Origin of the sequence: Dysgonomonas sp. 521 (assembly GCF_010501055.1) — a bacterium.
In the GTDB taxonomy this organism is placed as follows: Bacteria; Bacteroidota; Bacteroidia; order Bacteroidales; family Dysgonomonadaceae; genus Dysgonomonas.
The window spans coordinates 1-56,884 of sequence record NZ_QVMO01000017.1 but is presented as its reverse complement, the minus strand read 5'-3'; the positions used below and the strand labels follow the sequence as shown (position 1 = coordinate 56,884).

Annotated in this window: 46 protein-coding genes; 21 read left to right on the top strand and 25 right to left on the bottom strand. The window is 42.2% G+C overall.

What is annotated here, in order from left to right:
- Positions 1-263 (bottom strand): hypothetical protein (locus tag D0T84_RS22535; protein ID WP_370525460.1); only part of this gene is annotated, 263 nt, incomplete at its 3' end.
- Positions 264-454: 191 nt separating this feature from the next.
- Here D0T84_RS22535 and obgE point away from each other — a divergent pair.
- A complete protein-coding gene (gene obgE / locus D0T84_RS07350) occupies positions 455-1,627 on the top strand; it encodes a GTPase ObgE (RefSeq protein ID WP_163307236.1) in 1,173 nt (390 codons plus the stop codon).
- 39 nt (positions 1,628-1,666) lie between these two features.
- Here the strand turns inward: obgE and D0T84_RS07345 are convergent, their stop codons facing one another.
- The 8 genes from D0T84_RS07345 to D0T84_RS07310 form a co-directional block, all read right to left on the bottom strand.
- Positions 1,667-3,091 (bottom strand): hypothetical protein, encoded by a 1,425-nt coding sequence (locus D0T84_RS07345; protein ID WP_163307235.1) that lies wholly within the window; start codon positions 3,089-3,091, stop codon positions 1,667-1,669.
- A gap of 5 nt (positions 3,092-3,096) precedes the next feature.
- The gene (locus D0T84_RS07340; RefSeq protein WP_163307234.1) at positions 3,097-3,963 is read right to left on the bottom strand and encodes a hypothetical protein; all 867 of its coding nucleotides are present in this window, start codon (positions 3,961-3,963) and stop codon (positions 3,097-3,099) included.
- A 6-nt stretch (positions 3,964-3,969) separates the two neighbouring features.
- Positions 3,970-4,818 carry a hypothetical protein gene (locus D0T84_RS07335; protein WP_163307233.1) on the bottom strand — a complete coding sequence of 283 codons (849 nt, stop codon included), beginning with the start codon at positions 4,816-4,818 and terminating at the stop codon, positions 3,970-3,972.
- A gap of 330 nt (positions 4,819-5,148) precedes the next feature.
- Positions 5,149-10,722, bottom strand: a complete 5,574-nt coding sequence (locus tag D0T84_RS07330) for an alpha-2-macroglobulin (RefSeq protein WP_163307232.1) — start codon at positions 10,720-10,722, stop codon at positions 5,149-5,151.
- A gap of 607 nt (positions 10,723-11,329) precedes the next feature.
- The gene (zupT, locus tag D0T84_RS07325; RefSeq protein ID WP_163307231.1) at positions 11,330-12,127 is read right to left on the bottom strand and encodes a zinc transporter ZupT; all 798 of its coding nucleotides are present in this window, start codon (positions 12,125-12,127) and stop codon (positions 11,330-11,332) included.
- A gap of 516 nt (positions 12,128-12,643) precedes the next feature.
- On the bottom strand, positions 12,644-13,819 hold the full coding sequence (locus D0T84_RS07320; protein WP_163307230.1) for an ABC transporter permease: 1,176 nt from the start codon (positions 13,817-13,819) through the stop codon (positions 12,644-12,646).
- On the bottom strand, positions 13,816-14,460 hold the full coding sequence (locus D0T84_RS07315; RefSeq protein ID WP_163307229.1) for an ATP-binding cassette domain-containing protein: 645 nt from the start codon (positions 14,458-14,460) through the stop codon (positions 13,816-13,818). Before D0T84_RS07315 ends, D0T84_RS07320 begins: the two co-directional genes overlap by 4 nt.
- Before the next feature lie 17 nt (positions 14,461-14,477).
- Positions 14,478-16,145 (bottom strand): DUF4836 family protein, encoded by a 1,668-nt coding sequence (locus D0T84_RS07310; RefSeq protein ID WP_163307228.1) that lies wholly within the window; start codon positions 16,143-16,145, stop codon positions 14,478-14,480.
- Between the two features lie 813 nt (positions 16,146-16,958).
- Between D0T84_RS07310 and D0T84_RS07305 the strand changes: the two genes are divergently transcribed.
- The 3 genes from D0T84_RS07305 to D0T84_RS07295 all read left to right on the top strand — a co-directional run bounded on the left by D0T84_RS07305 (position 16,959) and on the right by D0T84_RS07295 (position 18,549).
- A complete protein-coding gene (locus D0T84_RS07305) occupies positions 16,959-17,417 on the top strand; it encodes a hypothetical protein (protein WP_163307227.1) in 459 nt (152 codons plus the stop codon).
- Positions 17,418-17,587: 170 nt separating this feature from the next.
- The gene (locus tag D0T84_RS07300) at positions 17,588-17,887 is read left to right on the top strand and encodes a Dabb family protein (RefSeq protein WP_163307226.1); all 300 of its coding nucleotides are present in this window, start codon (positions 17,588-17,590) and stop codon (positions 17,885-17,887) included.
- A complete protein-coding gene (locus D0T84_RS07295; protein WP_163307225.1) occupies positions 17,887-18,549 on the top strand; it encodes a DNA alkylation repair protein in 663 nt (220 codons plus the stop codon). The genes D0T84_RS07300 and D0T84_RS07295 overlap by 1 nt, the downstream gene beginning before the upstream one ends.
- 101 nt (positions 18,550-18,650) lie before the next feature.
- Here D0T84_RS07295 and D0T84_RS07290 read toward each other — a convergent pair whose 3' ends face one another.
- The 6 genes from D0T84_RS07290 to D0T84_RS07270 form a co-directional block, all read right to left on the bottom strand.
- Positions 18,651-20,861, bottom strand: coding sequence for a TonB-dependent receptor (locus D0T84_RS07290; protein ID WP_163307224.1), 2,211 nt, complete (start codon positions 20,859-20,861; stop codon positions 18,651-18,653).
- Between the two features lie 84 nt (positions 20,862-20,945).
- Positions 20,946-21,407 (bottom strand): hypothetical protein, encoded by a 462-nt coding sequence (locus D0T84_RS07285; RefSeq protein ID WP_163307223.1) that lies wholly within the window; start codon positions 21,405-21,407, stop codon positions 20,946-20,948.
- Positions 21,408-21,472: 65 nt separating this feature from the next.
- Positions 21,473-21,640, bottom strand: coding sequence for a hypothetical protein (locus D0T84_RS22430; protein ID WP_185155709.1), 168 nt, complete (start codon positions 21,638-21,640; stop codon positions 21,473-21,475).
- 795 nt (positions 21,641-22,435) lie between these two features.
- A complete protein-coding gene (locus D0T84_RS07280) occupies positions 22,436-23,380 on the bottom strand; it encodes a HEAT repeat domain-containing protein (RefSeq protein ID WP_163307222.1) in 945 nt (314 codons plus the stop codon).
- A 6-nt stretch (positions 23,381-23,386) separates the two neighbouring features.
- The gene (locus D0T84_RS07275) at positions 23,387-24,367 is read right to left on the bottom strand and encodes a hypothetical protein (protein ID WP_163307221.1); all 981 of its coding nucleotides are present in this window, start codon (positions 24,365-24,367) and stop codon (positions 23,387-23,389) included.
- A 35-nt stretch (positions 24,368-24,402) separates the two neighbouring features.
- Positions 24,403-27,228 (bottom strand): FAD-binding and (Fe-S)-binding domain-containing protein, encoded by a 2,826-nt coding sequence (locus D0T84_RS07270; RefSeq protein WP_163307220.1) that lies wholly within the window; start codon positions 27,226-27,228, stop codon positions 24,403-24,405.
- A 567-nt stretch (positions 27,229-27,795) separates the two neighbouring features.
- Here D0T84_RS07270 and rlmD point away from each other — a divergent pair.
- Complete coding sequence (gene rlmD / locus D0T84_RS07265) at positions 27,796-29,211, top strand: 23S rRNA (uracil(1939)-C(5))-methyltransferase RlmD (protein WP_163307219.1); 1,416 nt, start codon at positions 27,796-27,798, stop codon at positions 29,209-29,211.
- A 63-nt stretch (positions 29,212-29,274) separates the two neighbouring features.
- Here rlmD and D0T84_RS07260 read toward each other — a convergent pair whose 3' ends face one another.
- The 4 genes from D0T84_RS07260 to D0T84_RS07245 form a co-directional block, all read right to left on the bottom strand.
- On the bottom strand, positions 29,275-29,520 hold the full coding sequence (locus tag D0T84_RS07260) for a GlsB/YeaQ/YmgE family stress response membrane protein (RefSeq protein WP_163307218.1): 246 nt from the start codon (positions 29,518-29,520) through the stop codon (positions 29,275-29,277).
- Positions 29,521-29,602: 82 nt separating this feature from the next.
- Positions 29,603-29,887 carry a transcriptional regulator gene (locus tag D0T84_RS07255; RefSeq protein ID WP_163307217.1) on the bottom strand — a complete coding sequence of 95 codons (285 nt, stop codon included), beginning with the start codon at positions 29,885-29,887 and terminating at the stop codon, positions 29,603-29,605.
- Positions 29,880-30,500 (bottom strand): hypothetical protein, encoded by a 621-nt coding sequence (locus tag D0T84_RS07250; RefSeq protein WP_163307216.1) that lies wholly within the window; start codon positions 30,498-30,500, stop codon positions 29,880-29,882. Before D0T84_RS07250 ends, D0T84_RS07255 begins: the two co-directional genes overlap by 8 nt.
- Before the next feature lie 78 nt (positions 30,501-30,578).
- Complete coding sequence (locus tag D0T84_RS07245; RefSeq protein WP_163307215.1) at positions 30,579-31,013, bottom strand: DUF2141 domain-containing protein; 435 nt, start codon at positions 31,011-31,013, stop codon at positions 30,579-30,581.
- A gap of 168 nt (positions 31,014-31,181) precedes the next feature.
- Between D0T84_RS07245 and D0T84_RS07240 the strand changes: the two genes are divergently transcribed.
- Positions 31,182-31,421, top strand: coding sequence for a putative signal transducing protein (locus D0T84_RS07240; RefSeq protein WP_163307214.1), 240 nt, complete (start codon positions 31,182-31,184; stop codon positions 31,419-31,421).
- A 31-nt stretch (positions 31,422-31,452) separates the two neighbouring features.
- Here D0T84_RS07240 and D0T84_RS07235 read toward each other — a convergent pair whose 3' ends face one another.
- From D0T84_RS07235 to rpsA, 5 genes are all read right to left on the bottom strand, one after another.
- On the bottom strand, positions 31,453-32,655 hold the full coding sequence (locus D0T84_RS07235) for an ABC transporter permease (RefSeq protein WP_163307213.1): 1,203 nt from the start codon (positions 32,653-32,655) through the stop codon (positions 31,453-31,455).
- Positions 32,656-32,743: 88 nt separating this feature from the next.
- Positions 32,744-33,895, bottom strand: coding sequence for an ABC transporter permease (locus D0T84_RS07230; RefSeq protein WP_163307212.1), 1,152 nt, complete (start codon positions 33,893-33,895; stop codon positions 32,744-32,746).
- 83 nt (positions 33,896-33,978) lie between these two features.
- A complete protein-coding gene (locus D0T84_RS07225) occupies positions 33,979-34,971 on the bottom strand; it encodes an HlyD family secretion protein (RefSeq protein WP_163307211.1) in 993 nt (330 codons plus the stop codon).
- 105 nt (positions 34,972-35,076) lie between these two features.
- Positions 35,077-36,471: a TolC family protein gene (locus D0T84_RS07220; protein WP_163307210.1), complete on the bottom strand. Its 1,395-nt coding sequence runs from the start codon at positions 36,469-36,471 to the stop codon at positions 35,077-35,079.
- Positions 36,472-36,640: 169 nt separating this feature from the next.
- Positions 36,641-38,437 (bottom strand): 30S ribosomal protein S1, encoded by a 1,797-nt coding sequence (rpsA, locus tag D0T84_RS07215; protein ID WP_163307238.1) that lies wholly within the window; start codon positions 38,435-38,437, stop codon positions 36,641-36,643.
- A 489-nt stretch (positions 38,438-38,926) separates the two neighbouring features.
- Here rpsA and clpB point away from each other — a divergent pair, with 489 nt between their 5' ends.
- The 14 genes from clpB to pepE all read left to right on the top strand — a co-directional run bounded on the left by clpB (position 38,927) and on the right by pepE (position 55,299).
- Positions 38,927-41,518 carry an ATP-dependent chaperone ClpB gene (clpB, locus tag D0T84_RS07210; RefSeq protein ID WP_163307209.1) on the top strand — a complete coding sequence of 864 codons (2,592 nt, stop codon included), beginning with the start codon at positions 38,927-38,929 and terminating at the stop codon, positions 41,516-41,518.
- A gap of 74 nt (positions 41,519-41,592) precedes the next feature.
- On the top strand, positions 41,593-42,402 hold the full coding sequence (gene pgeF / locus D0T84_RS07205) for a peptidoglycan editing factor PgeF (protein WP_163307208.1): 810 nt from the start codon (positions 41,593-41,595) through the stop codon (positions 42,400-42,402).
- A gap of 44 nt (positions 42,403-42,446) precedes the next feature.
- Positions 42,447-43,484: an agmatine deiminase family protein gene (locus tag D0T84_RS07200; protein ID WP_370525463.1), complete on the top strand. Its 1,038-nt coding sequence runs from the start codon at positions 42,447-42,449 to the stop codon at positions 43,482-43,484.
- Between the two features lie 7 nt (positions 43,485-43,491).
- Positions 43,492-43,716: a hypothetical protein gene (locus D0T84_RS07195; protein WP_163307206.1), complete on the top strand. Its 225-nt coding sequence runs from the start codon at positions 43,492-43,494 to the stop codon at positions 43,714-43,716.
- Between the two features lie 70 nt (positions 43,717-43,786).
- A complete protein-coding gene (locus tag D0T84_RS07190) occupies positions 43,787-44,662 on the top strand; it encodes a carbon-nitrogen hydrolase (RefSeq protein WP_163307205.1) in 876 nt (291 codons plus the stop codon).
- 284 nt (positions 44,663-44,946) lie between these two features.
- Complete coding sequence (locus D0T84_RS07185) at positions 44,947-45,534, top strand: YcxB family protein (RefSeq protein ID WP_255495249.1); 588 nt, start codon at positions 44,947-44,949, stop codon at positions 45,532-45,534.
- 147 nt (positions 45,535-45,681) lie between these two features.
- Positions 45,682-46,689: a phosphate acetyltransferase gene (gene pta, locus D0T84_RS07180; protein WP_163307204.1), complete on the top strand. Its 1,008-nt coding sequence runs from the start codon at positions 45,682-45,684 to the stop codon at positions 46,687-46,689.
- 94 nt (positions 46,690-46,783) lie between these two features.
- Positions 46,784-47,749, top strand: coding sequence for a 3-hydroxyacyl-CoA dehydrogenase family protein (locus tag D0T84_RS07175; RefSeq protein ID WP_163307203.1), 966 nt, complete (start codon positions 46,784-46,786; stop codon positions 47,747-47,749).
- Between the two features lie 4 nt (positions 47,750-47,753).
- Complete coding sequence (locus tag D0T84_RS07170) at positions 47,754-48,953, top strand: acetate/propionate family kinase (protein WP_163307202.1); 1,200 nt, start codon at positions 47,754-47,756, stop codon at positions 48,951-48,953.
- Positions 48,954-49,362: 409 nt separating this feature from the next.
- Complete coding sequence (locus D0T84_RS07165) at positions 49,363-50,016, top strand: hypothetical protein (RefSeq protein WP_163307201.1); 654 nt, start codon at positions 49,363-49,365, stop codon at positions 50,014-50,016.
- Positions 50,017-50,118: 102 nt separating this feature from the next.
- On the top strand, positions 50,119-51,099 hold the full coding sequence (locus tag D0T84_RS07160) for a GSCFA domain-containing protein (RefSeq protein ID WP_163307200.1): 981 nt from the start codon (positions 50,119-50,121) through the stop codon (positions 51,097-51,099).
- A 110-nt stretch (positions 51,100-51,209) separates the two neighbouring features.
- Complete coding sequence (locus D0T84_RS07155; protein ID WP_163307199.1) at positions 51,210-53,681, top strand: bifunctional UDP-N-acetylmuramoyl-tripeptide:D-alanyl-D-alanine ligase/alanine racemase; 2,472 nt, start codon at positions 51,210-51,212, stop codon at positions 53,679-53,681.
- Between the two features lie 364 nt (positions 53,682-54,045).
- Positions 54,046-54,363: a DUF493 domain-containing protein gene (locus D0T84_RS07150; protein ID WP_163307198.1), complete on the top strand. Its 318-nt coding sequence runs from the start codon at positions 54,046-54,048 to the stop codon at positions 54,361-54,363.
- 225 nt (positions 54,364-54,588) lie between these two features.
- Positions 54,589-55,299, top strand: a complete 711-nt coding sequence (gene pepE / locus D0T84_RS07145; protein ID WP_163307197.1) for a dipeptidase PepE — start codon at positions 54,589-54,591, stop codon at positions 55,297-55,299.
- Here pepE and D0T84_RS07140 read toward each other — a convergent pair.
- A complete protein-coding gene (locus D0T84_RS07140; protein ID WP_163307196.1) occupies positions 55,285-56,130 on the bottom strand; it encodes a patatin family protein in 846 nt (281 codons plus the stop codon). The two genes, pepE and D0T84_RS07140, sit on opposite strands and share 15 nt — an antisense overlap.
- A 491-nt stretch (positions 56,131-56,621) precedes the next feature.
- On the opposite strand from D0T84_RS07140, the gene D0T84_RS22530 reads away from it, so the two are divergent.
- On the top strand, positions 56,622-56,884 hold a 263-nt coding region (locus D0T84_RS22530; protein ID WP_370525460.1), incomplete at its 3' end, for a hypothetical protein.

Genomic DNA, 56,884 nt, shown 5'->3' with positions numbered 1-56,884 from the left:
TCTTTTATCTTCTGCATGGAAATAAGCGTAAAATTAAAATCCTGAAAATTGAATATATTCTCGAAATTTATTCTAAAATATTGTTCACAGTACCGAGAAAAACGAGCAAGTTGCAAGAAATTTATTTTACCTTTAATGCCTAAATAAAACATTAGCAGGTGGAATATAAAATTTTTTCTTGTCTGCTTGATATTTGAAAAAATATCTGAACTTAAAGTATTAAGTATAAATGCATTAGCATTTGGATATTCGTTGGTTGTCATTACTTTATAGATTTTGGTCAATCTACTAAGATATTGATAATCAGCGAACTATCCAAGTTATTTAATGCTTATTTTGTTGAAAATCAATCAATTATATCTATTTATAACGAACTATTGTAAAGAATAATTGATAATGGACAATGAATAATGAATTGTGAAGACCTATCAATTATTAACTTATAATTTAAAATATGGCAGATTCGAATTTTATAGATTACGTCAAAATATATTGCCGCTCGGGTAAAGGTGGTAGAGGTTCTACCCATTTCCGCAGGGAAAAATATATCCCTAAGGGTGGCCCGGATGGGGGGGACGGTGGAAATGGAGGAGACATAATCCTCCGTGGTAACCGCAACATGTGGACACTGTTACACCTAAAATATCAGCGCCATATACTTGCCGGACATGGCGAAAGCGGATCGGGTCGCCTGAGTACAGGAAAAAGCGGGGATTCGAAGATCATAGATGTACCTTGTGGTACAGTAGCTTATGATGCCGAAACCGGAGAATATCTTTGCGATGTGACCGAGGACGGACAGGAGGTAGTCCTACTCAAAGGAGGAAAGGGCGGACGAGGAAATAATCACTTCAAAACGTCTACCAATCAGGCTCCGCGTTATGCTCAGCCCGGAGAACCGTATCAGGAACGGAGGATAATACTGGAACTGAAAGTATTGGCAGATGTGGGATTAGTTGGGTTTCCGAATGCAGGGAAATCAACACTGCTTTCGGTTGTAAGCGCGGCAAAACCTAAGATTGCAAACTACCCGTTCACTACCCTCGAGCCGAAAATCGGTATCGTAAGTTACCGTGACTATAAGTCATTTGTAATGGCGGATATTCCCGGTATTATCGAAGGCGCGAGTGAAGGGAAAGGGCTGGGGTTACGCTTTTTGCGCCATATCGAACGCAATTCGCTTCTGTTGTTTATGGTTCCTGCCGATGCGGATGATATACATCAGGAGTATCGGGTTTTGTTGAACGAATTAGCACAATACAATCCTGAATTGCTGGATAAGCGAAGGATATTGGCTATTTCCAAATCGGATATGCTGGATGATGAATTGATGGAGGCCTTAGCCGCCGATCTGCCTGAAATCCCGCATATTTTTATCTCGTCTGTTACAGGATATAATATTACTCAGTTGAAAGACCTGTTGTGGCGCGAACTGAATGCAGACGGCGAGTACCGTAAATCGTTCGAAAATATAACGCATCGCAATCTGGATATAAAGACTGTAGAGTTTGAGGAAGATGAAGAACCTCTGCCGGAAGATGATTATGACGACGAAGACTGGGACGACGAAGACGAGGACTTCGACCCTGATTTTTATTATGGAGAAGATATCGAGGATGAAAAATAGAAGGAAGCCCTTAATTGTTAGCAATTAAGGGCTTCTTTATTAATGACTTTGCTGTTTGTTTTTCAATAATCCCGTCTTTGATACGAGTAATAATATACCTACCCCGATAACGGCGAACCCAAGCAAAAGGAATGGCATATACCAGATAATAAAATCAATCTGCGGATGCCAGAAAGAATGCTCTTTGAATATCACATACCATGACAGTGGGCATACTGCAGACACAAACGTTGCAATGACCAAAGCATTATATTTCCTGTCTTTCAACTTCAGGTTGAGTAAATAAATCACTGTTCCGAAAAACAGGATAATCCCTATCAGTACAGCAAACCAGAATTCAAATCCGGGATGAAAAAATCCCCATTCGAAAGCATTGCCTCTCAGATAATCTTTAATAATATTATTCCAGAGGAAGGATAAAGAGTCTGAATCGGCAAACCGTTCACTATCCAGGTCTGCTCCTGATAATCCGCTTTTAAAAGACGATCTTCTTAAGAAAGCATTTGCCAGATATTGAACCGCCGAATCATAGTTGCCAAGCAAATATCTGAGTTGTACGATAAGGGCACAGAACTGTAAAACAACAGCTCCTCCTGCTACCAATCCCGCTTTAAACGACAACTTTATAAAGCCGAAGATCTTCCACTTCTCCAAGATGGCATAATAAAGGATTGGAACAAATATAGTCAGCATGGCTGTAGATATAAATTCCAGCCCTGAGAAGAATAATTTAATTAACACTGCGACAAACAACCATATCAGGATTTTTTTCACTGATACGCTATCCGGAGAGTTATGCCGTCTCTCTAATAGCAATAGCATAACCAAAAACGGCGCATAAAAATTCCACAGAGCCCACCATAACCCATTTCCTCCGAAGAGGACAAGCCAGGAAGAAAAGAAGGTGAAAAGAAACGTTACAAGAGCAGCGATGAAACCGAAATTCCTGTATATCCATCCGATAATCAGCATCAGAGATAAAGAAAGCAGGATACAGTTTATCAGCCTTAATATCTGGTAATTGGTGCTGTTGTCGAATGGCAGTATCTTTTGTATGCCATACCAAAACAGGGCGTTACCTCCCGAATGACTTACATATACGCAATAGTCGTCAGGTGTTTTTTCTTCCTGCAGGTAGTATTTTATCTGTTCAAATTTGAATTGAGTGATAATACTGTCACGGATAAGTAAGTCATTTATCTGGTCGCCAGCTAATATACTGCTTTTAACCAGATCTTTATCATAGTTTACACCTGTAAATCCGGATGCTGCAAAGATTCCGTCTTTCTCAGCCTTAGCCATTTTGCCTACAACCAGAGCTTCTACAAATGTTTCGTATTCCTGATAGCGGTTTTCAGGGATTATTTTAAACACATTCGTGTAAAAACTGAGGAATAACAAAATAAAGCACGCTATATAGAATATAGATTGCTTTCGTTTTAGCCAGTTAAGAATAGTATTCATAATGGTCATATTCTGAATAAGTCCTTAAAGAAATATTTAAATTTCCACCAAGCGCCATAAAGCTTACGCAGCTGAAAGCGACGGTTATAATGTCTCATACTCTTATAATAAACATCCCGTCTAGCTTGTATCGGGTATTTATCTATAATTGACCAGTCAACTATACCTCCCAAGGGGATAAGTTCATTTGTGGAAACTGCCTCTATCTTATATTTTTTAGCCAGCATGGAGTAGATACTCTGGTCGTGACGGTTTTCCTGAAAACCTGGTAAGTTAGGGCTTCTGGAGGGTTCATCTGTTATCAGACTGAAATCATCGTCAATCACCTTTACCCATTCATTTACAAAAGCAGTAGATACAGGGCCTTTCTTAATAAAGATAATCCCCGCTTCATATTGGGTTGTCTGTGTAACTTCTTTGTCGTTTCTTACTCCAAAGTAATCGAATACATCGCCCTTTGTCCATTCGTATTCGAAACGCAGGCCTTCGGGCATTCCGTTATAGTTCTCCTCAAAGCTTCTGAAACCTAGCATTCCTGACGGGCTTTTCTCCACAATATCGTAATATTCAGCTAAACGCTCTTTTCCATTTGGATTCAGATAACAACCCACATCTGTGTATAACAGTATATCGCCATCTTCCATCGTGTCGAGGGTCTTCTTTATCAAAGGTGGTTTCCAGCACCAAAAGCCGTATCCTTTTGAGTAAGGATACATATATCTTCCCCATTTTTTTCGGAATTCCTTACTTAGGTCATATTCTGTGTATGTGTATATTTTATCAAATACATTCATCGCTTCCGCATTCCTCACATATTGGGGAAATCCCGGAGCAAGTAATGTATTACCAAAGGTGCATAATATTTTCTTCATGTATAGTTAAAATCTGTCTTTGAACCAATATTTAAAATTCCACCATCTACGGTATAGCTTTCTCAACCGGAAACGGTGCTTGTAATGATATTTACTTGTGTAATATTTATCCCTGCGTGCTTGTATCGGATAATTTTCAAGCAGAGTCCAATCCCGTTGGAATATTTCGTTAGTGGAAATCTCGGCTATCCCGTATTTTTTTCCTAATATGGAGTAAATGCTTTGGTCGTGCCTGTTTTCTTTAAATCCTGGCAGATTAGGTATGCGTGATGGAGAATCGGTTGCCAGGCTGTAGTCATCGAGATATGCCTGATACCAGTCTTTTACAAACTGCATAACCAACGGGCTTTTCTTAAAGAAGATAATGGTCGATTCGAACTGGGGCGTGTGTGTATACGATTTATCGTCATACACTCCATAGTAAGCAAAAACATCGCCTTTTGTCCACTCATATTCATAATAGAGCGTTTCGGGCATACTGTTATAACTTACTTCCTGACTCTTTACTCCAAGTATACCTGTAGGAGTCTTCTCCACCATATCATAATATTCCATAAGGCGCTCTTTACCTTTCGGATTGAAATAGCACCCTATATCTGAGTAGAGAAGTACATCGCCGTCTTCCATTTTCTCAAGTATACGGAGTATAAAGTAAGGCTTCCAGCACCAATATCCAAATCCTCTGGAATAAGGTATAAGATACCTCCCCCACCTTTTATAAAAATCTGTATCCAAATCTTTTTCGCAGACTGTATGTATTTCATCAAAAACACCCATACTTTCAGTCATTTTCCTGAAACGGGGGAAACCTTCTGTTAAGTAATAGCTACCAAAAGTACAGACTGCTCTTTTCATTTAATCTCATTTAATTTATCTGTTACAAAAATAGGGTATTTATTTGAAAAATACCCTATTCTTTATTTTGTTATTATTTATTACGGGCAGGTAAACCCTACCCGTACATTAGTTTATATTCAATAAAAGTGTAAAGTACTTATTTAAAACTGTTTTAGTTGCCACGGCTTTTAAGTCGTGGATAATAATGTTGACAGAAAGCGACTTTAGTCAAAATGTTTTGGATTAAACCCTTTAGCTACGATTATTTACCTCCTCCACTTGAAAGTGGAGGCAACTAAAAAACAGAAAACTAAACCTATACAATCTTATTGAATATAAATTCTATTATTATTGCTTCACTTCTACCCACTGCCCGGTAGTGCGTCCGTTGATATCAGGGCTATACATGGCTTCACCTGCTACAGCCGGAAGATAGAACCTTCCGCAATAAGCAGCCTGCAACCTCACTTTGAACGACATAGAATATCCGGTGCCCAAGTTAAAGAAAGTATATACCCTGTCGTCGCGTATATCCTGATAGTTGTAAGAGCCAGCCGTTCTGGTGTCTGCTTCGTTAAACAGGCGGTTGTTGAATATTTCCCATCCCGAAGCAAATATCTGATTGAGTGCCATATCGGTGAGATATTGCCCGGAGATATTCTGTACAATCACACTGGCATAGAATTCCGTACCCTGACGAAGCGAAGTCACGTCAATATCCTTGCCGTTTTCGTCCACATATTTCACATACAGTTTCACGCCATTGGTTTCGGCAGGGGAATTGTCGGTTAACGGCTGTGTACGTCCCAACAGGCGGACAAATATATCGCCCTGTCCTTTGTTCTTAATGGTTACATGTACCTTATCTTGTGGTTTCAGGGTTACTTCCTGGAAGACATCGCCGGAGTTACTTACTTTCTGCGGTACTCCGTTGAGAGACCATTCGTAAGAGATAACACCTTTACCCATTTTTTCTGCCAACCGTGACATCGCAATCAGTCCGTAAGCGGCTGTTTGGGTTGTAATGTAACTGCTGCTCAGATATTCCGACACCTTAAATGACAGGTTGAGCGCTTTCTCTGTTTTACCCAACAGCAGGTATGTTTCCATAATCATGGCCATATCGCGTTGCGAACTTCCGAAAGTATTGTTACTGAACGAATAGCGTTCTACCTGGTCACTTGCATTATTGGTCAGTTGTATTGCTGCATCCTTTTTCCCGGCAAGGGCATATGCCGCAGCCAGACGCCAGCGTGCCTGTACCGAAAGGTCTTTCATCTCTTTCAGCCTGTTCATTGCTCCCAGTTCAGGTTCTCCCGCAAGTGCAAGTGTATAGAGGCGGTATGCCTGTTGCAGGTCGGTCATGGAGTAACTATAGTATGAACTGTACAGGTTGCCCCTGTTCCATGTCTGTGCCGATTTCTTCTGGAACTGCTTCCATTTGCTGATAACGGAAGTCGGCACATCCCATCCCGCCTTTTGTGCTTCCAGCAGGAAGTGTCCGGCGTAGCTTGTTACCCATTCATCCGGATAACGATTGCCCGGCCAGTAAATAATACCGCCATCGCCAAGCTGGCGTGAGGCAATAGTCTGTATGGCTCCCTTTACATTTTCGGTCACAATCACTTCTTTTTCCTTTTCTGTCAGAGGCCTGAACTTCTCTAAGAACAGGAGAGGGAATCCTTTCGATGTCACCTGTTCGGTGCATCCGTAAGGGTAGTAACGCAGATATGTCAGAGTATTATTCAGGTTGACGCCCGGCATACGCGATACCTCCAGTTTAGCCCAGTCATCCGCTTTAGGGTCTTCGAATGATATATTTAATTGTGTTGTATCATTCGGAGAGACAAGCGCCTGCGAACTTAACAGCACATGCGGGTTAGGGTTGCGGATTTCAATATCAATGGTTTCGGTAGCCGATTCCCCACCTCCGGTTGCTTTTATAATTACCTTCTCGTAACCTGTTTTCTTGCCTACTTTCACTTTGAAGTAAACCATCTTATCACCTACATCTGTAAATGATACGGATTTAGTCGTACCATCCGTAAACTGGAACAGCCCGTTCGACTGCACAGTCAGGTTCACTGTTTTCACCTTCTTATCCATTGCGAATACATTCACCGGAAGCAGGATTTCTTCGTCAGGCCCTGCTACACGCGGCAGTGTAGAAAGTATCATTAATGGATTCCGTACCGGAACGGCCTTTTCGGCATTGCCATAAGCGCCGTTCTTATTTCCGGCTACTACCATAACACGCACCGAGCCGAAATAAGACGGCAACGTAATTTTATGTGTATCGGTTTTACCTTTGTTCAGCGTGAATGGCCCCAGATATTTTACCACAGGTTTGAACCTGCTCATGGCATTATTGGCTGGTTTCAGGGTTTCGTCACCTCCGATACTCAGTAGTGGCCCAAGTTTGCCGGTTTGCGCTCCCACTACCATATCGAACATATCCCATGTGCGTACACCCAGCGCCTGACGGGCATAGAAGTCTGCCCATGCGTTAGGGGTTTTGAATGAGGTGAGGTCAAGCAATCCTTCGTCCACAATGGCGAGGGTATATGTCATTTCTTTCTTATTCTTTTCAGAAATGGAAACGGTAAATTCTTTCTCCGGACGAAGTTCATCAGGCATACCAATAACAGGGGTCAGTACTGTTTCGTCATTTTCCACACTGATGTTCCGTACACCGTACATGCGGATAGGCAGGTCGTTGTCGGTCTGCGCATGTGGTTGCAACTGGCTGGCAAAGATGTAGAAGTTAGGAGTCATTTCCTCCGTTACCTTAAATGTATATTTAGTATCCTCATCAGCACTTGTTTTTACCCACTGGCGCGAAAGAATACGCGAGCCGTCTTCGATGGTAAGCAATGTCCGTCCTTTCGAACTCTTCGGTAGGATAACGGTAACCGTCTCCCCTACTTTGTATGACTGCTTGTCTGTAGAGAACGAAAGCATGGTCAGCCCGCTTGGGTCGTCTTTTTCGGAACGTCCTCTCCACGACGGCCAGTCTACATAGAATATACGGCCTGTGATATGTCCGCCCTGCGCATCTTTTACCATAATCAGGTAACGCCCCCATTCGGGATAATCGATACGGAATTTTACCGCGCCTTTTCCTCCCGATGTCGATATATTTTCATTCAGCAATACCTGAGTAGATGTATTATTGACATAGGAAGCGAGGTTATCATTTGAATTCCACCACCACGACCATTTCAGCTTATAGATTTTCACATTTATATTTGAGCGGTTGATTGGTTTCCCGTCAGGGCTGAGCGTAACGATATCGAATACGTTATCCTTATCGGTTTCCAGCCAGCCATAATCGCTATCAGCAGGAGTTTTGACTCCTACATAAGCCGAGTATGGAGAATAAGCAGCTGTCTGCGAGAAGATACTGGCATCGCCACCCGATTCGAATACACGCGAAACGATATTGGCACGCAACATGCCCGGCGCGCTCGCAGCCTGTGGCAGGCTTGCCTTTACTGTCGCGTTTCCTTCGGCATCCAGCCTTCCGTCGAATACGGTATAGGTATCGGATGCAAAACTGGAAGCAGGATTGTTGAACGTGTATTTTTCATATCCTTTGAATGGCGTACCTGCTTTGCTTAGTGTCATTTCCACTTTTGCAGCCAGATTAGCAGCCGGAGCACCGTGTAGCCATTGCGAAGAAAGAGGAGCCGAGAATGTACCGCTGCCTGCATTGATTATTTCACCTGCATCCAGGCGTACTTTCAGACGGTTAGGCTTCACTGTCTCTATTTTCAGTGTTTTAGAGAATGTCACACCACCCACTTTTACCCTTGCCTGCCAGTTGCCTGTAATAGCGCTAGGGTCGGTCGCCATACGGAACGCATAGAATCCGTCTTTGCCCGTTGTAGAAACATAGCGCTGCGCCATCTGTCCGCGAGGGGTATATAATTCGAGGGAAACAGGATGGTCTTTCGGTAATGTCTGTTTTTTATCCTCAAGGATAAAGGTGACAAAGATGGAATCGCCCGGACGCCAGACGCCACGTTCGCCGTAAATGTAGCCTTTCAGCCCTTTTTGTATTTCCTGTCCGCTCACATCGAAGTTGCTGAGCGACAGAGACAGGTTTGACGTTACTTTCAGGTAGCCTTTTTCCTTGCCGTGCGAAGCAATCACGACAAACGGTACTCCGCCTTTATATTCAGACTCTATAAATCCTTCACTGTCTGTCTTTCCACCACCTATACGCTGCATCTGGTAGTTGTATATATCTACAGTGGCACCCGAAATAGGGCTTGTGGTAAGTATATCGGTCAGGGCGACAGTTATTTTCTTTTCAGAACCCATTTTGGCTGTCATCCCGATGTTTGACGCCAGAACAACAGCATCGGAAGTCTTATTCATATAATAAGTGGCATCGCAAGGGTTATCCCGTTGCTGCCAGTCGTATTCGTCCCAGTTCCATTCATCAGAATAATAGTATTGTTCCGGATGGTCCCAGTTCGCTTCATCGTCCTCATCCATCTGGTTGTCGAAACGTTCCAGTGAGGCATCCTTCGGTATTTGGGGAACCATACTATCACAAGGATAAAGCGAGTATTCTTTTTTCATCGTAAATTCAACCCTGTATACTGCTCCGGGGTCTTGTTTCATCAGTGTAGCCATATCCAGCGAGAAGGTATTCCATTCATCCAGCTTCAGGGTGGGGTCTTCATCGAGACGGATACGTTTTTTATGCACCAAACGCCCAAACCGTTTGAGTTCGTTGCTGCCGCCAAAGTCGTTTGATTGCAGGTATCCCAGAATGTTGTTTTCATATATCTTGATTACCTTCACATCTACAGCCCACAGGTTAACGGCCTGAAACGGGATAATCAGGTTGCCGGAGTTAGGCAGTATGTTACCCGAATTAGGCACCTGTATTTCCGGTTTGTTTTTTTCAAAATTCACGCTGAAAGAGTAATCCTTGTCCAAGGATTTATTCTGAGAGTTTTTCAGTTCCTTGAATATTTTCAGTTCGGTGCTGGTACCTCTGGTTGTTTTGTCCAGATACAGTTTCAGTATATTCTTCCGGGTATCGAACGAGAAAGTTTCGATAATGCCCGGTTTAACCAATCCCTGTATATTCTGGTTCAGCGACAAAGGGTCGCTGAACGTTACACGTACACATTCCTGCGGTGCATATTCCATAGAAACATCCAGTACCTTGAAATCGGAAATGGAAGGCATCACGATTATCTGTTCTTTGTCTTCTTTTGCATTTATGGCGCTGCCTTTGATGTTCAGGGTATACTCTATATCCTGCGCCCCCCTGTACAGGCTGTCTATTATCAGGTTATATTTTCCACTCGTTTCGCTTTGGGTCACTTTTATTTTTGCATCTTTAGCCTTGTCGCCGCCTGATAACGAAAACATGCTCTTTATATCTTCGGGGCTTGCCTCATCAGCAAGCAGTATTTCGCCCTGTACGGTATTCCATGCAAGGTCGTTATCCTTCATCTGAGTATAAGGAGTAAGGGCGACATTGTAATTCTGCTCCGGTACACGGAAGAAGAAGTAAAACTCTTTGAAGTCGCTGTCTACTTTCAGCACCTTATCCAGCTTGAACCATGCTTCGTACTCCTGTCCCTGTTTCAGTTCCCCGGGATCGGGTACAAACCTGATGGTGCGGGTGCTCGTCCAGTAAGCTTTACCTTTTATCGAAGGAGAAAACTGGAATAGCTCCTGATCTATTTCCTTGTTCAGTTCGGCAGTAGGTATATCCTGAGTAAGCTCGATTCGGATTTCGGAGCCTGATGAGATTTTGCCATAGGTAAAAGCGGCAATGTATCGGGCAAATTCTGCGTTTATCTGATGGTTACCGCTTCTTTTGCAAGAGCTGAGTAGGATCAAGCTAAGAATGATGGTAAGCACGCTGAGTAGAATAAGTTTGTTTCCTTTCATAATATTATTTTTTTGCTGCAATTGATGGAATAATAGCACTAATATACAAATATATAAGATTATTTGGGATAATATGCCGTTTCTTTTTTGATATGTACCAAATGATATATCTGTTGTACGAAATGAATATTACAGATGATAAAATAATTTGTCGTGAGATATTTCTTGTAGAGAAGCCGTCTTGACTTTTTCCGCCAAGCGATTCATTCCTAACGGAATGATGAAAAAGATCAGGTTATTTTTTACATGATATTTAGTCTAAATCTTTTAGTAACAAGTGGAGGATAAAGTTACTGGAAGAAAAAGGGACTTTAGTCAAAAATAATGACTAAAGCTGGTTCGGCTAAAGCCTTTACCCTGTTGTAATTCATAACCCACGACTTAAAAGTCGTGGCAATTAACTAAAATACAATCATTTGAATTCTTCCGAACATGACTGGGGTTTGTCCACCCGGTATATATTCTATTAAGAGGGTGTATCAAAAGTAAAAAAAGAGTGATTGCCATTGCGGGCTTGACCCGCAATCCCCTCATTATCAAGGCGTTTTTTTAGAAAATCCCATATCAGGCACAGAGCCACAGACTTTTGGCACACCTTCGTTTCTCTTTATACAAAAAAGAACAGACTGAATGCCATAACCATCATTCCGGCTACAAGACCCATAATGGAAATGTGATGTTTACCATATTTTTCGGCACTGGGCAGCAATTCGTCCAGAGAGATGAACACCATGATGCCGGAAACCACAGCCAGTATAATACCGTTTATCGCCGGAGTCCAGAACTGCATCAGGAAGAAGTAAGCTATCAGCGCACCGAAAGGTTCAGCCAGACCGGAAGAGAACGAGAGCCAGAACGCCTTTTTGCGGCTGCCTGTTGCATGGTATATGGGTACAGCCACGGCAATACCTTCGGGTATGTTATGTATGGCTATAGCGATGGTAATAGGAATAGCGATATCCAGAGAGCCCAAAGCCGATGTGAATGTGGCGATACCTTCGGGAAAGTTGTGTATGGCTATAGTCATGGCAACAACGATGCCTGTACGCCTCAGCGATTTTTTCTTGACATCCATATCCTCCACACCCTGTATTTCGTGCGGGTTCAGCGATTCGGGAATGAGGAAGTCGATAAGGTTGATAAGCGCTATGCCCGCAAAAAAGGCCAGTATGAGATATAATGTTCCCATCTTTTCGCCATAGGCGGCAACCAGTTCGATCTTACCTTCGGGCATCATTTCCATAAAGGATACATACAGCATGATGCCTGCCGAAAACCCGAGTGAAGCACAAAGGAAATTGGTATTCGTATGCTTTGCCAGTAAGGCTATAAGGCTGCCTATCCCTGTAGACAATCCGGCTACGGCCGTAAGTATAAATGCAAGTAATATATTCTGTTCCAACATATCGTAGAGTTACTGATGTAAAGGTATGATATACTTTTTATGTCAAAAAATTTAGTACATGACAAAAAATAATATTCAATATGAAAATTGTTGATAATAAACAGATTGCCTGAAAGGCAATATTTTCATAACCGTATGTAAGCGTAGCGCAACATGCGGACGAAAAGGCAAAAAGCTACTTGCCTGAAAGGCAAGACAATGTGTTGTCCTGTCTTTCAGACAGTAGTTTCTGTATGTTGCGATCTCCGCAGGTCGATGACCTACGGTTATGAGAATCAGGCTTTTCAAGCCAGTATCAATATTTTTTGTCATGTACTTATGTCAAAAAATTAAATCTTGTCCAGATTGTTTGTATGTAAACATTTTTGGTACTTTAAAAGTTTAAATTACATATCAATTACTTTGTAGGGACAGGCTTAGCCTGCCCGATAGCGGCTACAGAGGGGGCAGGCCCGTTTGCATAGCGTGGCTTCAGGGCGTATGCAATACGCTGCTGCACAATAGGCTGATTTATCTTTATTTCAATTTTCGCCTTATTATCAAAATATTAAGCATCGACAACAAGAAGAATATACATGCTCCGGCGATAAGTGTGATTATACCCCCCGAACCTTCAAACTCGCTCCATACCATGCGTATTATATCACTGTATTTAGCACGTATAAGGATAACTGCAGCAGAGGCAAGTATGAGTACAATGAGGTTCAGCCCTGTAGCCAGTAATTCGTACGGACGTATTACCACGCCCTTAGAATAGCCGATCAGGCGAAGGTTGCGGAGCTTATCCATATTCTTTTCCAGAAGCAGGTAAATACTCAGTGTAAGTACAAAGAATGCGAGCGCGCAGATGATAACGCCTATGGCGATGACGATACCTACCATTATCTTGAGGAAGTACGACATCTTGCTTATAGCGGAGTTTTCGCCTTCCACGTCATAGTTGTTCTGTTTGAGGAAGGTAGCGATATCCGGGTCGGCAGCATTGTTTACTTCTACCATCAGGCGGCTCGGGTTGGAGGCTTCCTGTTCGCCATAGTTCTCATTCGCCCATTTCATGAATGATTCGGGAACGAGTATCGTATTTATACGGTTAGAGAAACCTGCTATCCGTCCCTTAAACTCGCGATGCTGCCATTTGCCTGATATTGTGATATCGAACTTCACCATGCTTATTACGCTCTGCGATAGCTTAGGCATCGACCGGGCTTCCGCGAAGCCGAAATTATAGAGGTCGAGGTAATTCTTCGGCAGGATAATAGGGATGGATGTATCTTCGGGGGAGAACTTCCAGTTATCGGTTTTCACATCGATAAAGTCATCGGGTACCGATTCGAAGAACATCTCGGTGTTGAAGCCTAACTGCCTGGTGCTAATCCCTCCGAACACCTTATACTTGGAGGCTGTGAATGCCCCCACCTGTGTGGCGAAACTGGTTTTCTTTATATTCTCAATCTCTTCGGGAGAAAAACCGGATGCTTTGGGGTTCAAGGTATTGTATATGCCTACCTGCTTTGTTAAAACAAGGTAATCCCTTTTCATGATGGAGTCTTTCTCCGAAAAGAGAGGGCTGATGTCCAGATAGAACTGGAGACCCAGCAATACGATAGTCAGGCCGATGAGGTTTGCTATAAAGAATCCGGCAAACTGGCCTTTACTTATATTTTGTTTCAGAAGTTTCCAGACCAGATTCATAATGATAATGTTTGGGTATAGTCCATTGGTAAATCCTTGCCTATCGAGGTAACAATAAGCCCTGCGCCCTGCGCGTTTACCTCTGCGCGTACAAGTTCCGTTATTATGCGGGCATTGTTGTCATCGAGGTGGCTGACAGGTTCGTCCAGAAACAGGAAGTCGAATGGCTGGCACAAAGAGCGTATGATGGCGACACGCTGTTGCTGCCCCCACGACATTTTACCTATCAGCTGGTTCTTTTTATCCCCGACGCCGAGTTGACCGAACATAGAGTCGATATCACTGTCTGTCTTGTAGCGGGTCAGGTTGTTTTTCAAGCGGATATTTTCAAGTGCCGTCAGTTCCGGGAAGAGCCGCAGTTCCTGAAACAGGAGGCTCAGGTGTTTTGTCCTGATATTGTCCCATTCTTTATTTTTGATACCTTTTACCCCTATTTCATCAAAGAGGATATCGCCCGAAAAATCGGCTCTGTAGCCATAGATATAGCTACAGAGCGAACTTTTCCCTAAGCCTGATTCCGCTTTTATCAGGTATGTTTCCCCTTTCTTGAAAGTGATGTCGTTTTGCCAGACCTGGGAGCTTATGTTCTCTGTTCCGGAAAAGACATCGGGCAGGATATTTTTTAGATGTATATTATACATTATCTTATTGAGGGATGTTACATGTTCTGCTGAACAGCATAGGTAACTACGCTGTCGATAAATTTACAGATGACCGCGAGGCTGTTGCCACTGGTGTCGGTAATTACTATTTTGCCCTTTCCGTTCATGTCGGGCATCGAAGCATAACTATAATCCCCAATCAGGGCAAGACCTTTTGTCGCAAACTCCTGAGCTTTGGCATCATTACCTATTTCGTCCAACAGCATTGGCTGTAAAGGATTCAGGTTGCCGAAGATGAATGCTGTATTACCTTTGGCCTGAGACGAGAACTCGTTTTTCAGGTCGCCGGCAGACAGGTTTTCCAATACATCTGTTCTGTTGGTAAAAAAGAGCATATTGTTATTTATGCCGAAATAGCCTGTAACACCATCATACATAGAGAAAGAGTATGTATTGGCATTTACTTCGGTAATCACGTTGAATTCGCCATTCGCTTCTTTTACTTTCCCTTTTATAAAGTCCCATGTCGAATTCGCATCCTTGAGGTCTGCCATAAAGGTTAATTCGGGATAAGAGTCGGTATATTCATAATTGGAATATGCTGATTTTCTTTTCACTGTTTTTACATTGTTCAGGGCAACTGTAATATCCCCGTTTATATTCGATATAAGCGATTTCAGGTCGATGCCCATCGTTTCAAGGTTAGACCCTGCATTTTTTTCGATAAGTGCTATCATCCCTAGCTGACTCAGGTAATTATATACGCCTTCTCCGTTCATATTAGCTGAAGCCGCGAACACCGGTTTTTCGGCAAAGTACTTGAGCTGGTCTCCTTTGAGTTCGCCTGACAGTTGGGAAGCTAAGTCAGCAAAATTCTTTTCAGCTTCGGGAGAATCATAATACATCTTATTGTTGAGCGTGACCTCCCCTTTGTCGAATGAAATGAAAGCCCCCATGTTTACACCCTTAAACTGGCTTTGCAATCCTGAGATAATACTTTCTACAGCTTTGCCATCCCGTCCTCCATACATGCTTAAAGCAGGATTCACGGCAGTAGCCCACATGCCGAAAACATTATCGTAAGAATAGTAAATGGAGACATCTTTCTTGTTCGAAATAAAGTCGGCAAATGTCTTTTTCGCATTGATGCTTTCTTTTTCCGATTGTGTCAGTTGTTTTTTCAGTAATGCATCCAGGTCGGGCAAAGCTGATGTTCCCAGCATATATGAATAGCCGGAATACGTAAGCAACAGTATTTTATCTTTTGTCCAGCCTATATTTACATTCCGTTGGATATCTATTGTAGTTATTCCGTCTTTTTCTACCAGCATTTGCTCCGGTATTTCGAATGTTTTGGTCAGCAGATCGCTGAACTTTTTAGCATCGTTCATTTTCAGTACGATACCCATTGTGATACTGTCCATATAGATATAACAATCGCTAACGAGGTCTATACCCGTAGAGTTGGGGTTTTTCAGGAACTCTTCGAACTGTTCCAGTACCTTTGTGCTGTTCCCGTTATTTTTCGCGCTATTGAGGGCATCTTTGATAACTTTATTTTCCAGTGGTTTATAATCGGCTTTTGTTAATAACGATTTAGTGTCGATGTGTATAACCGTAACCGCACCGGCCGGTATGGCGTTAGTCAAGTCAGCAGAATCTTTACAAGAGTAAAGAAAACTTATCAGCAATGCGATTGTCAAAATAAATCGGGCTTGTTTCATAATTTCGTGTTTAATTGATTTATCCTGCGAATATATGAAAAAGATGGGGCTGTGGAAAATTAAGAATTAAAATTCACAAGGTAAACGCAATGTTTTTGCCCTAAAATTATCTTATATATAGAGCTCTTTGAAATGATATATGATAAGAAAAAGTAACAATAAAAAACGATAAAAAAAGAGTCACCTTTGTCACTTTTTTGCAGCAGCCTGCTATTTCTGTTTTTACTGTCAGGCTTCTAAGTCCGCGAAGCGGGCTAATCCGGATAACCACGGGTAAAGCCCGTGGCAAAAGCTGAAAAGAATAGACCGTCTCCGTAGGAGGCGAACGGGATTGATTTTCACTATTTGCCTCCTACGGAGACATGTTTTTCAGTCAGTCCCTGCCACGGGTTTCTACCCGTGGTTATCCATGTTTAGCCCCTTCGGGACATAAAGCGTTCTTTGATATAATCGAAGGAAAAAGTAACAGGGAAAAGCAATGAAAAAAGTGTCACCTTTGTCACTTTTTGCGCATAAGCAATTGATAATTAGCAATTGTATTTTTGCCAGACCTGTTACTTTTTGTTCTTGCCCGAAAGGCAAAATATTCATTAACCACATACAGGCGAAGCGCAGTGTGTGGTAGTGAACCGACACTAAACTGCTATCTGAAAGGCAGAACCGACACCGATAAAGATTTGTTTATGACAAGAATGCTATCCGATTATTCTTTGCAATTATTAGCAATCGTTATAAAATATGAAAAAGCAATATGCAGTTCTATTCTTAAATTCCTATCTTTATCGCTTGTTTAATCAATAAAAAAAGGAGATTATGAAAAAGTATATAGTTCTTATCCTTTCATGTATAGTTACGATGGGAGTAATAACCAGTTGCGGTTCGAAAACCAAAACGGAGAATACAGAAGATAATAAGACTGCAAAAACAGAAATAAAGCCTGAGCCTCCCAAGAAAAAATATGTGGAGTTAGCTGAAAAGATGAATGCTTCCATGCCTAAGGTATGGCCGGGAGGTATGCGTATGGACAGAGCTGAGGCTGTATCGGCTAATGAATATAAATATTATTTTACGAATACGAAGGAGTTCGCTGTCTCTCCCGAGGAATTTGTACGATCTTCGAAACCAGCTATTGCGATAGGATTGAAAGAGAAAGACGATGAAGACGCTAAGATGTTCCGCAAAGATAAGATGACCGTGATCTTCGCTTACTATAAAATGGACGGAACTCTTTTCGCAGAGGTAAGAATTACACCAAATGAATATGCCGAATAATATCGGATAATATTTATTTAACTTCTCTTTGCTGGCGCAAGTTTGCAACTTGTGCCTTAGTTTTAAAGTGCACGGATTACAAACCTGAGACTAAAAGGAATCGGGATAATCTGTAGGAGCGTATGCAACGCCCCTATAATATAAAATTAAAGACAAAAATATATAAGGACATGGTAAAACATATAGTAATGTGGAAGCTCAAAGAGGAAGCCCACGGAAACGACAAAGCGACAAACGCCGGGCTGATAAAGGAAAAACTGGAAGCCCTGTCCGGCAAAATTGACGGGCTGCTGAAAATAGAGGTAGGAATCGATTTTCTTGGGGGCGGAAACTTTGATGTAGCCCTTTATTCCGAGCTGTCAAAAAAAGAAGATTTAGACACATACCAGAACCATCCGTTACATCAGGCTGTACTTCCTTTTATCAGGGAAGCCGTTATGGATCGGAAAGCTGTAGACTTTGAGGTATAATGCAGGAAGAAATATTAAGAGATATACGCAAACGGTGCCGTATGGCCATGAATGGCGTAGCCTCAACCAGTATGCGGCAGCACGGACTGGAGTATAAGGTAAACTTCGGCTTATCCATTCAGCAAATCAGGGAGCTGAGCAAACGCTATCAGGTGGATGCCGGACTAGCAGAAACTCTCTGGAAAGAAAATACACGCGAGTTGAAGATACTGGCTACCTTATTGTATCCGGTTGAGCCCTTTACGATGGAAAAAGCGAACGAATGGGTATCGGAGATTCCGAATCAGGAGATACGGGAACAGGTGTGCGCCAATTTGTTCCAGAACTTATCATTTGCTAACCAACTGGCTTTGGAATGGGGCAATTCCGCGGATACAGATATCAGGGCTACCGGCTACTGGCTTCTGGCAAGGCTCTTTCTGAGTAAAAAAGCGGAGATTGTTTTAACAGGACGCCTGCCATATATCTGGGATGATATAGTTTCGGAGAATATTTCTCTCCGTAATGCTTCATTATTGGCGTTAAAGCATATCGGGCGGCAATCGAAAGAAACAGCGGACAAGATTCTTCAAGAATTGTCTGTATATAAGAATGATAAGGATTTGATAAAGCAGGAGGCGTTTAACAGTATCGCTTTTGAGTTTGATTATTTCTTTGAATAATAAGCAATTAGTAGATTCGAAAATTAGCAGATTAGCAAATAGTATAAAGTGGATCAATTCATTTGCTAATCTGCTAATTGACAAATTTACTAATTAAAAAATTACTTTCCTATCGCGTACCGCAACCCTACATAGAACTTACGGCCTTGTGTAGGTCCCCATACCATTGTAGCGTCAAAGTCGTCTCCGAACGGATTTTCGGCAGAAATAACCGGATTCTTTTGTTTGAAATCCGTAATGTTTTCAGCGCCTACATAGATACTCCAGTTGCGAAAGTTCTTTGTGATTTGAGCGTTTAATACGGTAAATGAATCGAATGTCGTTTTCCATAAAGGATTCACGGCATCAGGAGTCGGCATCCGTCCGCCTCCGTTAAACTGGGCGGTAAGGTCGAAAGCCCATTTTTTCAGGCGGGTTTCATATGAAGCTGTAACAAGTGCCTTATAATCACTGATAAGCGGTTTCTTCATCATCTTGCCGCCATAATTTGTCTTCGCGTTTGTCCAGCGGTATGCGCCCAGAATGTTGAACCCTCTGAATAGCGGGTACGATGCTTCTATCTGGAAGCTGTTAGCGTATGATTTACCAGACAGGTTGTAGAATTTTACGGTATGAGGGTCGCTGTCCATATCTGTCACCACCTGATTGTCGAAGTCTGTCCTGTACCATTCGCCGGATATAGTCAGTTCTTCCCCTCTGATGGGTATATGGAAAGATATGCTTGTGCCGTAATTCCAAGCCGATTCCTGTTTCAGGTTGTCGGCGATTTCTATCTTACGGCTGCTTGCCAGAAAGTAGCTGTTCTCAGGCATAACAAACACTGTGCGGTATCCTTTTCCGGCTGAAGCACGCAGGTTGAACCATTCTACAGGCATATATTTCAGATGCAGGCGTGGGGTTACGAAGGCTTTCCTGTGAAGCGTACTGTAGTCGGTGCGTAATCCGGCCAGCGCGATAAACTTATCGTCTTTGTTGAATGTGTACTGAAGGTAACCGCCTGTTGTAGTCTCCTCGTCAGGTTGGTTTGTGATTGGGCGTGAGAGGTGGACAGACTGGTTGTATTTATCCCAGTTCATGCTCAATCCCGCGCTCAACTGGTGCATCTTCCCCAGTTCGGTTTCGTACATCAACGAAGCATAGAGGTTATTCTCATATACATTATATATATCGGCGGCATATTTCGACTTTTGATCGTGGTACGAACCTGTAAATATAAGGGCTATATTTCCGTTGCGTTCTTCGTCCAGAATGTAGGAGTTCTTTGTATAAAATTCACCCCTGTTGGTCTTTACCGATATTTCATATGGCTCTGTATTTACCGAAGCGGAGTTCAACGTATGCATTGTCTGCCCACTGGTACGGTAATCCTGCAAAAAGCGGACTCCAAACTGCGAAGCATACTTGCCCGACATATAATGCCAGCGGTTCATAAAGTTGAACTGGTGTTTCTTCGGCATATCGAGGAAGCTATCGTCGTTATCGTCATGCGAGGCCGATTCGTTGGAGTAGTGGAGGAATACACCTGTACTGAGTTTGTCATTCAGTATAAACGCCGCATCGGCATTTCCTTCGTAGCGTCCGGCGTCACTGGCAAAGATATTCAGGCTCAACGGGTCTGCGCTGTTCGGCTTTTTGTATTCCACATTCATCTGTCCGGTAATGGATTCGTAACCATTCTTTACAGAAGCCGCGCCTTTGGATATCTGTATGCTTTCCATCCACGGGCCGGGTATATAATCAAGCCCGTAAACGGAAGCTGCCCCCCTGAAATTAGGGTAATTCTCAGTGAGGGTTTGTACATACGTCCCTGCCAGCCCTAGCAATTGTATCTGCTTCGCGCCTGTAACGGCATCGCTGAAAGATACGTCTACAGACGGGTTTGTCTCGAAGCTCTCCGACAGGTTGCAGCATGCGGCACGGTGTAGTTCGCGTGTTGTTATCTTCTCTGTGTGCAAGAGGCTTGTCCTCGACTTGATTGTTCCCGGAGGGGTTCTTTCCACGATGACTTCCCCCAGTTCGTTGTCTTCGTCCAGTACAATGTTCTGTACTTCGGCAAAGTCGTGAATATGTACTACCTTGTCTTTGAATCCCACATACGATATGGCCAGCATATGGTCTTTGTGCGGTGTTCCCGCTATTTCGAAGTAACCTTCTTCGTTGGTTACCACTCCTGTTTTTGCGTTTTCCCAATGGACGGACGCGCCTATCAGGGGCTGTTTCTGAATGTCATATACATAGCCTTTGAGTATGCCTTTACCAAAGGCAAGTACAGGTATTATCAGAAGCAGAATTAATATTCTTATTGTTTTCATTTTTCTTATAGTTTGTTTATTTAATACAATAGCAATTTTGCTGTATATCACACTGATACACAACCAACAGATATGTATTATAAATCAAATTATAAGAATTCTGATAAAGGAGAGGTACTCCCTTGGAGGAATGCCGGGTGGAGATCGGAATGATGTGTAGTCGCCGGCATATTCCGTCTTTACAGGGATGATGGACGCCGACAGAACCGGAAAAGCATCTGAAATCCATACAAACGGAATAGCTACATGCGGCCTGAATGACGATGCGTCAATATCTATTGACAGGCGTGACGCGGTACAATGTGTGTCCTTTGTAAAATTGCTGTCACTTTCGCAGGCATCATGCGACATTTCCTTTTCGGAACAACAGCTTCCGGCTTTAATGTCATCGTTTTCCTGCACACAACAGATGTGCTGCTCTGTCATAAAGAGGGTTTGCCCGCTGCAGGATGTGCAGCAGTAATTTATAATTGTTACCCCCGCACCAGTAAAAAATACAGTTGCAGCGGCAATTAACAGGATAAATCGTTGAGCAAACTTTTTCATATTCCTATGGCAAATTTAAATGTTATTATTTACCAGGCAAAATATTAAGATGTGATTAATAAATTTTATTTATTATGTCCCGGAGCATAAGGTGCAGCAGATTTACTACCTGTTATCTTTTTCATTTGTCCCGGAGGAATACCATTTTTGTTTGTGTTCACTGTACGGCATGATGAACAACCCATAATAAGAATAAGAGATAGTAGTAAAAAGACTGTCTTTTTAGTTTTCATAAGTTAAGTGTATTAGTTATATAATATGAATACTGTCAATCAGTAGTTGAAAATATGATTAATATAATCGTTCAATTATTTTTTATTCTGCGCGCAATCGCAGATTGCTTACCTTACTTTTGGCCAAAGCTCCAAAAGTAAGCAAAAAAGCATTGCGCCCCGCTTCGCCGTACGACCCACCATCGGCTTGCCGGCTGAATGAAGTGATGAAAGATTCATCATTGCAATAATTGGCAGACGATGCTTAAAAGCGCCCGCACTTCATTCTACGCCGCCTGCACCGGGTGGGTACCCCGTACGCTTGCTAACGGCGCTGGCTGACGCCTGATTTGCAGGGTCTATCCTCTGTCTTGATATTGCGTTGCGACTCCGTGCATCTGTTCCGCAGGCGGGGTACCCACCCGGTGCAGACGGTGTGAAACGGGATGTTGTCCGAGCCGCAGGCGAGTTTCGTCCCGTTTAGCCGGCAAGCCGTTGGTGGGTCGCCGAGGAACGAAGCACTAGCCTTTTGCTTCCTTTTGGGCAATGCCAAAAGGAAGGACAAGCCCGGGAGGGCGCGGCAGTAGCGAGCTGCCACTAATGTATTTAGACTGAGATAGTATTTATCATAAGATAAAAGAACATATAATTTAAACAAAAGCAAATACTGATTCGCATTAATAACAGTCTTGCATATAAAAGAGTTTATCAAGTCTGATTATTTATTTCCAGACATGGCGTTTATTTATCTGTTAATCAAAGAAATGGCTCATAGTTAATGAACAAAATAATACAAAATATTTGATTCCTTAAACATTATATAAACATCTCAGAGTGGCTTTCCAGCCACTCTTTTTCTATATCAAATAATAATCCGCTCTTCTTCGTAGTCAGTATATTATATAAATCCCTAATATATTTATAATCTTTAGAATAAGTAACAAGAAATTCCATTCCCACCATTAGATCAGTTTGACCTTTATGGATAATCGTCTGATATTTCCTTTGCTTGGCAACCAGCTCCTTTATCCTCTTTATGACAACAGGAATAACATCTTCCCTTCCATACCTTACAACACCTTCGATAGCAACCGATTTCAATTTTCCTTTAGTTAACTGCTTTACAAACAATGGCAAATATGACTCATCTGCTATTTCCACCATTGCATTCAGAGCACTATAAGCTACATCCATTATTTTATAGGTAATCAGCTTTTCCAGATGAGGAAGGCTTTTTGAGGAACCTATACGTGATAACGTCGCATTTGCTCTTGTAAGATCATAATCATCTTCCGGGTTTTGAAGGATTTCTATCAAACGGTCCTCTGCTTTCGGATTATTTGTATTATCCAAAGCTGAAATGGCGCTCCAGCGTACATAACGTCTTTTATCCCGGGTTGCATCAAGAAGTAATGTTAAGTCGAGACAGGCGGGCTTTGGTAAATCTGCAAGCCTATCCAACATCGAACTTAGTATGTTTTCATTTTTCTCTTCCGGGATGCGGTTTATCAGAAATTCAGCAACTTTCTCATCTTGTAGATTTTTAGCTATTTTACCTAGTATAAAATAAGCGCTATCTCTTCTTTCCTTCTTTTTTTCAACCTCAATATATCCTATTAACTGAGGAATATAGCCTGAATCTGTTATTTTCTCAGCCTCCCTGTGTGCCTTAAAGGAAATAGAATCTCCACTGTTCTTTATTATTCCCCAATCACTTCTATCCGACAAGCGGCTAATCAGGTCTGTTAAATAATTATCCATTATATCTTATTCTTCATATTCCTGCCTGAATTCTTCCTCCAATTCAAAATTATAGCAATCGCCATAAGTTTCAGTTCGTGTAATATTTCCTTTATTATCGTAGTATATCCATTTTCCACATTTATAACCTTCGCTTTGAGCAAATGCTTTTTCTTTTTTTATCGATTTCATTTTGCCATTTGGGTAGTATTCCTTTATAGTACTAATGCTGAAGGTATCGTTGTAGCTCTGACCCCACTCAGGATAAAGATGTTCGAAAGTTGCGTGTTCTACTTTATTTCCCAATGAGTCATATTTCAGATACTCTAAGCCTACCCCGCCCGCATACATGTCTCCTTGTATATGGTAGCTTTTTAGTTGGCCGTTTGTATAGTAACTTTTGTATGCCTTTTGCGGATTTCCATAGCCTTCACCATCTAGCGGGATATCTTCCTCAATGAGTATACCATCGGCATTGTATGTTCTCCATACTCCGTGGTAAGTCTGATACGTCATCCCAGTAAGATAGCTATCTTTATCTGTATAAGTTACGTTTCCAATTCTTTTTTCCGACCCATCTTCAGCATAAATAATCAGCGAATCAGTCCTTACAAAGTCATAGTGTTCATCATGGGCAAAGGAAGTATCTTCTTTTTGAGTATAAGCTACAGCCTGCAACTTTCCTGATTTAAAGAAAGATTTATAACGCAATACACCATACATAGTTGAATCAGCATGGTATACAATCATTTCCTGTTCGCCCGTAGGATAAAATTTTTTGATGATGGGGCTATCTGTGATTATATCCGTTTTATATATTATCTTTTCAAGAACACTATCTTTCTTTTGGTAATAATAAACGGAATCGTTGCCAAAGTGGACTTCTTTATAATGTTTAGAGTATGTCACCAGAGGACTGAATGATTTATCTTTCTCCTGACTGTTACCATCGATACAGGATATTAGAACCAACAATAAAAGCAGGCTATAAAACAATCTAAATTTCATATCATTATGGTGTGTTAAGGGTGGACTTATTTTACCTACCTCGTTACCTCATCAATCAGATAAAATATCGACTTAAAGTTGATATCGCTATATTCGCTCATCCCGATTTCACAGGTGCGGCTGGTAGAATATCCGTCTTTGCAGTCGGACGGTATCTGTTCGTTCAGGTGCCTTTGCCCGTGTTCGTTCAGTTCGGGATAGGTGAAGCCCCTGTCTCCCGCAAAGCCGCAACAGTTGCTTTCTACAAAGGCGACCTCCTTTGAGCACATTTTAGCCAGTTGCAACAGTTTTTGCTCCATACCTATTTTCTTTACCGAGCATACGGGGAATACCGTTACTATGTCGCGTGGATGTTTTACCTGTAGTTTTGGCATCACAAAGTCGAGCATAAACTCTATCGGGTCATATATCTTCAGGTCTTTATTCTGGTAAGCCTCATGGAAAGTATAGAAGCAAGGACTCATATCGAACAGCACCGGATACCTGCCGTTGTCAGATGCTTTCAGCAGCGCATCTTCCAGTTCTTTCGACTTGCGTGCGCCCTCTTCTTTCAGCCCCTTGCTGCTGAACGCCATGCCGCAGCACAGGCTGTTGATGCCTTCGGGGTAGATGATGGTAAAGCCGGCGCGTTGCAGCAGTTCCTGTGTTTTGCGGGTCAGTTCTACGTCGTCTTTGTCGTAGCCCTTCGATTTTCCCATCGAACGGTTGATACAGGACGGAAAGTAAACCACCTTATCCGGCTGCCCTTCGTTCACTATCGAATCTTTTATCTTACGGCCACCCTGTGGCATATCCTTGTTCCATTTCGGGATGGCTTTGAACGATACGGTACGCATAGCCGAGGCAATACCGCCCATCAGGGTGTCGCCCAGTATGGAGTGGAAGAAATGTACGAAATTAAGCCCTCCCCTCAATACGGAGGTCGTCCCCGCCATGCGGTTGCCTATATAAGAAGCCACACTTTTGGCTGTATCGGAGGATTCCTGATGGCGCACATGTTTGATAAACTTGCCTGTGTCTATCTTTACCGGACATACCAATCCGCACAACCCGTCCGTGGCGCAGGTTTCGTCCGAATAATATTTGGCATCGTGCAGCATCTGTTTCAGCCGTGCCGGGTCTTCACCCATAGCCTTCAGGCGGGCTATCTCGCGGGCGATAACGATGCGTTGGCGCGGCGACAGTGTAAGCCCCTCCGCTACACAGTTCGGCTCGCAGAAGCCACATTCCATGCACTTGTCTATTATCTCATCGGCGGCAGGCAACGGTTTCAGGTTTTCGAGATGTATCTTCGGGTTTTCATTGATGATTACACCTGGATTGATAAGCTTATGCGGGTCGAATATATCCTTTATCCTGAGCATGATTTTATAAGCCGCTTCTCCCCATTCCTTTTCTACAAACGGAGCCATATTGCGTCCTGTACCATGTTCCGCTTTCAGCGAGCCGTCAAACTTGTTGACAACAATATCCGCCAGTTCGTCCATCATATCGGCGTATCGTTGCACTTCGCTCGGGCTGTTAAAGTCCTGAGAGAATACCAGATGGAAGTTTCCGTCCAGTGCGTGTCCATACAGTACGGCATCGGTATATCCCGAGCGTCTGAACAGGTCTTTCAGCGCAACACAGGCTTCGCCTATCCGCTGTATAGGAAAAGCCACGTCTTCTATCAGGCAGGTAGTACCTGTCTTGCGCAGCCCGCCTATGGAGGACAGCAAGCCTTTGCGGGCTTTCCAGTTGAAATTGTATTCTTTCGGGTCGGAGGTAAACTTATAAGGTTGCATGGTTGGGATAGACTCCACAGCTTTTCGGATAGCGGCTTCTTTCTCGTCCATTATCTGCTGGTTGTCAGCCTGTATCTCAACAAGCAACAGGCAGGCCGTTTCGGGCAATGTACGGAAATAGGCGGGTGCTTCGGGGTCGTCCTCTATAGAACGTATCGAATCCCTGTCGAGCAATTCCACAGCCGATACAGGCGTCTGTTTCAGCAAGGGAACTACATCGCAGGCTTTTTCTATGGTGTCGTATATCATCAGGGTACAGGCCTTGTACTTTTCGTCGACTACCGTATAGTAGGTAATATCGGAGGTAAAGGCAAGCGTGCCTTCCGAACCTATCATCAGGTGCTTGATAATGTCGAAGGGGTCTTCATAGTCTACCAGCGCGTTGATGCTGTATCCTGTGGTATTCTTTATTTTATATTTCTGTTTGATACGTTCCGTAAGGGTTGCATCGGCTTTTATATCGTCACGCAGTTTTTCTATCCCTTGGATGATTTCGGGGTGCTTTGCCGTAAAGTCCTTTTTGCTCTTTTCATCTGCGGTATCGAGGATGGTGCCGTCATAGAGCACTATGCGTATATCGGCTATTGTCTTATACGAGTTCTGGTCGGTACCGCAACACATGCCGCTGGCATTGTTGGCGGCGATACCGCCTATCATTGCCGCGTTGATAGACGCGGGGTCGGGTCCTATTTTACGTCCGAAGGGTTGCAGGTAGATATTTGCCCGTGCTCCGGTAATTCCCGGTTGCAGCTTCACTTTCAGGGCGGTATCATCCAGTATGGTATATTTGCGCCATTCGTGTGTCGCTACCATCAGTACAGAGTCTGTTATTGCCTGCCCCGAAAGGCTTGTGCCTGCCGCGCGGTATGTTACGGGAATGTTCAGCCTGCCCGTTTGGCGTATCACTTCCACAGCTTCTTCTTCGGTATGTACCTGCACCACTATTTTCGGTATCAGCCGGTAAAAACTGGCGTCGGTACCGTAAGCAAGAAGTTGCAGCGGGTTTGTAATAATCCGTTTCGACGGTATGGTCTTTGACAATATTTCTTTTAATCGCTGATAATTAGCAGGTAACATAATACTTTGCTTTTTAATGATCTGTATAGGTAAAACGGCTTTTGTAAAACCAACGTTTTAAGTAGCGAGAGCAGAACTAAATTGGAAATTCATGTTATGCCGAGTCTCGCAAAACGACTAATAATATTGAACGTTTTCGTTAAGCAATGAGGTCAGAATCAAGTTTACTCGAACTATGCCATTGCAAGAAAACGACTAATAAAATCGAATGCAAGTTATAAAATAAAGTAGAAAGTAGAAAGCAAAAAGCTGAAAGATAGCAGGTGGAAGAAAGGCAAATTACAATATTGACGAAAGGTGTATTTTATATTTTCAGAATTATCTATTATAAAGAAGTCTTTGAAATAATTGCATAAGCAAATTACGGCTACAAAAGGTAACAATAAAAAACACTGAAAATAGTCACCTTTGTCACTTTTTATGTATAAGTAATTGATAGGTAGTGTACTGTGTTTTTTTGTAGGTGTCACTTTTTCGGTTCTTATAAATACACAGGCTGACAAACTGTTTTAAAAAGAAAAATTAGAATTATCTTTGCTCACATTTCAGATCAATTAAAAAACCAATATGGCAAGAAAGAAAAAGGAACTTCCGTTAATAGAGAATGTAGAGATTGTAGATGTAGCGGCAGAGGGTAAAGCCATCGCTAAGGTAAACGATATGGTGGTATTTATACCATACGTGGTTCCGGGCGATGTAGTCGATTTGCAGTTAACCCGTAAAAAGAATAATTATGCGGAGGGCAAACCTGTACGCTTTATTTCTTATTCGCCCAATCGTACGGAAGCTTTTTGCGAACACTTTGGCATATGTGGAGGCTGTAAGTGGCAGATACTGCCTTATGCGGAGCAGTTGAAATATAAGCAAAAGCAGGTTATGGATAATCTCGTTCGCATAGGAAAAGTTGATTTGCCGGATATTCAGCCTATATTAGGTTCTGAAAAGACACAGTTTTATCGGAATAAGCTGGAATATACTTTCTCTAATAAGAAATGGCTGACACTAGAGCAAATACAGTCGGGAGTAAGTTTCGATAGCATGAATATGAATGCCGTAGGGTTTCATATTCCGGGTATGTTCGATAAAGTACTGGATATAAATAAGTGCTGGTTGCAGGATGATATTTCGAACCGGATACGCAATTTCGTGCGGCAATATTGTTACGATAAAGACTATACTTTCTTCGACCTGAGAAACAGGGGAGGGCTGATGCGCAATATGATAGTGCGTACGTCCACCACCGGAGAACTGATGCTGATAGCCGTATTTTATGACGATGAGAAAGAGCAACGTGAAGACTTGCTGGCTGCCATCGCCGATGAGTTTCCTCAGATAACATCGTTGTTGTATATCATAAATCAGAAAGCGAATGATACCATTACCGATCAGGAAGTATTGGTGTGGAAGGGCAATGATTTCATCTATGAAGAAATGGAGGGACTGAAGTTTAAGATCGGGCCTAAGTCTTTCTATCAGACGAATAGTGAGCAGGCATACAACCTGTATAAGATAGCCCGTGATTTTGCCGGACTCACAGGTAATGAGCATGTATATGACCTCTATACTGGAACGGGCACGATAGCCAACTTTGTAGCAGGTAAGGCAAAAAAGGTTATCGGGATAGAGTATGTTGAGGATGCTATTCTGGACGCAAGGGTCAATTCGCAGATTAACGGGATAGGCAATACCTTGTTCTTTGCCGGCGATATGAAGGATATACTTACACAGGACTTTATCAACGAACATGGCCGCCCCGATGTGATTATTACCGACCCGCCCCGCGCAGGTATGCACGACGATGTGATAAAGACTATACTTTTTGCCGAACCCGACCGTATCGTATATGTAAGTTGCAATCCGGCTACTCAGGCACGCGACCTGTCATTGCTCGACGAAAAATATAAGGTGGAGAAAGTTCAGCCTGTGGATATGTTCCCGCATACGCACCATGTAGAGAATGTGGTTCTGCTGGTGAAGAAGTAATAATAGAAAAAGGGCGATTACATCGTAATTGCCCTTCTATGAAATGTGTTATTTAGAATCGTTCTAACTTTTCTTTTTGAATAAGGATACTATCCATAACAGGACTACGGCGCCTACTACAGCAGTAACCAAACTTCCGATAATACTGCTTGTAGCTATACCCAACAGTCCGAATATCCATCCTCCGAGTACACCGCCTACTATGCCGACAACAAGGTTAATGATTAGTCCGAACCCGCTCCCTTTCATTATCTTTCCGGCAATGAACCCTGCTGCTATACCAATGATGATCCACCAAATAAATCCCATAATTATTTATATTTTAATGTTAATAATCTGCATCTAATTTAGGTATAACATTTTAGATAGGGGTATAGTTTATCGATTATTCTTATTTCTTTATATAATCTTGCAGCGCTTTTACATATTTATCAAAGGCTTCAATCCCTGTTTTAGTTATTTTGCAGACAGTACGCGGCTTCTTCCCGTCAATGAATTTCCGGACGTTAATATAGCCTGCTTCACTAAGTTTCTCTATCTGTACGCTCAGGTTTCCCGCAGTAGCGCCCGTCTTCTCTCTGATAAAGACAAAGTCCGCCTCTTCTACCGATAGCAGGAGGGAAACAACAGCCAGCCGGAGTTGCGAGTGTAAAAGAGGGTCGAGTTCCTTAAACATTTTGGATAGCTTTACGGTTTGCAATATGCCCCGGTACACATAACCCCATAATAGCGCATATCCCTAAGATAATGAACTGGATGTCTCCTCTGCCAAAAAGATAGCAGACAGTACAAAGTAATGCGCCACACCAGAACATGCAGGCTCCATAAAGATAAGGTTTGAAGCGGCACGCAATAGATGTGATAAACTGTGCAGCTCCCATCATAATGAGGATGACAGGTGTAATAAGAATGCAGAGGTGGCTGGATTTGAAAGCGTATGCCGTACCATAAATAGATAGCAGGAGGATACCTACGGATATGGCGAAAGCAACCCATATATAGCCTATAATCTTATCTATATGTGTCTTTACGATCGCGCTCTTACGCTGCCTTTTGCTTATTATAGACGATATGATTGTCATCGGTATCATTGTGAGCCATATCCAGTATGACAGGTTCGGATTCCCCAAGGTATGGAGAAGTATGAAATTGGCAAAGGCTGTTGCGGCTACTATATATCCACAGAATATAGAGGAATAGGTATTTCCTTCCTGAAAGTTATCTCTTGCCTGAGAGATCATCTCATTGATGAGTTTGAGGCTATCTTGTTCGCTAAAAGTTTTTTCCATGATAATGCTGTTTTTGAATTTGGATCGAACCGGCCACTTCGTTTTCTAAAGAGGCCGGACAAAAGTAATAAAATGATGTTATTTAATTGCAGAAATTAGTTTGATAGATATGCATGTATTTCCTTTTACATCGAACTTGCATTCTTCAAAAGCCGGAGAACCTTGTGATAGTGCGGGATCAACATTATTACTGAATCCGTATTTTTCTGTAGGTATGCCATATTTTCCCAGATCAAGTTTTTCGTTGTTGTTTTTGTCGTGGAACATGGCGATCGCATATTCTCCTTCCTCCAGATTCTCAAATGTAACAGCCGCTGTTTGTCCTGTCACATCTATAATTTTGCCGGAAATAGCCTTGTCGCTTAGAAAAGGGACATTGGGATTGTATACGGCGATGTATAATTTTCCTGACTGATCTTCAATGTTTGTTATATTCAGCGTTATGCTGTTTTGAGCATTGGTTGCTGTTAATACGCTTAATAATAGAATGATAGATAGTGAAATACTTTTCATAATTGTAAGGTTTTAGTTTGTTTATAATTAATTACCTATGCAAATATAAAGTAGTTTATAATATAAACCAAATTATTTTATAAATAATTTGAAATATAAATTTATATAGTTGTGTAATTCATTGAGAATATGTATATTTATAAATGAAATAACTAAATACTCGATGTTATGGATAATCTGGTAACACTTATAAGCGCTGACTTTGAGGCTAACTTAGCTGTAGCAAAGTCATTTTTGATAGATAATGGTATTCATTGTGTAATAAATGGCGAATACCTTAGTGTTGGTTTGGCCGGACAAGGAGCAACACGGTTGCAGGTCATGGCAGAGGACTACAGGCGTGCAGCGGAACTCCTCATAGAAGGAGGCTTCGCCAAACGGGAAGACTTTGATTTCGAAAAATATTAACTGTATAAGACAGAAAGAGTTGGTCCCGTAATCAACTCTTTTTTATTGTCATGCCTTTATATTCAGGGTCATAGTTCTGTATCCACCATCTATACATCAGGGTTGCCGTAATACAATAGATACCGGCCTGTATCCATAAGGCAATATATTCGAACCAAACATCAGGGAGGCTGGCTCCCATTGTATTTATCTTTATAAACCCATGAATGCCCGGAGTAGATGGGATAATATACGCGATAGCCTTTATAGGGGCAGGTATAGCTGTCCACGGCCACGATATCCCCGATATGAAAATGAACAGGACACTGGTAAATACGAACAACATCATACCAAACTCGCGTTGCGAACAGAAATAGGAGAGTGTCATCCCAAAGAAAGTAGCAGCTAACAGGAATGGCATCAGGAATGCGGCAATGGTAAAAGGATCCCCTATTTGCGGGAACTTAAAGATATATGGGATAACACGCAATACCCATACGGAAATAACCATATACAAAGAAGCATAGCAGAAAGCTTTGCCTATAGTCAGTTTCAGCGCACCCACGTTTTTGCCCTCCGCCGTATGGGATGCTATGGTAAAGCGCTTCTTATCGTTATGCGTACCTACAATGGTGGCAATGCCGAGGAATAGTGTTTGCTGGATAATCAATATAAGGATAGCCGGAACGAGGAAACTCGCAAATCCGTTCTGAGGATTATAGAGGGGTACCCATTCACTTTCTACAGTCTGTCTCGTTGTAGCGTCTTCTTCCTTGCTGGCTCCTCCGGTTTCGAGTACACGGATGTCGGCTCCCATATCCAGCGATACTTCTGTGGCGCTAAGCAGCATAGCCTTGTAGAATAGCAGGCTGCTCATATCCGCATACACACTTACCTGTGTCTGCTGCTGTGTATTTATTTTCTTGCTGAAATCTCTGGGAATGTACATGATGCCGTAAGCTTCTTTCCGGCGCACTGCTTCACGCGCTTCTTCCATATTGGTTGCATAACCTATAATTTTTACATCGGCAGTAGCGTCTACCTTCCTCTTGAATTCGCGGGAAAGTGCGGAGCCAGACTCATCTACTATAACAACCTTTACCTCGTGGACAGTCTCATTGTTGTATATAAAACTGTACAGAACAGGATATGCCAGAGGTACAATGAAGAACAGCAGGATTACCGCTTCATCTTTGAATACAACTTTAAGTTCGTTTATCCAAACGTAATATATGTCGAGTAATAATTTCTTCATAATCTTCAGTTGACGAGTTAATGGACTGGCAATATACAAGTTAATGAGTAGTATCTCGTGTCTTGTTTACTTGTATCTGCCGTAAGGCTCATAACTCATATGCATTATCATTCAATACTCGTTTTATAACACCCCAGAAAAAGATAGACAGCAAAACAAAGGCCAGTAATGCCGCATATTGGTACATAGAGTATCCTATCGGAATACCGTTCAGTGCCTGATCTATATAAATAAGGAAAAAGTGTCTTAACGGGAAGAAGTTACTCAATGCGCTCAGGCTGCCATCCATGGCTAATGTAGAGAACGAGAAGCCGGTAATGGAAAACGAAACCATCCCTATCAGGCTGGCAATACTTAAGGCGAGCCTGTAGTTGCGGAATACGCCAAACAGGATGACGCCTCCGCCCTGCGCGGCCAGAATCAGGCACAGGTAATTGAGAAACATCGGCCAGAAACCATTATGCAGCGGAAATCTATTATAGTAGTACAGGATGACCATGTAAAACAGCGCTATGCCTATATATATAATTGTATATGGCAGTAGTTTCCCCACTATTACTTTTGTGATGGAATTGTTGCCCATAGCCAGTAATTTCCGCCCGTTCCCTGCTTTTATCTCAGAGCCAAATGCCGATACGGTAAACATTAATATAATGAGTTGCAATATTCCGGGTAAGAGTACATTGTTCAGGTACACGGAATAATTCAGCCACGGGTTACCTATGGGGTGCGCGTCTATTGTTATCGGTTGCAGTATTGGCATTATCTGATTCACCGTGTATCCTTTCGCTTCGGCAGTCTGCAAGCCTACTGCCGCCGATGCCAGGGTAGATATTGTCTTTAAGTCCTGAAAGAGAAGCGACCCCGAAATAAGGAACGCGTTATTGGTATAATAAACCAGTTTCGGACGGTTTCCGGATATGGCATCCTTCGTGAAATCTTTTGGTATGGTTAATACAGCATATATTTCCATCCGTTCCATTTGGTGCCTTGCCTCATTGAAGGACAGGCTTTTATATTTTATGTCTGTTTTTTCAAAGGCATCCAGTTGGCGAACCAGGGCGCGTGTAGTCGTCGTATTATCCAAGTCGACCACTGCTATAGGGATGCGGGACGGCAATCCCGAATTCATCATCCACATCAGGAAAAGCATGGTCAGCAGAGGCGCGACAAAGATCCCCCAAATACATATTTTGGAGGTGGCGATACGCATCCATTCCCTTTTAAAGATTTCGATCATATATTGTTACAAGGATAATTAGCAAATGATATCATTGCTTTGCACCATTGGTACATTGGCATATTTGCTAATCGGTACATAAATTATTCCTTTATTATCAGCGACATTCCAGGTAGTACATCTATCGATTTATCATTAAACCGGGCTTTTACCTCGAATGTTTTCCTATCATATTGTCCGGTAACTTTTGTTGCCTTCCAGGCCGCGTAAGAACCTAAATCCTTTACATAATACACGGTCATTTCCACTTCCTGATCTAAAGCCGGGACATAAGCCTTAAATGTATTGCCAATATCCTTATAGTCTTTGAGGCGGTCTTCCCTGATGTTGAACGAGCCCCATTTGTCATCGAGTTTCGCTACATTCATTATCGGTGCGCCTGTACCTACAAGCTCCCCTTCGTTCGGGAATTTTTCTGTAATTTTACCATCGATAGGCGAAATCAGGTAGCTTTCGTTAATGTAGGACGATACTTCTGCAACAGCGCCTCTGGCTCTTTCCAGCATGGCGAAAGCGGCTTCTTTGTCCTCTCTTTCGGCACCGTTCACAGCCATATCATACTGCGATTTGGCTGCCTTCTCTGTAGCTACAGCAGCATTGTACTGGGCTTCGGCTTCGTCACGCTTCTGTGCTGTTACCACTCCTTTGTCAAACAGGTTTTGCACGCGGTTATATGACTTCTGGGCTATATCTGTACCTACTTTTGCCTTTTGCCACATTTCAAAAGCGCCTTGAATTTGTTCTGCCCGTGCGCCTTTTATTGCTTTCTGGTTTTGGGCGGCGGCGCCTTGCTCGGCGGCATTTGCTTGTGCGAGTTTAGCGTCTATATCGGGTATGCTTAGTATAGCAAGCGTATCTCCTTTTTTTACATAGCTACCTTCGTCTACAAGGTATCTGGCTATACGCCCCGGTACTTTGCTGGATATGCGCACTTCGGTTACGTCCGCTTCCCCCTGTATTATATTGTCTTCTTGATTGAGAAAGAAGAATCCGTATAATCCCACAGCTATGATAATAGCGGCGAATATTAATATTGGAATAAGTTTGGAGCCTGATTTTCTGTTTGTTGTATCCATGATTATATCAGTTGGCCCCTCCAACCTCCCCAAGGGGAGGCTTTTGATGAGGGTATTTATTATTATATATGTCTATTAAAATTCCCCCTTCTGGGGGATAGGGGGCTAAATTTTACGTCCCAACGCCTTGTTCAAATATATTCTGCATAGGATAATATCTATCTGGGCATCGATCAACTCAGCGTGAGCCGACAGCCATGCTGTGTGCGCGGCTATCACATCGGAGGACGGAATAACGCCTTCTTCGAAGCCCACATTCGCATACCGGAGGTTCTCATCAGCCTTTTCTGTATTCTTTTTGGCGGCTATAAGTTTCTTGTTCGCTTCGGTTAGTTTATAGGCGGACTGGTTGATCTGTAATTTGATTTTCTCTTTGGCATCTTCCATCTCAAATTGCTTGATGCGTGTTTCGGCTTTGGCTGCGTTCAGTTTCGCTGAATTTGAAGCGAAGTTTAACGGGATTTTCATCACTACGCCCACATTCCACATGCCTGCAAATTTCTTCTCCATTCCGTCAAACAGGTTGGGATTAGTCCAGATGTAGTTTGCTGTCAGGGCTACATTCGGCATGAATTCGGCCAAGGCTATTTTCTCTTTCTTACCGTATATCTTAGTTGCGAGGTCGAGGCTTCTTATTTCAGTCCTGTTCGCTATCGCTTCATCTACATTGGGTATAATATCCGCATCTTCGCTGGTTGGTATGCTTGTGATGTTTTCATCCTGCAATGTGATTTTATCACTTATATCGAGCCCACAGATTTGCGACAGGAGCATTTTGGCGAGGCTTAGGCCGTTTTCAGCTTTCGTCAGTGTCATTTCTGCTTCGTTCAGCTTTACATTTACCGAAAGCCTGTCTGCTTTTGTGGCCACGCCTTCTTCTTCCATAGCGGATATGTCGGAATCCATTTTTTGCATCAGGCCGACATACGCTTCAGCCAGTTTCTTTTTGTTCGCTACAGATACCACCTGCCAGTATGCGTTGTCCGTTTCCACTATCACATCTGTCATTTGTGTCTCTTTCATTGTCTTGGCCAGCTCTTGGGCATAAGACCTTAAGTCGTTGTACGCTACTATTTTCCCTCCCATGAAGACAGGTTGCGTAAGCGTGAATCCTCCCGCCCATATATTCTTGATATCTACTTTTCCCAGATCATGGATACTGTTGCGTACACTTTCATCGATGGGGATCGTGTTTCCTATCCCCGGCACTTCTATGGGAAGCGTAATGGATGTAGGTATTACGCCGGAGGATATCAGATAGAGGTTTTTCTGATTATGCAGGTATCCGCCTGCGAAGGATATATCCGGAAAAAACTTTGTGAGGGCGTCTTTCTTTTCGTAATAGGCAATTCTCTCCTGTTCAGTTGCTATCTTGAGAGCCTTGTTGTTCTCTATGGCCAGCCGCCTGCATTGCTCCAGTGTTAGGGGTTGCTGGGCTGTTATAGATGAGGTAAATGTGATAATAAAGAAAAGGAGTGTCCCGAAACCTTTTTGATTCATATTATAACAAATAATTTAATTGTTTATGCAACTATAATGCAAAAGTAAATAGTCTTTTTTATATTTACACAATGCATAGTGAAGTTTCATCTACAATTTAACATTTTATAAAAAAAAAGGTTCACTATTTAGTGAACCCTTTTCGCTATAATATCAATTGATATTGTATTTACTTGTTATCTCCTGAAAGTTTTTCTTTCAGTGCGGCCAGTTCTTCAATATCACCCAGTGTAGTTTTTTCTACGTTAGACGATTGAATAGGTGCATCTGATTGTTCTTTCTTAGCAGATCTTTTTGCTTTCTTCTCAGCTGCGGCTTCTTTCGCTTCAGGTCTTTCATCTTCGAAAGTGCGGCTGTGAGAAACGATGATTCTCTTAGAATCTTTGTTGAACTCGATTACTTTAAAGTCAAGTTTTTCGTCAACTTTAGCAGGAGAACCGTCTTCTTTTACCAGATGTTTCGGAGTAGCGAAACCTTCAACACCGTAAGGAAGAGAGATTACAGCGCCTTTGTCTACCATTTCAACAACTGTTCCTTCGTGGATAGAACCTACTGTAAAGATAGTTTCGAATACATCCCAAGGATTTTCTTCAAGTTGTTTGTGGCCTAAGCTTAAGCGGCGGTTTTCTTTATCTATTTCGAGTACCTGTACTTCGATATCAGCACCTATAGAAGTCACTTCGCTAGGGTGTTTGATTTTCTTAGTCCAAGAAAGGTCTGAAATGTGGATCAATCCGTCTACGCCTTCTTCTATTTCAGCGAATACACCGAAGTTAGTGAAGTTGCGTACTTTAGCGGTATGCTTGCTGCCGATAGGATATTTTTCTTCGATATTTTCCCATGGATCCGGTTTCAGTTGTTTGATACCAAGAGACATTTTGCGCTCGTCACGGTCGAGTGTAAGTACTACAGCTTCTACCTCGTCGCCTACTTTCATGAAGTCTTGCGCGCTGCGCAGGTGCTGCGCCCAGCTCATTTCCGAAACGTGGATCAATCCTTCTACGCCCGGAGCGATTTCGATAAACGCGCCGTAGTCAGCCATAACTACAACTTTACCTTTCACTTTATCACCAACTTTAAGGTCAGCGCTAAGAGCATCCCAAGGATGAGGAGTAAGCTGTTTCAAGCCGAGAGCGATACGTTTTTTGTCATCATCGAAGTCAAGGATAACAACGTTGATTTTCTCGTCCAGTTTAACCACTTCTTCAGGATGTTGTACACGTCCCCAAGAAAGGTCTGTGATGTGGATAAGTCCGTCTACGCCGCCAAGGTCGATAAACACACCGTAAGAAGTGATGTTTTTAACTGTACCTTCAAGTACCTGGCCTTTTTCAAGTTTCGAGATGATATCTTTTTTCTGTTGTTCAAGTTCAGCTTCGATAAGCGCTTTGTGAGATACAACAACGTTTTTAAATTCGTGGTTGATTTTCACTACCTTGAATTCCATAGTTTTACCTACAAATACATCGTAGTCGCGGATTGGTTTCACGTCGATCTGTGATCCCGGCAAGAATGCTTCGATACCGAATACGTCAACGATCATACCACCCTTCGTACGGCATTTAATGTAACCCTTGATAATTTCATCTTTTTCAAGTGCTTCGTTCACACGATCCCAAGAGCGTGTAGCGCGAGCTTTCTTGTGAGAAAGGATCAATTGTCCTTTTTTGTCTTCCTGGCTTTCGATGTAAACTTCTACTTCGTCGCCGATTTTCAGATCAGGGTTGTAACGGAATTCATTCATTGATACAATACCGTCTGATTTGTAACCGATATTAACTACGACTTCGCGCTTGTTCATAGCAGTTACTTTACCCATTACCACTTCTTTGTCGTTTACTTTGTTCAACGATTGGTCATAGGTTTCTACAAGTTCTTCTTTGCTCTTGCCTGTGTAAGAGTCTCCTTTTTCGTACGCGTCCCAGTCGAAATCTGCAACCGGTTGTACATTTTTTAAGTTATCAATCATTTAAAAATGATCTGGCACCAGTCCTGATCAGTATCATTAAATAGTTAAACATTCTTTGCTTAAAAAGCGGTGCAAAGATATTGTTTTTCAATATATAAAGCAATGTTTTTAACTGAAAAATGAAAAGTATTTAGCCTGAGGTAACGTTTATACATATTATTCATGCGAATCAGGGGTTGCTTAGGGTTGCAGTATACTATTATAAATCAATCTTCTGTTTTGCAGTCAGGGTTCTAAGTCCACGAAGTGGGCTAATATGGATAACTACGGGTAAAACCCGTGGTTATCCACTTTCAGTCCCTTCGGGACAATAAGTTACTGTGCTTTTTAACCCTTGATTCGCATTATTAACGAAAAGTATTGATTTAATATTTAACCTGTCATTTTGTCACTACTATACCTTTGGCAAGTAATTTGAATTATTAAAAACAAACAGAAATACAAACATAGGAACTTAATAAATAAAAAAGCAAAAACGTTAAATATATGAATCTCAATGATTATACAATAAAATCCCGTGAAGCCTTACAAAAGGCTATCGAGATAACAAAAGAAAAAGGACAACAGGCTATTGAACCTGCCCATATCCTCCTCGGAGTGATAATGACAGGAGAAAGTGTAGTGAATTTTCTTTTCCAAAAGTTAGGGGCTAATCCCGGACATCTGACTTCAATCCTCAGCAAGGATATCGATTCTTATCCGAAAGTATCGGGTGGGGGCGAAGCCTATCTGAGCAGGGAGAGTAACGCTGCTCTGGAGAAGGCGATGGATTATGCCAAAAAGATGGGCGACCAGTTTATCTCCATCGAGCATCTGTTGTTAGGTTTACTGTCCGGAAACAGTTCGGCCGCACGTATGCTGAAAGATGCCGGTATTTCCGAAAAGGAGCTGCAACAGGCTATCAATGAACTCCGCAAAGGGAGCAATGTGACCAGCGAGGCAGCAGAAGATACATACCAATCGTTAGAAAAATATGCTATCAACCTGACGCAAAGGGCAAAAGACGGTAAACTCGATCCTGTTATCGGCCGTGATGAAGAAATACGCCGTGTACTACAGATACTTAGCCGCCGTACGAAGAATAACCCGATACTTATAGGAGAGCCGGGTACAGGTAAAACGGCGATTGCCGAGGGGCTTGCCCACCGTATCGTACGAGGAGACGTGCCCGAGAATCTGAAAAGTAAACAGATATACTCGCTTGATATGGGTGCCCTGATTGCCGGAGCAAAATACAAAGGTGAGTTTGAAGAACGCCTGAAATCGGTGGTTAATGAGGTAGTTAAAGCCGAAGGGGAGATAATCCTTTTCATAGATGAGATACATACCCTTGTAGGCGCGGGTAAAAGCGAGGGGGCTATGGATGCCGCCAATATCCTGAAGCCGGCGCTTGCCCGTGGCGAACTTCGTTCTATCGGGGCGACAACGTTGGATGAATATCAGAAATATTTTGAAAAAGATAAAGCGCTTGAACGCCGTTTCCAGGTGGTTATGGTGGACGAACCTACCGAACTGGATGCAATCTCCATCCTGCGCGGACTGAAAGAAAAGTATGAGAACCATCATAAGGTACGTATCAAAGATGAGGCCATTATTGCGGCGGTACAGTTATCGAGCCGCTACATAACAGACCGATTTTTGCCGGATAAGGCTATCGACCTGATGGACGAGGCGGCAGCCAAACTTCGTATGGAAGTAGACTCCGTGCCCGAAGAACTGGATGAAAAGAGCCGCCGTATCAAGCAACTGGAGATCGAACGTGAGGCTATCCGCCGCGAAAACGATACACTGAAAGAGGCGGAACTTACGAAGGAAATCAGTAAGCTGAAAGAAGAAGAGACCGGGCTCAAAGCTAAATGGCAGTCCGAACGTGAAGTCATTAATAAGATACAGCAGGATAAGGTTGATATAGAGAATGCCAAGTTCGAGGCGGATAAAGCGGAGCGCGAAGGCGACTATGGAAAGGTAGCCGAATTGCGTTATGGTAAGATAAAAGACCTGGAAACTGATATAGAACGCTTGCAGTCTCAGTTGCACGATATGCAGGGTAGTCAGGCGATGGTAAAGGAGGAAGTTGATTCTTACGATATTGCCGATGTCGTTTCCCGTTGGACAGGTATTCCGGTCAACAAGATGCTGCAAAGTGAAAAAGAGAAACTGCTGAATCTGGAAGACGAACTGCACAAGCGTGTTATTGGGCAGGATGAGGCTATTTCGGCTGTGTCGAACGCTATTCGCCGTAGCCGAGCAGGATTGCAAGACCCAAAACGTCCTATCGGTTCGTTTATCTTCTTAGGTACGACCGGTGTTGGGAAAACCGAATTGGGAAAGGCGCTGGCAGAGTTCCTGTTCGATGACGAGAATATGCTGACCCGTATAGATATGAGTGAATATCAGGAGAAATTCAGCGCTACACGCCTTATCGGGGCGCCTCCGGGATATGTGGGTTATGATGAAGGAGGGCAGTTGACTAATGCTATCCGCCGCAAACCGTATTCGGTTATCTTATTTGATGAGATAGAAAAGGCGCATCCCGATGTGTTCAATGTCTTGTTGCAGGTATTGGACGATGGGCGGTTGACTGATAATAAAGGGCGTGTGGTAAACTTCAAGAACACAATTATCATTATGACCTCTAATATGGGCTCGCCGCTTATCCGTGAAAATTTTGCGGGTATCACACCTAACAATCATGACGAAGTGGTTGAAAAGACCAAGAAAGAGGTTTTGGATATGCTGAAAGTAACTATCCGTCCCGAATTCCTGAACCGTATAGACGAGGTTATCATGTTTGAACCATTGAACCTGAAAGAGATCGAACAGGTTGTCCGTATTCAGCTCGGCAGTGTGATAAAGATGCTGAAAGGCAATGGAGTAAAACTCGAATTCACCGATGCCGCCATTGACTGGATTGCCCGGATGGGGTTTGATCCCGAGTTTGGTGCCCGCCCAGTAAAAAGGGTTATACAACGCATGGTCTTAGACCCTCTGTCAAGGCAATTGCTGGCAGGGACTATAGATAAATCTTCCCCGATTGTCATCGATATGAAGGATGGGGAATTAGACTTTAAGAATTAAGTTTAGAGCCTGTATAAATTTGGACGAATAAAATTTAAACAGGCTCTAAGTTGTTAAAATAATCGCCGTTTGGTATGGAAATAATTCAAAATAAAGGTCTTGATCTGTTAATGTTTAACGCCTTTCCTAAAGGGAATTTGTTCAATTTTTCCACAACGATACACGGAGGTGCCAGCACCGGGACGTATGCTTCTCTAAACCTTAGCCCTTATTCCGGGGATGATCCCGAAAGTGTGAATGAGAATCAGGAACATCTGGCAAATATAATTGGCATTTCTGTAGAAAATCTGTACTTACCCTATCAGACTCATAATGACCGGATTCAAATCATAGATGAAGCATTCCTGTACAAAAGCGATTTAGAAAAGGCAAGCCTGATGAATGGTGTCGATGCCCTGATTACAGACCGGAAAGATATTTGCATAGGAGTAACCACGGCCGACTGTGTACCCATATTGATATATGATACTAAACGGCATATCCTTGCGGCTGTACATGCCGGATGGAAGGGGACAGTGGCTAAAATCGTAAGAAAGACTATCCTGAAAATGATGGAGAGGTTCGACAGTAATCCCAAACATCTACTTGCCGGAATAGGCCCTTGCATCTCGCAGAAACACTTTGAGGTAGGGGAGGAAGTTGTAGAGGCTTTCATTCAGGCAGGTTTTTCAATCGGAGATATTGCTTACCGGAATCATGTAAGCGGGAAAATGCATATCAACCTTGAAGCCGCGAATGGACTTCTTTTAGCAGAAGCGGGAATCCCTATCGGTAATATCGAGAAAGCAGGTCTTTGTACATACTCTAATCCTGAGTTGTTATTTTCGGCGCGCCGGCAAACGATTCATTCCGGACGGATAGTAACAGGTGGGATATTATTGTAATTATTTTGTATTTTTGTTGGCTTGAATTATCTAAAACCGGATCAATAATGAATTCTATATTTTTCCCACCCGAGTGGTATCCGCAAAGTGCCGTACAACTAACATGGCCTCATCCCAAGACGGATTGGGGATACATGTTGGAAGAAGTGACGGCATGTTATGTAAATATAGCTACGGAAATACTGAAAAGGCAAAAGCTTATAGTCGTTTGCCATGATGCCGGATTGGTCAGATATGAATTGGGTAATAAAACAGATTTACTCCATAATCTTATATTGGTAGAACTACCAACTAATGATACGTGGGCACGCGACCACAGCGGTATATCTGTCTTTAACAAAGGGAAGAAGCAAGTCTATGATTTTACTTTCAATGGCTGGGGGCTCAAATTTGCCTCCAACTTTGATAACCGGATAACAAGAGGCTTGTTTAAGAATAATGTGTTTGGCCGCGATGTTGAGCTTATCAATAAAAAAGATTTCGCTTTAGAAGGCGGAGCATTGGAGTCGGACGGAAAAGGGACATTGTTGACAACTACTGAATGCCTGCTTTCTCCGAATAGAAATTCCTTTCTGCCGAAAGACGGGATAGAAGATTACCTGAAAAAAAGTTTCGGGCTGGACAGGGTACTTTGGCTAGACCACGGATATTTAGCCGGAGACGATACCGATAGCCATATAGATACACTTGCCCGCTACTGTGACGAGCATACGATAGCCTATGTAAAATGTGAAGATAAAGATGACGAGCATTACGAGGCATTATCGAAAATGGAAGAACAGCTGAAATCATTCACCGACTATCAGGGGAATCCATACCGGCTGATAACCTTGCCGATGGCAAAAGCCGTATATGATGAGGATAATGAAAGGCTTCCCGCTACTTATGCCAACTTTCTCATAATGAACGATGTCGTATTATTACCGTTTTATAATGATTTAGAAAAGGACAATCAGGCAAAGAAGCAGTTGCAGAAAGCGTTTCCTACACGGGAAATTATCGGGATCGACTGTTCCCCATTAATTCGTCAGCATGGCTCTTTACATTGTATAACAATGCAATATCCGGAAGGATTTATTTAATTATTCTATGAAAGATCAGAAAGCGCTACTATTAAGATGTATAAAGAATGATGTTCCGGCAATGGTGTTTTCCGGCAACGATATATTATTCTTACCTTTACTCAGGCAGTATTATCTGGATGCCGAAAAAGGAGGCTGTACTCAGGAATTTCTGGATGATATAAAATTAAGGATCGAAGAGTTTGAGAAGCATGTAGAAATGTCTCCGGATTCGATTAAATTACCGGATTAACGCCATCCCCTCTTCCTCCAAAGGGGGAAATAAGACCTGCAAGAGGGGTGGGGCTAACTTATAATAGATTATGAAAATAGGAATCATACAACAGGCAAATACACCTGATATACAAAAAAACATACAGGGGCTTAAAGGTAAAATAAGAAAGGCTGCGGAACAAGGCGCTCAACTTATCGTTCTGCAGGAATTGCATAATTCGCTTTATTTCTGTCAGGTAGAGGATACCGATATTTTCGATCTGGCCGAAACAATACCGGGACCGTCTACAGATGAATTCGGTACTTTGGCTAAAGAGTTGGGAGTGGTTGTCGTACTATCCCTCTTTGAACGCCGTGCTCCGGGATTGTATCACAACACAGCCGTAGTGATAGAAAAGGATGGTACTATCGCAGGTAAATACCGCAAGATGCACATACCGGACGATCCGGCCTATTACGAAAAATTCTACTTTACTCCCGGCGACTTAGGTTTTAAGCCCATTGAAACCTCTCTGGGTAAACTGGGTGTGCTGGTTTGCTGGGATCAATGGTATCCCGAAGCTGCCCGCCTGATGGCAATGGCAGGTGCCGATATGCTTATTTACCCTACAGCTATAGGATGGGAATCTACCGATACGGAGGAAGAGAAAGCCCGTCAGCTTGGCGCATGGGTTATCTCTCAACGTGGGCATGCCGTAGCAAACGGGCTACATGTAATTTCTGTAAACCGTACCGGATACGAGCCCGACCCATCGGGGCAGACAAACGGGATCACTTTCTGGGGAAACAGCTTTGTAGCAGGGCCACAGGGAGAGATACTACGGCAGGCATCCAACGACAAGGAAGAAGTACAGATAGTAGAAATAGACATGAAACGTTCGGAACAGGTACGCCGCTGGTGGCCATTTTTCCGCGACAGGCGTATCGATGCTTTCGGGGGTATAACGAAGCGGTTTATTGATTGAAGAAACACAAAACGATCGTATGCTAAAAACAGCGCTGGGGCTTTTATACCGGCTTGTAATGCAAAATCAGTCAAGGAGATGGGGACGAGAGACTGTTCCTGATATTTTAGATGTATTTTATCATTTTTGCTAGCCGAACCAACGGTCAGCGGAGCTAATTAGCGGGCTAAACCAAGAGTAAAAAGGGAATTGAAAATCGGCGGAGCCAAAAATACGCTAAAAAGAGCCTAAAAAAAATTGTAAGAACTATTGACCTGAACCTGTAATAAAAATTTTCGCTAAAATTGAAACAGGCTCTAAAAGGCTTGAGCCCTGAAAACAATATGGAACTTAACTATATACTGACAACAGAGGATTATCTGGAACTGCAACTGTATAATATGTCTCAGGATGAGAAATATAATAAGCGGCAAAAAATTGACCGTTTCCGTTTACCCGGATTATCCCTCCTCTTCGGTCTTATCCTTTTATTTGATGACTTGCACAGCATTCTGGCTTATGTCTTTATAGCTTCGGCCGTGTTGTTTTTCATTTTTTATCCGCAGTGGTCAGCTTGGTTCTACAAGCGGATGTGCAAGCGGCAGGTAAATGAGAATATGAAAGATTACTCACCCTATAATATAAAACTTTTATTGGGTAGCGATGTTATAGAAGTCGTCACACCCAGAGGCCATAGCTATTTTAATATACATGACATCAAGGATGTCACCGAGACAGGTAAATATTTTTTTATAATGATGAACCAGTTTGTTTGTATCGTTATTCCCAAAGAAAAAATTAAGGAAGTGGAAGAACTGGAGAAACAACTGGCAGTATATGAGGAAAACAACAATTTCCCGTTTATCCGGAATTTAAGCTGGCAATGGAAGTAATATTTTTTTAACTTATTTCATATTAGTCTGAATATTTAGTGCTAAAATGTAAAGTACAGTTTACATTTTTTGCTATATTTGCTCGATTTTTATAAAATCAGGATTTATCCTGACCTCGGTAAAGGGAATATAAACATATCATATATCATGGATTTAATTAAACAAATTGTAGAAAGGGCTAAAGCGAACAAACAGCGTATCGTGTTGCCTGAAGGAACAGAAGAACGGACAATAAAAGCGGCGGACGAGTTGCTTAATGACGGTGTTGCTGATATTATTCTTATCGGGAATGTGAAAGAGGTAAAAGACCTCGCGGCAAATCTCGGCCTGAAGAATATAGATAAAGCGACAATTCTCGACCCGCAGAATTATGAGAAGAAAGAAGTGTATACAAATCTTCTTTTCGAACTGAGGAAATCTAAAGGCTTAACAATAGAACAAGCCGCTAAGCTGGCAGAAGACCCATTGTACATAGCCTGTCTGATGATAAAGAACGGGGATGCTGACGGCGAAATAGCCGGAGCTAAAAATACAACAGGCGATGTGCTTCGCCCAGCATTGCAGATAATAAAGACAGCACCGGGGATCAGCGTGGTATCAGGTGCTTTTTTGATGTTTACCAGCCAGAAACAGTATGGTAAAGACGGATTGCTTGTCTTTGCCGATTGTGCCGTGACGCCGGATCCTACAGCATCCCAGCTAGCGGAGATCGCAGTGGCTACAGGGCGCACAGCAAAGGCGCTGGTAGGGGAAGAACCGCAAGTAGCCATCCTGAGTTTCTCCACAAAAGGTAGCGCGAAACATCCGATGGTAGATAAAGTAATAGAAGCTACACAACTGGCTCAGAAGATAGATCCTTCGATGAAAATTGACGGCGAATTACAGGCAGATGCGGCTCTCGTTTCGGCCGTAGGGAAACAAAAAGCGCCGGATAGCGATGTAGCCGGACACGCCAACGTGCTTGTATTCCCTTCGCTGGAAGTAGGGAATATAGCATACAAACTGGTGCAACGCCTGGGCGGAGCCGAAGCTGTAGGCCCAATTCTTCAGGGAATGGCTGCTCCGGTAAATGACCTGTCGCGCGGATGCTCGGTAAGCGATATATATAATATGGTCGCTATTGCGGCTAATCAGGCTATAGCAGCAAAAAAATAAAGATGTAAATTATGAATTATAAATTATGGATATGCCTGAGTGAAAACTCGTAATCTATAATTTACAATTCATAACTCCTAATTTAAAATAATTTATGGCAGAAATAATAGAACCTATCGAAGAGTATGGGTTAAGCACAAAACATAAAAAGAGGTCGCTCTTCTCTAAGATTGGAGTCGTGGGCTGCGGCCGCGATGGCAGGCATATTGTCAGTCTTATAGCATTGTCGGGTATGGAAGTAACATTTGTAGAAGTCTCCGACGAGAGGATACAGATAGCCTTCAGCGATATAGAAAACAGGCTGGATACCAAAATAGAGAACTGGGGGCTTACCCAGGGAGAAAAGCGTGCGACAATGGGACGCATCAAAGGTACGCTCAACTATCAGGATTTGAAAGATTGTGACTTCGTCATCGAATGTATCCGTTACGATGTAGACGGCGAACGAAGTACAGAACTGCGCAAAGAAGTCTTTCGCAATCTGGAACAAGTTCTGGCTCCCGATGCTATCATCGCTACCAACGCCACCACTGTTATCATCAGTGAATTGGCGGCAGACCTCAAATACAAAAGCCGTTGTATCAGCTTGCACTTCCCTGTGTCGCACACCGATGCGCGCCTGCTGGAAGTAGTAAGAGGCACGTTCACATCCGAAGAGGCTGTGCATAAGATGTACTACTTTGCGCACATGATAAAGCATACGGCAATACAAGTCCACGAAAGTAGCGGGCTGGTAAGTTTCCGTATGATGATAACCATGCTCAACGAAGCATGCCAGATATGGATGGAAAATGTAGCATCGATAGAAGATATAGATAAAGAATTTACCATTATTTTCGGGCAACGCTTCGGTATCTTCCAACTGGCGGATATTCTGGGTATCGAAAAGCTGGTAATGCTTATGGAAGATATGTTCCATGAATATGGAGATAAGAAGTACAAGGCTACACCGGTACTGTGGAGGCTGTTCAGGTCGAAGCAACTGGGTGTCTCTACAAAGCGGGGCTTCTATGTTTACGATGACGCAGGAAAAATTATTGGACCAAACGATTTAATTTAACGACATGAAGATATTAGTATTGAACTGTGGAAGTTCTTCTATAAAATATAAGCTTTTCGACATGGAAAGCAAAGCCGTAGTAGCACAGGGAGGGGTCGAAAAAATCGGATTGAAAGGTTCTTTTCTTAAGTTCCCGCTGGCAAACGGAGATAAAGTTGTTCTTGAAGGCGAAATCCTCGAACATCAGGCCGGTATAGAATACATATTAGGTGTATTGACGAGTAAGAAATACGGATGTATTGCTTCACTGGACGAAATAGACGCTGTAGGGCACCGTGTGGTACATGGAGGCGAAGAATTTAACAGCAGTGTGCGTATTACCCATGAGGTAATTAAGAAGATGGAAGAGTGTATAGAGCTTGCACCATTGCATAACCCGCCAAATCTGGCAGGTATCTACGCCGTAAAGGAGCTGATGGGCGATATTCCGCAGGTTGGCGTATTCGATACGGCGTTCCATCAGACCATGCCTCCAAAATCATATATGTATGGCTTGCCATACTCTCTCTACGAGAAATATGCGATTCGCCGTTACGGATTTCATGGGACGAGCCACAGGTATGTATCGCGCAAGGGATGTGATATATTGGGAGTACCTTTCGAAGAACAACGCATCATTACGGCTCATATAGGGAATGGCGGGTCGTTGGCTGCCATTGCCGGTGGTAAGTCTGTAGATACATCTATGGGGATGACCCCGGTAGAAGGCTTGCTGATGGGTACCCGTTCGGGAGACGTAGATGCCGGTATTGTTTCCTTTATCATGGAAAAGGAAAATATCGGTACACAGGCTATCTCTACTCTTGTGAATAAACATAGCGGGCTATTAGGAGTCTCGGGTGTATCGTCCGATATGCGCGAACTACGTGCCGCTATAGACGCAGGTAACGAGCGTGCCGCTCTGGCTTTTGATATGTTTGTACACCGTATTAAGAAGTACGTGGGAGCTTATGCAGCTGTGCTGGGAGGTGTAGACGTACTTATGTTTACCGGAGGAATTGGAGAGAACGCTTCGCCCGTTCGTGAGGAGGTCTGTAAAGGTCTGGAATATATGGGTATCGAACTTGATATAGATAAAAACAACGAAATTCATGGAGATGAGGCTGTTATCAGTACCCCTGATTCTAAAGTCACTGTGATGGTTGTTCCTACCGATGAAGAATATATGATAGCTTCGGATACAATGGAAATAGTGAATAGGTAGATTCTTTATTTGATATATAGTTCTTCAGGTAAAAACGGCACATCGATGTGCCGTTTTTTATTTCTTTATAATACACAAGGTTCTTTAACAATTTGGTTGGCAATTCGGAGGTCTCAGTTAAACAAATTTAAACGGTAAGAAATACACTCATTATTATTTGGAAGATAGCTTAGTAGGGCTTACATTTGTAATGTGTTTTTCATAGTATTAGATTTAAGGTTAACAATGAAGATTGGTTGTCGTGATGACAACCTTTTCTTTTTTATATACCTCCCATCGTTCAGAATGCCTTCGCACCCTTTTCGAAAACGTCATTCCTTCCCGCGATAAATTAAAATAAGCCCTTATTATATATGTTTTTTTGCTTGAAGTTTTTGTATCTTTACTAATACTTTTATGATTTATTAAAATGAGAATACAAACAGTTTCAGAAAAAGTATTTGAGGCTTTTAGTTGCAACCGATGGTTACTTGTGCATGAAAGCACAATGTCCTCACTAATTTCATATCTTGATTTAAAACTTATTGATGAGAAGCAATACTGGGGTAATAATACCCTTTTAGAGGAGAACACAAAAAAATTCAGTGCTGATAAATGGTATTTGCAGAATCTTGAAAAGTTTGTTATTTCTCCCGCAATAAATGAATGGCATATTGTAGATGCTATGTATCTTGATTTATTCTCTGATAAATTATGCAGAAAAATCTCGGATAAAAATATTGTATATGAATTTTACACCGATTTGTGGATGCCCATAATGTCTTATAGGATTTATAAAGAAAGTTTGTGTGTTCGTTCCTACGAATACTATATTGATTCTGACGGTAAGGATGAAGTCTCGGAATCGGGAGAGCCTTTCGATTTTGAAAAGATTGGTTTGCAAGAATTTACATCTGAATACGGATATGATTGTTTTTTTTATCCTTTAGCTGTTATGGATTTTCTGGGTATAAGATTGCAAGATATTGAAAACGCTTTTGGAAAAACATGTAGAACCTATGAATTACCGGAAGTTACTGTTGCAAAACTGATAAAACTTAATGAAGAAAAACTGAATACCTGAAAATAATCCTTGTTGATGCAAGTTTACAACTTGTACTTTTTAGTAACCAAGGGTCACTTTTTAAAAACTCATAAAATTAGCCCGATATTAATAACAGAATAAATGGACTTCAGAACAAGAATAGATATACCCAGATCCGGTTTAAGTATTTCGCATAAGAGCCATATTGTAATGATGGGCTCTTGTTTTATTGAGAATATAGGGAAACTCCTTATTGAGAATAAATTCGACGTAAACCTAAATCCATTTGGCATTCTTTACAATCCGCTTTCCATCAGCCAGGCTTTGAAGTTTATGATAGAACGGAAACGGTTTGACGAAACGGATATTTTCGAGCATCAAGGCCTTTATCATAGCTTCTGGCATCATGGCGCATTCTCCAATGTGGATAAAGTGACCTGCCTGTCTGCAATAAATGAAAGTATAGATAAGGCTGCCGACGACTTGCGCAACGCGGATGTTCTGTTTATAACATTCGGGACTGCTTATGTTTTCTATTCGAAAAAACAGGAAATAGTAGTAGGTAATTGCCATAAACTGCCCGCTTCCGATTTCGACCGTTACTGCCTTTCCGTAGAAGATATTGTAAACGAATGGGTGTCACTGATAAAAACTCTGAGGGAAATCAATCCCTTGCTGCAAATCATATTTACGGTAAGTCCAATCAGGCATCTAAAGGATGGCGCGCATGATAACCAGTTGAGTAAATCGGCCCTGTTGCTTGCTATTGATAAAATATGTGGGCAGGAGGATAGACTGCACTATTTTCCATCCTACGAAATCGTTCTGGACGAACTGAGGGATTACCGCTTCTACAACGAAGATATGATCCATCCCAATACGGTTGCAGTAAAATATATATGGGAACGCTTGTCAGTAACTTATTTCGATGAAGAAGCGCATCCGGTTATCGAAGAATGGCGGAAATTGTATCAGGCTCTCAATCATAGGCCAATAAACAAGGAGAGTGAAGAGTATAAGCATTTTTTAAGGCAAACTTTGTTAAAGCTAAAGGCATTCAATGAGAAATATCCATACATTTGCTGTACGGACGAAATATCAGATCTCGAAAGCAGATCATAAAATAAGCAGTAGTTAGAGTTTAATGATATATTTTAAAGTCGCGACACTCTGTTGTTATTTTACAAATAAAGTAATAAACAGGTCTGCGACCTCAAGGAAAGGGATAGTAAATGAAATATTCTATACAGAAGGTAGCTAAGATAACAGGCGCAATACCTGCCGACCTGAATGACGCCTCCATCAGTATTTTGCTAACCGATAGCCGTCAGGTATTCTTTCCTGACGAAACGTTATTCTTTGCTTTGACCACAAAGAACAATGACGGGCACAAATACATATCAGAATTGTATGAACTGGGGGTTCGCAATTTCGTTGTTTCCACGCTGCTGCCTGAATGGGATGAGTATAGTGACGCCAATTTCCTTGTTGTGGCCAATACCCTTTTTGCCCTGCAACGTTTAGCGGCATACCACCGCGGCCAGTTTAATATACCGGTTATAGGTATTACAGGCAGCAATGGGAAAACCGTTGTAAAAGAATGGCTATATCAGGTTCTTCATGAGAACTTCAATATTACGCATTCGCCCCGTAGCTATAATTCCCAGATAGGGGTTCCCTTGTCTGTCTGGCAGATGGACGACCACACCCAACTGGGTATATTCGAAGCGGGAATATCGCAACCCGAAGAGATGTCGAAGCTTGAATCTATTATCCGCCCCACTATCGGCATTTTTACCAATATAGGACAGGCACATCAGGAAGGCTTTAAGTCGATGAAGCAGAAATGCCTCGAAAAGCTGGAACTTTTTATCAACTGCGATGTCATCATTTGCGAAGAAGAGAACGAACTGATAGACGAATGCATGGAGATAGCCTGCCTGTCGCATAAGCGGCTCACATGGTCGCGCAAGGGATCAAGTAAAAGCCCGCTGTATATTATGAAGGTAGAAAAGCAAGGCGATTATACTACGATCCAGTATTCTATTCTGGGAATGGTTTCTAAATTTACGATTCCTTTCTCGGACAACGCGGCAATCGAAGACGCCATCCATGTACTGGCTACGGCGATTTACCTGCACTTGCAGTTGCCGGATATAAACGAGCGGATGTCTACTCTGGAACCGGTAGCTATGCGCCTGGATGTTCGTCAGGGGAAGAATAATTCCACATTGATAAACGACTCTTACAACTCGGATATAAATTCACTGAATATAGCCTTGGACTTTCTCGCGCAACGCGCTACCGACAGCCAGAAGAAGAAAACCCTGATAATCTCGGATATACCGCAGTCGGGGCTGGCTCTCAAAGAATTGTATTATCTGGCTTCCAATCTGGTTTTAAATAAAAAAATAGATTTACTGGTAGGTATAGGAAAAGAAATATCTGCACACAAAGAATTGTTTAAAGATACCGAAAACCATTTTTTTAATAGCACCGAAGATTTTATCCATTCCAATATATGGAGCGACTTTCAGGATATGTTTATCCTGCTGAAAGGCGCTCGTAGCTTCTCTTTTGAGAGTATAAACAAGCTGTTGGAAGTAAAGACCCATGAAACAGTACTCGATATTGACCTTGACGCTATCGTGCATAATTATAACTTCTACAGGTCGAGGCTAAAGCCTAAGACCAAGATGATTTGCATGGTAAAGGCCGATGGTTATGGTACAGGCGCGGCTGAAGTAGCCAAGACACTGCAATATCATAAATGCGACTATCTTGCCGTAGCCGTAGCCGAAGAAGGTGTTTTCCTGAGGAAACAAGGGATAAAAGTACCTATTATAGTCCTCAACTCCGAAGTAGGCGGCTTTGAAGAGCTGGCAACATATTCCCTTGAACCCGAGGTGTATAATTTCAGGATACTGGACGCCTTTATCAAAGAAGCCAAATTGCAGGGGATAACCAATTATCCTATACATATCAAGATAGATACGGGTATGCACCGTCTGGGATTTACCGAAGAGGATATCCCGACATTGATGGACAGGGTGAAGAGCCAGACAGGCGTACGCATCCAATCCATATTCTCGCATTTGGCCGCAAGTGAAAGCTGGAACTTCGATGATTTTACAGTGGAGCAAATAAAGACATTTAAGAAAATAGCCAAAGAGGTAGAAGAAAGCTGCCATTATCCTGTGATGAAGCATATCCTTAATTCTGCTGGAATAGAACGTTTCCCCGAAGAACAAATGGATATGGTACGTTTGGGAATCAGCCTGTATGGCGTAAGTGCGAGCGGGCTGGAGGGGCTTCGCAATGTATGTACCCTGAAAACGACAATACTACAGATAAAACACATCAAAGCCGGAGAAACGGTAGGTTACGGGCGCAAAGGACATTTCGATAAAGATGCCACAATAGCCACCATACGTATAGGATATGCCGATGGTATCAGCCGTCAGTTTGGCAATGGGGTGGGAGGTGTCCTCGTAAACGGGCACATCGTTCCTGTTGTTGGCAATATCTGTATGGATCTGACGATGATAGATGTGACCGGAGTAGCGGTAAAAGAGGGGGATTTCGTTACCATATTTGGAGAAAAATTGCCGGTAACCGAACTGGCAAAGAAAATAAATACGATTCCTTACGAGATACTGACTTCCATTTCCAACAGGGTAAAGCATATATATTATAAAGAATAGCTTAGAAGCTGTTTGGTTTATATGTTGTAAGTAAAGAAGTCATCTAGATTTTTTATTCTTCTTTCATTTTGTCATGCTGACGATAGGAAGCATCTCGTTTCTCAAGAGACATTTGGCTCCGCTTCGCTCTGCCGATTTGCAATTGGCTAACGCCGAACGGTGTTTCACTCCGTTCAAAATGACAAAGAGGGTATTTATTTCAAAATATTACCAAAATCGAAAAGTCTAGACGACTTCAAACTTGAAAAAATAACTTCAATTACATTAGTCGTTTTTACATACGCTTCGTTCCTGTGAATGTTATGCCGAGTCACGCAAAACGACTAATGAAATTGAACATATAACTTATCAATTACTGATTGACATGAATAATAAAATAGAAATTCTGGAACAAGATAAAGTTCAGCACATAGATGATTTTTATCTGACTTTTAAAAAGAAATTGGAGGAAATGCATACATTTCCTTCAGATTATATGTTTAAGTTTATCGTCACTTCCGAACAGAGCAATATAGCAAAAGTACACTCTATTTTTGAAAAAGCAAATGCAAGTTTCTCTATCAGGGATAGTAAAAACGGTAAATATTCAAGTATCACAGTTAAGACTTCGGTTAGTGATGCAGACGATGTTGTGATCTATTATAGGCAGGTTGCTGCTATAGAAGGGGTTATGATGCTTTAAGTCATTGATAAAGTTAGGATAATATAGGTATGCAATTTTCCGCCCTTTCGAAATAAATTACGCTTCACTCCATTGAGCCAACAGATAAAAAAGTAACAAAGGAAACCATAAAAAAAAGTGTCACCTTTGTCACTTTTTAACAATCGTCCCTTCTCTCCATCTTGTTTGACATAACGATTGAATGTATTTGGATTGTTTCGTATATTTGTAAAAAAACATATTATCATGAGACTATTACTTATCAGTAACTCCACAAATCCCGGGGAAGCCTATCTGGATTATCCGAAGTACAACATCAAAGAGTTTTTAGGGGAAAAGCCTGTAAAAGCATTATTTATTCCTTATGCGGCAGTAACGTTCTCGTATGACGAATATGAGGCGAAAGTAAACAATCGCTTTAAGGAAATAGGCCATAGCGTGGTTAGCATCCATCACTTCGACGACCCTAAAAAAGCTGTAGAGGAAGCCGAAGCTATCGTTGTGGGTGGCGGTAATACGTGGAAACTTGTCCGTATGATGCGTGATAACGGGATTATCAAAGTAATCAATAAACGTGTAAAGAAAGGGATTCCTTATATTGGCTGGAGCGCCGGCTCTAATGTGGCTTGCCCTACATTGCGTACGACAAACGATATGCCTATAATCGACCCGAAAGGCTTCGATGTGGCAAATCTGGTTCCTTTTCAGATCAACCCGCACTATCTGGACGTTAATCCGAAGAATCATGGAGGCGAAACCCGTGAAGACCGTATACGCGAATTTATTACGGAGAATCCGGATGTTTATGTTGTCGGCCTGAGAGAAGGTTCTATGCTGAACCTCGAAGGGAAAACCCTGAAGTTGATCGGTAAAAAACCGGCACGCATATTCAAGTATGGAGAAGAACCGAAAGAGCTGAAAGCAAAAGACGATTTCAGCTTCCTACTTAACAAGTAGTTTATCTATAGCTTTAGCACACTCATAGCCCTCTTGGTAGAGCGCAGTGAGTTTGTTTATGTCTTTCTCTATACGGTCTACAAGGATCGGTTTTTGCGGGCGGATTACAAAGATAGCATCCTCCTCTTCCAATTTGTCCACTAAATCCAGTTGGGCATTGTAAAGGCTGTTCCTATTACTCAGAGCCTGGCGCATAGCAGGGTATTTCCTGTAAATAAAAGAAGGTATCTTTATGTCTTTGCCTTCCTTGCGGTATCCTTTGTTTCGTGTAAGTATGACCACGTTTTTTTTATATCCCTGGTTTATCGCGCGTGATACAGGTATAGAGTCGCAGATGCCGCCATCGAGCATAGGCGTATTGTCCACATAGGCTATAGGACACATGATGGGCAGGCTGCTCGATGCCTTTGCGATGTCGATAACACGGTCTTTATCCGATTTCTCTTCATGATATTCAGCCTGTCCGGTAAGGCAGTTGGATGTAACCATCTCGAACCGGGTAGGCGACGCGAAATATGTGTTGTAATCGTAGGGGATAATATTCTCAGGGAATTCATGGAACAATAAGTCGAAATCCATGATATTCCGTTTCTTTATATAATGCTTGAATCCGATGTATCTATATTTTGCCAACAGGTCGATATTACTGTATTTCGCCCTGCCTCTTTGCCGGGAGACAAACGACAGCCCGTTGCAGGCTCCCGCGGATACACCTATAGCATACGGAAATTCGATATTGTTATCCATAAAGTAATCCAGTACGCCACATGTAAATACTCCGCGCATCCCCCCGCCTTCGAGTACAAGGCCTGTGTTTTTTGTGTCAATCATCAACTTTATTTTATAAAAGAGGTCTAAAGTTAGTGATTTTTTAAGAAAAAAGTTCTGTCCCTTTCACAAGGAACAGAACCCGAAATAAAAAAAGTAGTGTTGTGTGTATTAAAAAAATAGTACTATATGTGTGGTTTATTTGCTTGCTATTAGTCCGTTGTAGTCGTTGTTTACTTTAAATTGTTTTACTGTTAACAACTCTCCATTTATATCGTAAATATGAATCAGGTGTTGAGCTTTGGCAGACCATGTGGCTATTTGCTTATCCCATTCGGTGTAGATAAGGTTTACTAACTTGTGGTTGTCGGCGGTATATTCATACTCATATTTCTGGGTACCTACCCATCCGGTTGCATCGTCCCATATATAGTATGCAATAGTTCGTTATAAATAGATATAATTGATTGATTTTCAACAAAATAAGCATTAAATAACTTGGATAGTTCGCTGATTATCAATATCTTAGTAGATTGACCAAAATCTATAAAGTAATGACAACCAACGAATATCCAAATGCTAATGCATTTATACTTAATACTTTAAGTTCAGATATTTTTTCAAATATCAAGCAGACAAGAAAAAATTTTATATTCCACCTGCTAATGTTTTATTTAGGCATTAAAGGTAAAATAAATTTCTTGCAACTTGCTCGTTTTTCTCGGTACTGTGAACAATATTTTAGAATAAATTTCGAGAATATATTCAATTTTCAGGATTTTAATTTTACGCTTATTTCCATGCAGAAGATAAAAGA

Bases quoted from the DNA above. Each gene is read 5' to 3' on its own strand.
- obgE (WP_163307236.1), top strand. From the start codon at position 455: ATGGCAGATTCGAATTTTATAGATTACGTCAAAATATATTGCCGCTCG.
- D0T84_RS07345 (WP_163307235.1), bottom strand. From the start codon at position 3,091: ATGAATACTATTCTTAACTGGCTAAAACGAAAGCAATCTATATTCTAT.
- D0T84_RS07340 (WP_163307234.1), bottom strand. From the start codon at position 3,963: ATGAAGAAAATATTATGCACCTTTGGTAATACATTACTTGCTCCGGGA.
- D0T84_RS07335 (WP_163307233.1), bottom strand. From the start codon at position 4,818: ATGAAAAGAGCAGTCTGTACTTTTGGTAGCTATTACTTAACAGAAGGT.
- D0T84_RS07330 (WP_163307232.1), bottom strand. From the start codon at position 10,722: ATGAAAGGAAACAAACTTATTCTACTCAGCGTGCTTACCATCATTCTT.
- zupT (WP_163307231.1), bottom strand. From the start codon at position 12,127: ATGTTGGAACAGAATATATTACTTGCATTTATACTTACGGCCGTAGCC.
- D0T84_RS07320 (WP_163307230.1), bottom strand. From the start codon at position 13,819: ATGAATCTGGTCTGGAAACTTCTGAAACAAAATATAAGTAAAGGCCAG.
- D0T84_RS07315 (WP_163307229.1), bottom strand. From the start codon at position 14,460: ATGTATAATATACATCTAAAAAATATCCTGCCCGATGTCTTTTCCGGA.
- D0T84_RS07310 (WP_163307228.1), bottom strand. From the start codon at position 16,145: ATGAAACAAGCCCGATTTATTTTGACAATCGCATTGCTGATAAGTTTT.
- D0T84_RS07305 (WP_163307227.1), top strand. From the start codon at position 16,959: ATGAAAAAGTATATAGTTCTTATCCTTTCATGTATAGTTACGATGGGA.
- D0T84_RS07300 (WP_163307226.1), top strand. From the start codon at position 17,588: ATGGTAAAACATATAGTAATGTGGAAGCTCAAAGAGGAAGCCCACGGA.
- D0T84_RS07295 (WP_163307225.1), top strand. From the start codon at position 17,887: ATGCAGGAAGAAATATTAAGAGATATACGCAAACGGTGCCGTATGGCC.
- D0T84_RS07290 (WP_163307224.1), bottom strand. From the start codon at position 20,861: ATGAAAACAATAAGAATATTAATTCTGCTTCTGATAATACCTGTACTT.
- D0T84_RS07285 (WP_163307223.1), bottom strand. From the start codon at position 21,407: ATGAAAAAGTTTGCTCAACGATTTATCCTGTTAATTGCCGCTGCAACT.
- D0T84_RS22430 (WP_185155709.1), bottom strand. From the start codon at position 21,640: ATGAAAACTAAAAAGACAGTCTTTTTACTACTATCTCTTATTCTTATT.
- D0T84_RS07280 (WP_163307222.1), bottom strand. From the start codon at position 23,380: ATGGATAATTATTTAACAGACCTGATTAGCCGCTTGTCGGATAGAAGT.
- D0T84_RS07275 (WP_163307221.1), bottom strand. From the start codon at position 24,367: ATGAAATTTAGATTGTTTTATAGCCTGCTTTTATTGTTGGTTCTAATA.
- D0T84_RS07270 (WP_163307220.1), bottom strand. From the start codon at position 27,228: ATGTTACCTGCTAATTATCAGCGATTAAAAGAAATATTGTCAAAGACC.
- rlmD (WP_163307219.1), top strand. From the start codon at position 27,796: ATGGCAAGAAAGAAAAAGGAACTTCCGTTAATAGAGAATGTAGAGATT.
- D0T84_RS07260 (WP_163307218.1), bottom strand. From the start codon at position 29,520: ATGGGATTTATTTGGTGGATCATCATTGGTATAGCAGCAGGGTTCATT.
- D0T84_RS07255 (WP_163307217.1), bottom strand. From the start codon at position 29,887: ATGTTTAAGGAACTCGACCCTCTTTTACACTCGCAACTCCGGCTGGCT.
- D0T84_RS07250 (WP_163307216.1), bottom strand. From the start codon at position 30,500: ATGGAAAAAACTTTTAGCGAACAAGATAGCCTCAAACTCATCAATGAG.
- D0T84_RS07245 (WP_163307215.1), bottom strand. From the start codon at position 31,013: ATGAAAAGTATTTCACTATCTATCATTCTATTATTAAGCGTATTAACA.
- D0T84_RS07240 (WP_163307214.1), top strand. From the start codon at position 31,182: ATGGATAATCTGGTAACACTTATAAGCGCTGACTTTGAGGCTAACTTA.
- D0T84_RS07235 (WP_163307213.1), bottom strand. From the start codon at position 32,655: ATGAAGAAATTATTACTCGACATATATTACGTTTGGATAAACGAACTT.
- D0T84_RS07230 (WP_163307212.1), bottom strand. From the start codon at position 33,895: ATGATCGAAATCTTTAAAAGGGAATGGATGCGTATCGCCACCTCCAAA.
- D0T84_RS07225 (WP_163307211.1), bottom strand. From the start codon at position 34,971: ATGGATACAACAAACAGAAAATCAGGCTCCAAACTTATTCCAATATTA.
- D0T84_RS07220 (WP_163307210.1), bottom strand. From the start codon at position 36,471: ATGAATCAAAAAGGTTTCGGGACACTCCTTTTCTTTATTATCACATTT.
- clpB (WP_163307209.1), top strand. From the start codon at position 38,927: ATGAATCTCAATGATTATACAATAAAATCCCGTGAAGCCTTACAAAAG.
- pgeF (WP_163307208.1), top strand. From the start codon at position 41,593: ATGGAAATAATTCAAAATAAAGGTCTTGATCTGTTAATGTTTAACGCC.
- D0T84_RS07195 (WP_163307206.1), top strand. From the start codon at position 43,492: ATGAAAGATCAGAAAGCGCTACTATTAAGATGTATAAAGAATGATGTT.
- D0T84_RS07190 (WP_163307205.1), top strand. From the start codon at position 43,787: ATGAAAATAGGAATCATACAACAGGCAAATACACCTGATATACAAAAA.
- pta (WP_163307204.1), top strand. From the start codon at position 45,682: ATGGATTTAATTAAACAAATTGTAGAAAGGGCTAAAGCGAACAAACAG.
- D0T84_RS07175 (WP_163307203.1), top strand. From the start codon at position 46,784: ATGGCAGAAATAATAGAACCTATCGAAGAGTATGGGTTAAGCACAAAA.
- D0T84_RS07170 (WP_163307202.1), top strand. From the start codon at position 47,754: ATGAAGATATTAGTATTGAACTGTGGAAGTTCTTCTATAAAATATAAG.
- D0T84_RS07165 (WP_163307201.1), top strand. From the start codon at position 49,363: ATGAGAATACAAACAGTTTCAGAAAAAGTATTTGAGGCTTTTAGTTGC.
- D0T84_RS07160 (WP_163307200.1), top strand. From the start codon at position 50,119: ATGGACTTCAGAACAAGAATAGATATACCCAGATCCGGTTTAAGTATT.
- D0T84_RS07155 (WP_163307199.1), top strand. From the start codon at position 51,210: ATGAAATATTCTATACAGAAGGTAGCTAAGATAACAGGCGCAATACCT.
- D0T84_RS07150 (WP_163307198.1), top strand. From the start codon at position 54,046: ATGAATAATAAAATAGAAATTCTGGAACAAGATAAAGTTCAGCACATA.
- pepE (WP_163307197.1), top strand. From the start codon at position 54,589: ATGAGACTATTACTTATCAGTAACTCCACAAATCCCGGGGAAGCCTAT.
- D0T84_RS07140 (WP_163307196.1), bottom strand. From the start codon at position 56,130: ATGATTGACACAAAAAACACAGGCCTTGTACTCGAAGGCGGGGGGATG.